This window comes from Halococcus salsus (genome assembly GCF_009900715.1).
Taxonomy (GTDB): domain Archaea; phylum Halobacteriota; class Halobacteria; order Halobacteriales; family Halococcaceae; genus Halococcus; species Halococcus salsus.
Window position 1 is genome coordinate 1137489 of sequence record NZ_JAAAJC010000001.1, and the last position, 56871, is coordinate 1194359.

The window sequence follows — 56871 nt, forward strand, 5'->3', positions numbered from 1 at the left end:
GGGCAACGTGGTCTCGTTCATCAACTCGCGCTTCGCGGGCTTCGGGAGCGGGCTGGTCGCCGGCGACACCGGGATCGCCCTCCAGAACCGCGGCGCGTCGTTCTCGCTCGACCCCGACCACCCGAACAGCCTCGAGCCGGGCAAACGGCCGTTCCACACCCTGATCCCTGGCCTCGTGGACTTCGCGCCCGACGAGGGCCGCGACGACTGGGCCGCCTTCGGCGTGATGGGCGGGTTCATGCAGCCCCAGGGCCACGTCCAGACCATCTCGAACGTCATGGACTACGACCTCCCGCTCCAGGCCGCGCTCGACCTCCCGCGATGGCGCTACCGCGAGGACGGCTCGCTCGCGATCGAGGGGCGGATGGATGGAAACCTCGCGACCAAACTCGCGCGGATGGGTCACGACGTTCGGGTGCTTCCACCCGTACAGTTCGGCGGCGCACAGATAGCGCGAAACAACGAGGGGATCCTCTCGGGTGCGACCGAACCCCGAAAGGACGGCACCGTCGCCGGCTACTGAATCCGCACGAGTCCACCGTGGACCCGAGCACGCAGGTGTGGAGGAGTCACTCGATCGCCAGTTGCGGTGGCCGACACCTCAGACGAGCAGCAGGACGGCGGTGTAGCCCGCCGCGCCGACCGCGAACGCCCACCACCGACTCTCGAAGTTCTCGGGGAGCTCCTCCTTGATCACGTTGAGGATGATCCCGCCGGCCAGGAAGGCGACCAACACGGCGACGAGCGCCTCGCCGACCTCGAAGAACGCGCCGATGGCCGCCCCGACGACGACCGCGAACGAGAGCACCCACCGACCGACGTCGTGATATCGGTGTTCGTGGTCCTCGCGCAGGCTGGCGTCGTTGACGACGAAGTGCACTCCCATGGCGACGGCGAACAGGACGGTCGCCGTGGGACCGGCCCGGTCGTGGAGGAGGTAGCCGATGATCGCGTTGTAGAGCGCGAACGAGCCGATGTGGATCCAGAAGACCCCAGCAGCCGGTAGCGAGATCCCAAACGGGGCGTCGTCCTGTTGCGAACGGGTGACCAGCCGTTCGAGACCGTAGAACACGGCGAACCCGGTGAGCGCGACGAGATAGACGTGATGCTCGAAGAAAGCCGCGACGAAGAGGTCGCTCTCCTCGAGTATCTCGCCCCGTTCTTGGAGTTCGGGGAACAGGTGAACGAAGACGTACGCGACCGAGATGCCGCCCCCGAACGAGAGCCACCCGCTCCGCGGGATACGATCGATGGCGCGGAGTCCACCCGCGAGCAGGTGGACGACCGCGAGCGCGATGGCCGCCGCGAAAACCACCCCGGTTCCGGGGTCGAACTCGACGAGAGCGCCCCCGACTCCCGAGGCGCTCCCCACGACCGTGATTTCGGGTTCCCACATGGAGCGTACCAACGTATCGAAAGCGGAACAGCCCTCGGGTGAGGTCGCACATCGAGCACTCACCGTTCCCTACCCAGTGCAGGATCCACACCCGAGACAGGCTCGCCGGAACTCCGCGTGGGATGTATCGTCGACGACACGGGGCCGATCCGCAGCGACGACCGACCATCCGGGGACGGGTCCTTCAAGGGGTGACGCGGGCCGACGGGTCGAGAGAACTATCGGCAGCGATCGGGAACGGTTACTCGGGCGGTTTGAGGGCGATGGACATGAGACCCGCGAGGATCGCGAGCACGCCACCGGCGAGGAAGGTCGGCGTCCAGCCCGCGACCGCGATCAGCCAGCCCGCGACCGCACCGCCGAGCACGCCGCCGCCGACCTTGCCCATGTAGACCAGCGCGTAGTTGCTGGAGGAGTTCGCCTCGCCGTAGTAGTCGCCGACGAGACTGGGATAGAGCGTGAACTGCGGGCTCCAGAAGAAGGTGGTGACGACCACGGCGGCGATGAACCCCACCCCGGACCCCAGCCGGCCGAGCCAGACCATCGCGAACAGCCCGAGCCCCGAGACCAGCGACATCACCACGATAGCCCACTTTCGGGAGACCCTGTCCGAGACCCCACCGACGACGATCCGGCTGAGGCCGCCGACTAGGGCGAGCACCGTCGCGGAGGTGGTGGCGACCGCGGCGGCGAGCCCGAAGCTCTGGGCGAACGAGACCACCTTCGCCGTCACCAACAGGCCGGCGGCGTTGACGAACGTGAAGGTCACGAACAGGATCCAGAACTGCCAGGTTCGGAGCACCTCGCGCGGGGTGTACTGGCGGCGGGTGTCCCCGCTTGTCGTGCCCCCGTTCGCGGCGGTTCGTTGGTCGTCATCGTCGTCGGCGAGCCAGTCCTCCGGCGGGTCGCGGAGCGCGACCGCGCCGACGAGGATGCCGACCCCGATCAGGAGACCCATGTTCCGGAGGACCTCCGAGTAGGCCCCCAGGCCCGTGTTCGCACGGACGTACGGGATGAACACGGCGCTCCCGGCGGCGAAGGCCATCGTGCCGACCCCGGTGGTGAGCCCGCGCTTGTCGGGGAACCACTTGAGCGCGGTGTTCACCGCCACGGTGTAGACGATACCGACCCCGAGCGCGCCGAGCGAGTAGAGCAGGTAGACCTGCCAGATCGCCGTCGCGTAGGCCAATCCGAGGTAGCCCCCGCCGGCGAGCACGCCCGCGACGAGGCTGATCGTTCGGGGGCCGTGGTTGTCGCGCCAGATGCCGACCGGGAACTGCGAGAGGGACTGGATCGCGACGAAGAGCGTGAAGACCACGCTGAGCGCCGAGAGCTGGACGTTGAGGTCGGCGGCGAGCGGGCCCTCGATCGACGACCAGACGTACTGGTAGGGGCTGATGAGCCCCATCATCAGCGCGGCGGCGACGACCTGCCACCACCGCGACCGCCCCAGAACCTCCTTCGCGCGTGCCCCGTGGTCGATGTCGGAGGCCACGTTACGCCGTTCGCCCCTCGTCGGATCGAACGCTACGCGACGTCCCGCACCCGTTCCACGGACGGCGACCGGTGTTCATACGCTCGGTTCGCCGCTGGCCCGAATAAGTACCCCGGAATCAGCGGAATTCGCGGTCGGTCAGTTCCCCTCGATGGCGTCGATCACCATCGCGGCGGCGATAACGGCCTCCTTCGGGACGTCGCCGGTGTCCTCGACCCTGACGGTGTACTCGTCGCGGAGCGAGAACCGCCCGTCGATCGAGCCCACGTGGCCGCCACCGGCGTCGGTGATCTCGTACGAGTGGGGGATGAACGAGAAGACGTCGGAGGCGTATCTGAGGAGGTCCGCGAGGGTGCTCCCGGACTCGATCCGCGCGATGACGGACTCGTCGTCCGGGTCGCGGAGGGTCCACTTGTCGGTCAGCATCGTCCACTGCCGATCGAGCACGACGACCGGTTCGCCGGTGACGTCGTCGGTGAGGGTGTAGTTGCCGGCGACGTCGAGGATGCCCCCCGCCGTGACGGTGAACACCGGGTCGCCATCCGGGCCGACGAACGGGAACTCCTCCTTCAGCCGGAACATCTTCTGTGAGCCCTTGAGGACCACGTCGCCCGACGAGTCGTAGGCCCGGTACTTGTTCCGGACCAACGATTGGACGACTCGGTACTCGTCGTCGGTGAGTTCGATGCCCGCGAGAGCGTCGTCGGTGCGTGACATTGGTCGGTTCTCGCCGGTCGAAGTGAAATAGTTTTGCACGAGTGTCGTGGGGGCGGAGCCGCCGCCCGGCGGCGGTGCGGTGGCGGCCGCGGTGCGGTTGCGGTCGGCGGTTGCAGTGTGGTGCCTGGTGGATGAAGGGCGAGGCCCGAACGGAGTGAGGGCCGAGGGCTTCGGCGGTGCGGTGCTGTGCGGTTGCGGAGGTGCTGGTGGTTGTACCGCGAGTGAGCCGAAGGCGAACGAGCGGGCCAAGGAACCCCCGAGTGAAACGAGGGGGTGACGCTGGCTTTTGATCCACATTTTGCCAGCGAAGGAGCGAAGCGACTGAGTGCAGCAAAAGGTGGGGAACCGACAGGGTTTCACTCCCGGCGACCCCAGCGAACACAATGAGTAAGGACGCCATCGAGGTCCGGGGAGCCGAAGAGCACAACCTCAAAGACCTCGACGTCACCATCCCGCGCGATGCGTTCACGGTCGTCACCGGATTGTCGGGATCCGGGAAGTCCTCGTTGGCCTTCGAGACCGTCTACGCGGAGGGCCAGCGCCGATACATCGAGTCGCTCTCCGCCTACGCGCGGAACTTCCTGGGTCAGATGGATAAACCCCAGGTCGAGACAGTGGAAGGGCTCTCGCCGGCGATCTCGATCGACCAGAAGAACGCCGCCAACAACCCTCGGTCCACGGTCGGGACCGTCACCGAACTTCACGACTACCTTCGCCTGCTCTACGCCCGCGTCGGCGTGCCCCACTGTCCGGACTGTGGGCGCGAGGTCGGCGAGCAGTCCGCCCAGCAGATGGTCCGGCGGATCCTCGAACTGCCCGAGGGGACGCGGGCGAAGGTCGCCGCGCCCGTCATCCGCGACCAGAAGGGGGCCTTCGTGGACCTCTTCGACGACCTCGTGAGCGAGGGCTACTCGCGGGTGGAGGTCGACGGCGAGAGCTACGACCTCGCGACGAACCGCCCCGAACTCGACGAGAACTACGACCACACCGTCGACGTGGTGGTCGACCGCGTGAAGATCAGCGAGGACGCGCGGTCGCGGATCACCGACAGCGTCGAGACGGCGCTCGAAGAGGCCGACGGCGTCCTCAAAGTCATTCTCCCCGATCCACCCGCGGACGCGGACCTCGGTGGGGCCGTGGCACGTGCGACGGGCGACCTCGCGGGTGAGGCCGACGACCGTGCGGTGGTCGAGTTCTCGGAAGCCCTCGCGTGTACCCACTGCGGCATCGACATCTCCGAGATCGAGACCCGGAGCTTCTCGTTCAACAGCCCGCACGGGGCCTGCCCCGAGTGTGAGGGCATCGGCGAGACGAAGGAGGTCGACCGGGATCTCGTTGTCCAGGACCCCGAGAAACCCCTCAAGGAGGTCTTCGAACCCTGGAGTTACTCCCGGTCGTACTACCAGACCCGGCTCGACGCCGTCTCGGACCACTTCGGCGTCTCGCTCAGCACGCCCTTCGAGGAGCTCGACCCCGACGTTCAGGACGCGTTTCTCTACGGCACTTCCCGGAAGATCGTCTTCGAGAGCCGAACGCGGAACGGCACGCGGCGAAAGGAGAAACGCTTCGAAGGTGTGATCCCGAACCTCGACCGTCGGTACGTCGAGACCGAGAGCAAGAGCACGCGCGAGCACATCGAGAAGTACATGGCCGTCACCACGTGCCCGGCCTGTGAGGGGACCCGCCTCAAACCCGAGAGCCGCGCGGTGCTGGTCGACGACACCCCGATCACCGACGTCAATCGGATGTCCATCGGCGACGCGCTCGCACACTTCGAGGGGATGGAGGACGGAATGAGCGAGCGCGATCTCACCATCGCCGAGGAGATCCTGAAGGAGATCCGCTCGCGGCTCGGGTTCATGTGCGAGGTCGGGCTCGAATACCTCACCCTCGACCGCCAGGCCGCCACGCTCTCCGGTGGTGAGAACCAACGCATTCGGCTCGCGACGCAGATCGGCTCCGGATTGGTGGGTGTGCTCTACGTGCTCGACGAGCCATCGATCGGACTCCACCAGCGCGACAACGACCGATTGTTGAACACCCTCGAAGAGCTCCGCGACATCGGCAACACACTACTCGTCGTCGAACACGACGAGGCCACGATGCGCCGGGCCGACGAGGTGATCGATATGGGCCCGGGTCCCGGTAAGCGCGGCGGCGAGGTCGTCGCCCAGGGCACCGTCGAGGAGATCGAGCAGGTCGAGGGCTCGATCACGGGCGAGTACCTCTCGGGACGACGGGCGATCCCGGTGCCCGAGGAGCGCCGCGAACCCCAGGGCGAGATCCGGATCCGGGGGGCGCGCGAGCACAACCTCGCGAACCTCGACGTCTCGATCCCGACCGGCTGTTTCACCGCCATCACGGGTGTGTCAGGCTCCGGGAAGTCCACCCTGATGCACGACGTGCTCTACAAGGGCCTCGTTCGCGAGATGAACGACAACAGAACTGTCGACCCTGGCGAGCACGACGCCATCGAACACGAGGACATCGAGACCGCGAGGCTGATCGACCAGTCGCCGATCGGCCGCACGCCGCGCTCGAACCCCGCGACGTACACCGGTGTTTTCGACCACGTCCGCGAGCGGTTCGCGAGCACGAGCCTCGCCAAACAGCGCGGCTACGAGAAGGGGCGCTTCTCCTTCAACGTCAAGGGCGGTCGGTGTGAGGCCTGTGGCGGGCAGGGAACCGTCAAGATCGAGATGAACTTCCTCTCGGACGTCCACGTCCCCTGCGAGGAGTGTGGCGGCGCGCGCTACAACGACGAGACCCTCGAGGTCGAGTTCAAGGGCAAGACCATCGCGGACGTGCTCGATATGAGTGTCGAGGAGGCCTACGAGTTCTTCGAGGCCGACACCCGACTCAAGCGCCGGCTCCAGCTCCTCCGCGACGTGGGTCTGGATTACATGCGCCTCGGCCAGCCCTCGACCACCCTCTCCGGGGGCGAGGCCCAGCGCGTCAAGCTCGCCGAGGAGCTCGGGAAGAAACAGACCGGCGACACCCTCTACCTCCTCGACGAACCGACCACGGGACTCCACTCGGCCGACGAACGCAAGCTCATCGGGGTGCTCCAGCGCCTCGTCGACAACGGCAACACCGTCGTCGTGATCGAACACGAACTCGACCTCGTGAAGAACGCCGACCACGTCATCGACCTCGGTCCCGAGGGCGGCGAACACGGTGGCGAGGTCGTCGCGGCCGACAGCCCGGAGGCCATCGCCCACAACGAGGACTCCCACACCGGGCGCTACCTCAGGGACCTCCTCCCGGCTGTGGAGCTCGACGGACCGCGTTCGGACCGCCGGGTCAGCGCGGCGAGCGACGACTGACCGGAGCGGATCGAGTTACGACCCGCCGTTGCGGGCCCGCCGGAACCACCGTGAGAGCCGGGATCGGAGGTCGAGCCGGCGTTTCGCCATGATGACCGTGCCGTCGGCCTCCAGACCGACGGCCTCGGGGGTCGCACCGAACACCAGGCGCTGGAGGAGCCCTTCGCGACTCGCACCCACGATCGTGAGGTCGTGGTCGGCCGAGAGCGAAGCGATCGTCGGGACGACCTCGTCGCCCTCGACTACGTCGCCCGCGACGTCCTCGGACTCGACGACGGCGGCCGTGGTCTCGACGTCGCGTTCCGCTCGCTCCCGCTCGTCCGCGGACGCGTCCGGCGGCACGACCGAGACCACGCGAACGCGGGCGTCGTTCGCTCTCGCGAGCGCGCTGGCGACCTCGGCGGCGTACGCCGCGTGCGGGCCGCCCGCGGTGGGGACGAGGATCGACTCGACCGCGGTCGGCGGGCCGATCCGCTCGACGAGGACGTCACACGGTGCGTCGGTGGCGACCCGGTCGACGTTGCTCCCGAGCACGAAGTCCCGGCGACGGCTCCGGCCGCGCCAGCCCAGCAGGATCTCGTCGACGTCCTCGGCTTCGGCCGTCGTGATAATCGCGTCGGCGACGTCGTGGCCGATCCTGACCGTGCCGCCAGCGAGAACCCCCGCCGCTTCGGCGGTCTCGATGGCCTCTTCGAGGAGTTCGCGCTTCGTCTCGACGAACTGCCGGCCCTCTTCGACCGGGGTCTGACGGGGGACCGTGACGACGCTCATCACCCGGATCTCGGCGTCGCGTTCGCGCGCGAGGTCGATCGCGGTCCGGAGGAGCCGGTCGGTGGTCTCCGGGTTCGCGAGCGGCACGAGGATCCGCCGTTCGCGCTCCTCGGGGGACTCCGCCGCGAGCACCGTCGGGGTCTCCGCCTCGCGCTCTTCGGCCTGTTTGCCCTTCGAGTAGCCGTAGAACACCGCGAGCCCGACGACCATCCAGACCCCGGTGACGGCGAGTGCGACGAGCCCCTCGTTGCTGGTGCCGATCCCGACGGCTTCGAGCCCGAGTTCGTAGATCAGGAAGGGCAGGAGCACGACCTGGGCGGCGATCCCGATCAACGCGGGCCAGGGCATGAACGGCACCGTGAAGGTACGGTCCAGGTCCGGGTGGGTGGTTCGCATCCGTATCAGCGCCCAGTTGACCTGGATGAATAGTAGTATAAACATGATGTCGGCCGAGGCCGCGACGCTCTCGATCGGGAGCGTGACCGACATCGCCACGATCAGCACCGTCGAGAGCAGGATGGCGACGTGGGGCGTGCGGCGCTCGGGGTGGATCCGCTCGAAGACCGCGGGGAGTTCCCGATTTCGCCCCATCGCGAACGACACCCGGCTCGACGAGTACACAGTCGCATTGAGCGCGCTCGACGTGGCCGCCACCCCCGCGACGAGCAGGAGGAGTGCACCGTAGGGCATGAACTGGTTGGCCGCCTCGACGATGCCGAGCTCCCCGAGCCCGCCGAGCGCCTGCCACGTCGGTGTGCCCGCGCTCACACCCGCCAACCCCGCGATCTCCCGTGTGACGTCGATCCCGCCGATCGCGACGAACGCCACGAGGACGTAGATGGGGACGACGACCGCGAGCGAGTAGAACACCGCCTTCGGGACGTTTCTCCCGGGATCTTTGACCTCCTCGCCGGACTGGACGATGATCTCGTAGCCCTCGAACGCGATGTAGGTGAAACCCATCGCGCCGATGATCCCGAATACGCTGTTGGGTGCGAACGAGGGGCTCGAGAGGAACTTCGCGGGCCAGTCGGGGGTGGTGAGGGTGGCGTACGCGCCGAAGACGATGAACAGCCCGAGGATCACGAGTTTGACGACGACCACTACCACCTCGGCGCGACCCGTCTCCTCGGCTCCGCGATAGTTGACGTAGCCGAAGCCGACCGCCACCAGCGCCGCCAACAGGCGCTCGGCCAGCGAGTGGGTGAGGAAGCCGAAGAACACGAAGTTCTCGGTGAGCGGCGTCACGGTGACGAGGAACTCCGTGAAGTAGGTCCCGAAGGTCACGGCGTAGAGCGCGCACGCGACGGCGTGGGCGAACCAGCTCATCCACCCGGCGTAGAAGCCGTTCGGCTCGACCAGCGACTCCGCGACCCAGAGGTAGCCCCCACCGGCCTCGGGGAACGCACCGCCGAGCTCGGCGTAGGACATCGCGGTGAACAGCGCCACGAACCCGTTGATCAGGAACGCCACCGTGAGCGCGGGGCCCGCGATCCCGGCGGCGAAGCCGGTGAGCGCGAAGATGCCCGCCCCGATCATCGCCCCGACCCCGATGAACGTGATGTCCGCCAGCCCCATGTCCCGCGAGAGCTCGGTCGCGACGCCGGCCTCGCCCCGCCCGTCCGTACTGGTCTCCGTCGATTCTGTCATGTAGTATGTCCAATTGAGAACCCGGCGGCTATCGATCGGTTCGCGAACCGTGGGTGGGTCGTCCTACTCGGTCGGGTCCCCGGCGACCCACCGCTCGTAGATCGACTTGCTGCCGACGTCGTCCCGCGCCATCAACACGGCGTTCCCGGTGTGCTGGTTCACCGAGTCCGGGACCGTCCCGAAGACGAACTGTTCGAGGAGGCCGCCGGTGGGCGAACCCAGCACCGTGAGGTCGTAGGCGTCGGAGCGGCTGATGATGGTCTCCTCGACCTTCTCGACGGCTTCGACCGCCGCCTCGACCCGCTCGACGTTCGTCAGCGCCCGCTCGGCCGCCTCGACGATCCGGGTTCCCTCCTCGTGGTCCTCGTCGCTCGCGTCCTCGGACATGAAGTGGACCGCGTCGACGCGGGCACCGGTATCGAGCGCGAGCGCGCGTGCCGCCTGCGCGGCCAAGCCCGAGTGTGGCCCGCCGCTGACCGCGAGGAGAACCGTCTCGACCGGCGTCTCGTCGGCGGCCTGCTTCTCGACGAACACCTCACACTCCGCACGCGAGACGACCCGCTCGGCCACGTCGCCGGTGAGGAGTCGGCGGCGCTGTGACTGCCCCCCACGGATGGCGAGCGTCACGCCGTCACAGTCGTAGGCCTCGACCGCGTTGAGCACCGACCCCGACTCCTGATGGGTCAGATGCACACGACCGGTCGCCGGGACGCCGGTTCGCTCGACGGTCTCGACGAACCGTTCGGTCGTCTCGCGCGCCGCGACCAGTTTCGGTTCGTCGGCCGCGACCGCATCGAGCGGGGTCTGACGCGCGAAGTTTACGATGGAACAGACCACGAGCCCGCCGTCGCGTTCGCGCGCGATGGCCGTCGCGGTCCGGAGGCGTCGCTCCGCGTCCGCCGGCATCGTTTCGCCGGCGACCGGGAGCAGGAGCCGGTACCGGCCCTCCGGGAGGGCGTCCCCCACCCGCTCCGTTCCCGACCGGTGTCCACCATCGGTTGCGAACATATCCCCGTAGAGTTGTTGCAACAGCATAAACCGAACGCCTGAATTGTTCGTTGCGCAATACTCGGTCGCGAAATTGGTTATTACCGTATGGGCGGGGTTGAAGGGTCGTTCGTCGTCGATCCCAGAGCAGTGTTCCCGTGCGGGGCATCGACGACATCGCTCGTCGGTCGGGGTCGGGAGGGCCGAGCCGTCTCAGCGCCAGCGCAGTATCTCGCGGAGGCGCGAGGTGATGTCGAGGTCGCGCTTCGCGAGTATCACCGTGCTCTCGGCACGCTCGCCAACGCGTTCGGGGATCGCGCCGAACACCACCCGTTGGAGGAGTCCCTCCCGGGTCGCGCCGATGATCGTGAGGTCGTGGTTCGCCGACTCCGCCGTGATCGCCCCCACGACGTCGTCGCCCTCGACGACCGTCGCGCCGGCGTCGATGCCCTCGAAGTCGGTCAGCGCCGCGTCGAGCACCGACTCGGCGTCCGCCCGGTCGGTCGCCTCGTCGTTCGGGTCCACGACGCGGAGGAGTTCGACGTGGGCGTCGGTCACGCGGGCGATCGACCGTGCGACCTCGGCCGCGAGGTCGGCGTGCGGGCCGCCCGCGGTCGGGAGGAGGATCGACCCGACGGTGGGCGCGCTCCCGGGGTCGATCCGCTCGACCAGCACGTCGCAGTCGGCCTCCTGGACGACGGTGTCGACGGTGCTCCCGAGGACGACGTCGCGCCGGCGGGCGCGCCAGCCACCCCAGCCCATAAGGACCGCGTCGCTGCCGTACTGTTCGATGGTGTTGAGGATCGCGCGGTCGACCTGGTGGCTGATCCGGACGGTGCCGCTGACCGGGACGTCCCCGCCCTCGCCGCCGTCGGCCATCGCCATCGCCTGGTTGAGCACCTCGCGACGTTCGTCGGTGTACTGCTGGCCCGAGGCGAGCGGGGTCTGTTCGGGGAGGTCCACGACCGAGAGCACCATCACCTCGCCGTTGCGGTCGCGCGCGATGTCGGTCGCGGTTCGCATCAGGCGCTCGACGTTCTCGGGGTTCGCGATCGGCACCACGATCTGGTAGTCGCGGTCGCGGCCCGAGGGGTTCTGCTCGGCGACCGCGGTGGGAGTCTCGCGCTCGATCTCCTCGGTCGTGGGCGCACGGCCCTTCCAAGCGAACCAGAAGGCGATCCCGATCGCCTCCGCGGCGAGGCCGAGTGCGATGGTTTCGAGCCCGAGGCTGACCACCAGCCCGACGTTGGCGATCACGGCGAGCGCGGGGACGTACGGCACCAGCGGCACCCGGAACCCGCGGTCGAGGTCCTCGAACTTCCGGCGCGAGAAGACCACCGCGACGTTCACCGTCGAGAACCCGAGCAGGAGCAGGAAGTTCGCGACACCGGTGATGCTCTCGAGGCCGAGGTGAACCCCGAACAGCGGGAGGTCGGCGAACAGCCCGAACAGCGGGTGCTCGCTCCCGGCACCCGGCACTTCGCCGAAGAAGACGCTGAAGATCAGGATGAAGGTGAAGATGAACCCACCGGTGAGGAGGGTGGCCTTGTACGGCGTGCCGTAGTCGGGGTGGAGGTCCTCGAACTGGCTCGGGAGGTGGTTGCGTCGCGCGAGCGCGAGCTTGACTCGCGAGCCCGCCAGAACCGTTGCGTTCGCCGCACTGAGCATTGAGAAGAGCGCGCCGACGATGACGACGTAGAACCCGATGTTCCCCAGGTAGTACTGGGCGGCGAGCGCCATCGAGACCTCGCCGTTGTTGGCGACGTACTGCGTCGGTGAGAGCCCGCCGAGGTCGGTGTTCTGGGTGAGGAAGGTCAGGAAGTTCCCGTCGTTGATCGCGATCACGATCACCAGCACGACGAGCGCGTAGAGCACCGTCACGAAGCCCATGCTGATGTAGATCGCCCGCGGGATGGTGGTGCCCGGCTTCTTGATCTCGTCGGCGTTGGTGGCGATCGCCGAGAAGCCGATGAAGGTGATGAACACCAGCGCGCTGGTGGCCCCGATCTCGACGACGTTCCCGATGTTCCGTGCGAAGGAGGTCGTGACGACGCCGGCGTCGAACGACCGGAGGCCGCCGTAGAGGAAGAGCACCAGGAGGAGGACCTTCGCCGCGGTGACGACGATCTGGAACTGGCTCGACTCCTCGCTCCCGCGGCTGTTGATGAAGACGAGGAGGCCGAGCACGAGGATACCGGGGATCCAGTAGGGCACCCACTGGGGGATGCCGAAGACGGGGTAGATGAACCGGTAGAACCAATCGGAGAAGGAGGCGAGGTAGAAGGCCGCGCTCGCGGGATAGCCCACGATCATGGTCCAGCCCATGATGTATGTCAGGTTGCTCTTGAAGGTCTCGGAGACGTACATGTAGCCGCCGCCGGACTCGAAGTAGATCGAGGAGAACTCGGCGTAGGCGGCGGCGGTGAAGGCCGCGACGAGCGCCGCGAGCACGAACGAGAGGATCGCGACGGTCCCGACGTTCGAGACCGCGAGCCCCGAGAGCACGAAGATACCCGCGGCGATCATCGTTCCGATGCCGATCGCGAGCGCGCCGAGCAGCCCGATGTTCCGGTCGAGCTCCTCGCCGATCTCCGCGCCGCCCGCCTCCGATGTACCCTCAGCCATTGTGCGTGGGATGGCCGCAGTTTATAAAAAGGCTCATGTTCGTCCCGAACGTGTCGGTACGGGGTCAGTCCTCGAACTCGGTGCGCTCGACGCCGGCGGGAACGCGGCCACCGTCGTTACCGGCCGTCCGATAGGCCGCCCGGTACCGGGCGAGTTTTCGAAAGAGGAAGTAGCCGAAGAAGCCGTCGTAGACGACCACGAACCCGAGCAGTGCGAGGAAGTACGGGACGTCGAGCAGCCCGGCGACGATGCCGGGAACGAACGAGAGGGTGTTGTAGGTGCCGTGGATGAACACCGCGATCAGGAGCCCCTTGACGACGATCGGCCCCGCCCGGTCCGGGTTGAACTTCGCGAGCCCGAGGTAGTAGCCCGAGAACGCAGCGTAGATAACGTGGCCCGGGCCGGCGATCGCCCGGACGGGCGTGATCCCGCCGCCCGCCCCGAGGAGGTTGCTCGCGACCGGCATCCCGACCGCGTTGGTGATGTAGAGTGCGTTCTCGATCGTGGCGAAGCCGAGGCCCGCGACCGCGCCGTAGACCGCCCCGTCGATCACGGCGTCGAACCGCACGCTCCGGAAGGCGTAGAGCCGAACCGCGAGCCACTTCACCGTCTCCTCGATCGGCCCGACCACGAGGTAGTAGAACCAGATCGGGCCCACTATCGGGACGACCGTGAGGATTCGGCTTCCGACGTCGTTGACCACCGCCGCGAACCCGGCGAACAGGACCCCGAGCGCGAACGTTGCCGCGAGCAGCGAGACGGGTTCGGAGGTGATGTCGCTCCGCCAGACGAACACCACCAGCGCGAGCGCGGGGACGACCGAGAGCAGCGTGAAACCGGTGATGACGGGGTTGAAAACCCGCGAGAGGCTGGAGAATTGGATGAACTGGTACAACAACAACAGCGCGACGGCCACGAGGATGAACCGTGCGGTCGCGCTCAAGAAGCGATAGACGAAGACCGCGACACGGTCGAGCGGCGAGCGCACGTCCCACGTCGCGATGTCGTAGAGGTCGCGCGACCCGTCGACGCTCGATTGCACCGGATCCCTACGGCTGGCCATACACCCGTGATGGCACCCGGCGTCTAACCGTTTCCCCTCGTTCCTTCGATCGCCTTTCGAGCGAACGTCCGGACGACTGCGATCCCCCAGCTGGATCGACCACGCTTCGCGTCAGGCCCGTTCGCTTTCGACGTAGCGTATCCTGACGTCGAACGTGCTGACGTTGTGCGACTGGTCGAACGGGAGTGCGGTCGGCTGGACGGTTTGGTTGATCCGCCGCTGGAGGGGTTTCGCGAAGTTCGGGGCCTCGCTCCCGGTTGGCCGACTCAGGGTCACGGTGACGCTGGTGGGCTCTCGCGGCGGGATCGGGTCGTCGTACTCGAACTCGGTGTTCACCAACACGAGGTCCTCGTAGGGCTGTTGGTCGAGGAGGCCGTTGATCTCGCCGCGGACCTCCTCCTCGAACGTCGCGGTTCGATAGGAGTCGTAGGTGACGAGCCCGAGGAACGCCGACAGCACGAGGACCGCGACGACGAGCGTCCCGACGCGTTTTCGGGTCGCGTTCTGGGCGGCGTCCGCCTGGAACCAGTGGTCGGGTCGATACCCCATATACCAGAGCACGACGAGGGCGCTGAGGTTGATCGAGAGGGTGTTGATGAGGACGATCACGGTCGCGCTGAGCACGGGGCTCGGCAGCCCCCACGCGATCCCGATACCGATCACCCCGAGGGGCGGCACGAGCGCCGCGGCGATCATCACGCCGACGAGTGCGGCCGAGACACCGGTCGCGAGGCTCACGCCACCCGCGACGCCCGCACCGAGGGCCACCACGAGCGCGAGCAGTCCCGGCGACGTTCGGATGCTCACCTGCTGGATCGAGAGGACGTCCGTTCCCGGCGGGGCGAGGTTCGTCGCCCGGATGAACGCCGCGAACAGGGTCGCCGCGATGACGGCCACGACGAGCCCGAGCGTCTGGAGTTTGACCCCGCGACGGAACATGTCGTGGTCGTCGACCACGGTGCCGACCGAGGTGGCCATCGCCGGACCGATCAGCGGGGCGATGACCATCGAGCCGACGATGATCGCCGCGTCGTTGAGGAGGAGCCCGGCCGTGGCGACGAGCGCGCTCACGACGGTCATCACCAGGAACGGACCGACGTTGGGGGCGAGATCCTGGGCACGGCTGTGGATCTCCTCGCGCGCGATGCGGTTCTCGCTCTCGCCGTTCTCCTCGTACCGTTTCTCCAACTCGTCGAACCGCCGGGAGACCACGGTTTCGGCGTCGAGGACGATGGTGTAGGCGTCGTCGTCGATGCCCGTCTCCCGAAGCCGGTCGAGGACGGGTTCGACCGCGCCGGTCGGCAGCGGGAAGTGGACCACGCCGGTGAACTCCCGGCCGCTGGTCTCCTCGGTGAGCACGTAGTCGATACCCTCATCGTCGAGTTCGCCCAACACGGCCTCGCGTTTGCCCGCCGGGATCGTCACTTGGACGAGTCGCACATCCGTCCGTCTCGGGGGGTCGACAAATACCCCCCGATCGCGCGGAGCCGACGGGGATTTACCCGCCGGCGGTCGAGACGGTGTATGTTCGAGGGACGACCCGACCGGAGCGCCGAAGTGGTCTTCTGCGGCCGTTCGAACGTCGGGAAGTCCACGATCCTCCGCGAGCTCACGGGCCACGACTTCACGACCGGGAAGAAACCGGGCGTCACGCGCTCGCCCGGCCACTACGACTGGGTCCCCGAGGACTTCGTGCTCACGGACCTCCCGGGCTTCGGGTTCATGTCCGGGGTTCCGGAGGAGGTCCGCGAGCGGATCAAGACCGACGTGGTGCGCTACATCGAGGACCACGCCGACGAGATCCTCGTGGGCGTGCTCGTCCTCGACGGCAAGAGCGCCGTCGACATCATCGACCGTCACGCCGACCGCGGCGAGGTCCCCCACGACGTCGAACTGTTTCACTTCCTCCAGGACGTCGGGATCCCGACCGTAGTCGCCGTCAACAAGATGGACAAGGTCGACGACCGCGACGAACGGCTGAACGCGGTCTGCGACCGGCTCGGTCTCCCGTCGCCGTGGCAGCAATGGCAGGACACCATCGCCCCCGTCACCGCCAAACGCGGGTCGATCACGCCGCTCACCGAGGCGGTCCGCACCCACCTCCACGACCAGCGCCGGGATGATTTGTTGAAGTTCTTCTAGAACCCACCTTTTGCTGCGCTCACTTCGTTTGCTGGCAAAATGTGGATCAAAAGCGCGTCGGGTTCCCGATGGTCACCCTCGCGCCCGCTCGCTCCCTCCGGTCGCTCGCGGTACAACCACTAGCACCTCCGCGACCGCAACCGCCCCACACAGCACCACCGAAGCCCTCACCGCGCGCTCCTTTCAGTCGCTACTCGCTCCCTCCGGTCGCTCGCGCGCCTCGCCCTTCATCCCACACAGCACCACCGAAGCCCTCACCGCGCGCTCCTTTCAGTCGCTACTCGCTCCCTCCGGTCGCTCGCGCGCCTCGCCCTTCATCCGCCAGGCCCGCACCGCTACCACAGCAGCACCGCGACCGCACCGCATAGCCGCCGCACCGCGGCCGCGCCGGGCGGCGGAAAGCCTGATACCACCGGCCCGCGAAGGCCGACTCATGAGCACGCGCGCGTGGGGCGACATGATAGCCGGCGACCGGATGGCGGTCGACCGCGAGTTCGAAGGCGAGATCGAAGAGTCCGAGTTCAATCGCCAGCAGTGGGGCCTCGTCATGACCGCCGTCGAGTTCGAGATCGAGAACCCCGAGGACCCCGACCGGGCACGGCTCGTCGCTGACACCAGCAAACTCGGGCACGTCATGGGCGAACTCGACAACCTGGACTCACCGAACGCGATGGGCGGCGGTGGCGGGAGCGGAAACGGCGGATCGGGCGGCGGGGTCGTGGATTCGATCAAGAGTTCGCTCGGACTTGGCGGCGGTGGCGGGAACGGCGGGCGGCGCGCGGCGGCCGCGGAGCTCACCGAGCGCTACGCAGAGCAGCTGCAGGCCCACCTCGAAAGCAACGGGAAGTGGGAGCGCGTTCGAACGGCCGCCGCGAATTAAGGACTGCCGCCGCGGAACAGGGTCCGCTCCTCGGTCTCGTAGATGTTGATGAGCTCGGTGACGATCTCGTTGTAGCTCTCCTCCTCGACGCGAAGTCGGTCGAGTCGGTCGACGGTCTCCTCGTCGAGTTCGATCTCGGGCATACTCGGGGGATCACGCGCGACCGGCTTAACCTCGACGGTCAGAGCCGGTCGAGCAGCGCCCGCTCGACGTCCTCGGTGGTGGCCTCACCACCCAGGTCGGGCGTCCGCGGCCCGTCGGCGAGCACCTCCAGCACGGCCTGCCGGACCCGTTCTGCGCCCTCGTCGTGGCCCAAGAACTCACAACACATCGCGGCGCTCGACACCGTCGCGACGGGGTTCGCGACCCCCTCGCCAGCGATGTCGGGTGCGGTGCCGTGGACGGGTTCGAACAGCGCGCGCTCCTCGCCGATGTTCGCCGACGGCAACAGTCCGAGCCCGCCGACCAACCCAGCCGCGAGGTCCGAGAGCACGTCGCCCGCGAGGTTCGGACAGACCACGATGTCGAACGCCGACGGGCTGAGACAGACCTGCGTCGCGAACGCGTCCATCAGCACCTCGTCCGTGGGGACCCCCCGCTCCTCCGCGACGTCGAGTACCGCTTCACGGAACCGGCCGTCCGTCTCGCGCATCACGTTGGCCTTGTGCGCGACGGTGAACTCGCCACCGCCATCCGCAACGTAGTCACACGCGAACTCGGCGAGCCGCCGTGAGGCTGAATCCGTGACGACGCGCGTCAGCGTCGAGAGGTCGTCCGAGAGCCGGTTCTCGTGGCCGGCGTAGACGCCTTCGGTGTTCTCACGGAGGAAGACGATATCCGTCTCGGGCCGGAGCGCGTCGACGCCCGGATACGCCCGCGCCGGGCGGACGTTCACGAACGACTCGACCGCCGCCCGCAGGGGGAGGATGACGTCCGCGGCGGTCTCGCCCGCCGCCCCGAACAACGTCGCGTCGCTCCCCTCGACCGCTCGCCGGGTCTCGGCCGGCAGCGCCTCGCCGGTCTCCGCTTGCACTGCGTCGCCCGCGTCGTACTCCTCGAACGCGAACTCGCCGACCTCGTCGAGCACGGACACGGCCACCGGCACGACCTCCTGGCCGATCCCATCGCCCGGGATCACCGTGATGGTGTCAGTCATCGTCGGCGAGGTACGGCAGTGAGTTCGCGGTGTCGGCGACGGCACCCGAGTTGGACTTCATCAGCGCCGTGGTGTCCCAGACGCCGTCGACCAGTGCCCGTCGTTGGGCGTCCTCGACGGTGACGGCGACTTCCTCGTCGCCGTAGCGAACGACCTCCTCGGCCACGTCGATGTCGATCTCCCCATCCGGATTCGCGTCGATCCACTCCTGGATCGCCGTGACGGTCTCGTGGTCAGCGGTCACGGTGGGGATCCCGAGCGCGAGGCAGTTCCCCGCGAAGATCTCGGCGAAACTCTCGCCGATCAACGCGTCGATCCCCCAGCGCATCAGCGCCTGCGGGGCGTGTTCGCGCGAGGAGCCACAGCCGAAGTTGGCGTTGACAGTCATGATCGAGGCGTCCCGATACCGATCCTCGTTCATCGGGTGGTCCTTCTCGTTGTCGTCGTCGTCGAAGCGCTGGTCGAAGAAGGCGAACTGACCGAGGCCGTCGAAGGTGACGACCTTCATGAACCGCGCCGGGATCACCTGGTCGGTGTCGATGTCGTTCCCGCGGATCGGGATGCCGGTCCCCGAGACCCGCTCGACGGTCTCGACACCCGCGTCCTCTTCGGCACTCATCGGACCGCCACCTCCGGGAGCTCGCGAACGTCGGTCACCTCGCCGGTGACCGCCGCCGCCGCGACCATCACGGGGCTCATCAGCACCGTCCGCCCCTCCTTCGAGCCCTGCCGGCCCACGAAGTTCCGGTTCGACGAGCTCGCACACGCCTCGTCGCCTTCTAACTGGTCTTCGTTCATCCCGAGACACATCGAACAGCCAGCCCCGCGCCAGTCGAAGCCCGCCTCGGTGAATATTTCATCCAAGCCTTCGTCCTCGGCGGCGGCCTTCACGCGCTCGCTACCGGGGACGACCATCGCACGAACGCTGGGGTCGACCTCGCGACCCTCGACGACCGCCGCCGCGTCCCGGAGGTCGGGCAGGCGCGCGTTGGTACACGACCCCAGGAAGGCGACGTCGATGTCGTAGCCCTGCATGGTCTCGCCGGGCGTGACCCGCATGTGCTCCTGGGAACGCCGTGCGGTGTCCTGCTTGTCCGCGGGGAGGTCCTCGGGCGCGGGGATCGGTTCGGAAATGCCGATGCCCTGGCCGGGTGTCGTCCCCCACGTCACGACGGGTTCGATCTCGTCGCCGTCGATGGTGACGACGTCGTCGTACTCGGCGTCCGCATCCGACCGGATCGACTCCCAGTACACCTTCCGTCGTTCGAATTTTTCAGGACTATCGGCGAACGCGTCGGTCTCCCGGAGCCACTCGTAGGTGGTCTCGTCCGGGTTGACGTAGCCCGCGCGCGCGCCACCCTCGATAGACATGTTACAGATACTCATCCGGCCCTCCATCCCGAGGCTCTCGATGGCGGATCCCCCATATTCGTAGACGTAGCCAACGCCGCCCTCGACGCCGAGCCTCCGGATGATGGTCAGTATCACGTCCTTCGCGCCGACGTGGGAGCCGAGTTCGCCCGTGACCTCGATCTTCCGGACCTGCTTCTTGTCCATCGCGATCGTCTGGGTCGCGAGCACGTCCCGAATTTGGGAGGTGCCGATCCCGAACGCGAGCGCGCCGAACGCGCCGTGGGTCGAGGTGTGCGAGTCGCCGCAGACCACCGTCATTCCGGGTTGGGTGAGCCCCTGCTCCGGGCCGATGACGTGGACGATGCCCTGGTTCCCGCTTCCGGGGTCGTCGAAGACGATCCCCGAGTCGCGAACGTTCTGCTCCAACTCGCTCATCATCTCCTCGGCGGCGTCGTCGCCGAAGGGTCGGGACTGGTCCGCCGTGGGAACGATGTGGTCGACCGTCGCGTGCGTGAGCTCGGGATAGGCGACTTCGAGGTCGCGCTCGCCGAGCATCCCGAACGCCTGCGGGCTGGTGACCTCGTGGATGAGGTGGAGACCCACGAACAGCTGCGTCTGGCCGGTCGGGAGTTCGGTGACGGCGTGCTCGTCCCAGACCTTGTCGTAGAGGGTGCCCCGACTCATCGATCGCCGTCGCGGCCCTCCCGACCACGCTCGAACACCCGATTCGCGTCGGCGTCGTTCGGCGGCTCGTGGTCGACGTCCTTCATCCGTACCTCCTCGTCCTCGTCGGCGTCCGTCTCCGCCGTTTCCTCGGTTTCCGCCGCGTCGGCCTCGCGCCCGCCGTCGGCCGCGACGACCGGGCCGCGGGCGAACACGACCTGGTCGCCGAACGGCCGGCCGGTGTCGGGGTGGGTGTGGTCGACGTTCTTCATCGCTCGGTTCCGTGCTTCGCTTCGGTTTCGGTTGGTGTCGTTCATACCTGTACTCGCTCCTCTTCGGTCTCGCTCGTCTCCTCGTCCTCGGTGTCGGCCCACGCGAACAAACCACGAAGACGTTCACCGACTTCTTCGATCTCGTGGTTCTTCTCCGCGGTGCGGAGCTGGTTGTAGGACGGCCGGTTGGCCTGATTCTCGGTGATCCACTCGCGGGCGAACTCGCCCTGCTGGACCTGTTCGAGCACCGTCTCCATGTTCTCGCGGGCGTGGTCGTCGACCACGACGTCCCCGCGGGTCAGTCCCCCGAACTCGGCGGTGTCACTCACCGAGTCCCACATTCCGCCCATCCCACCCTCGTACATCAGGTCGACGATGAGCTTCATCTCGTTGAGACACTCGAAGTAGGCCATCTCCGGCGAGTAGCCCGCGTCCACGAGGGTCTCGTAGCCCATCTTGATGAGTTCGGTGACGCCACCGCAGAGCACCGCCTGCTCGCCGAACAGGTCGGTCTCGGTCTCCTCGCGGAACGAGGTCTCGATGACGCCCGCGCGGGTGCAGCCGATGGCCTGACCGTAGGCGAGCGCCTCGTCCCACGCTTCGCCGGTCGAGTCGCGGTAGACCGCCAGCAGTCCGGGGGTACCCTCGCCGCGTTCGTAGTCCCGACGCACGATGTGACCTGGGCCCTTCGGCGCGATCATCGTGACGTCGACCCCCTCGTCGGGTTCGATCTGCCCGAAGTGGATGTTGAAGCCGTGGGCGAACTGGAGGGTGTCGCCCTCGTCGAGCTCGCCCCTGATCTGCTCGTAGAGGTCGGGCTGGACGGTGTCCGGCACGAGCACCGAGACGATGTCCGCCTGCGCGGCGGCGTCCACAGGGGTGGCTACGTCGAGGCCGTCCTCGCGGGCGGCGTCGCGCGAACTCGACCCCTCGCGGAGCCCCACCACCACGTCGACCCCGCTGTCGTTGAGGTTCTGGGCGTGGGCGTGGCCCTGCGAACCGTAGCCCATGACGGCTACGGTCTTCCCGTCGAGTGCGGTGCTGTCGGCGTCGTCGTCGGTGTAGATGGTTGCGTTCTCAGTCATCGTTGGTTTCGGGTTGGGTCTGCATTCGTTCGTACCGTTCCTCCTCTGCGTAAGTGGTCCACTCGCCGCCGCGCGCGAGCGCGGTCTGTCCGGTTCGAGCGAGTTCGCGGACCCCGAACTGCTGGTAGGCGTCGATCGCGTCGTCGATCTTCCGCTCGTCGCCGGTGATCTCGATCGTGATGGTGTCCCGGCCCGCGTGGAGCGTCGTCCCGCCGTACATCTCGGTGACGGCGTGGACCTTGTCCGGCTCCTCGCCGTGGACCTTCAGGACCACCAGCTCGCGACCCACGGCGTCGTCGCCGAGTTCGCGCACCGAGATCACGTTGACCAGCTTCGCGAGCTGGGTCTCGACCTGCCGGATCCCGGGTTCGGACTCCTCAATCACGACCGTCACCCGCGAGGTCTCGGGGTTCGTGGTCGTCCCCACGGTGAGCGATTCGATGTTGAACTGTCGGCGCGAGACCAGTCCGGAGATCTTCGCCAGCACGCCGGGTTCGTTCTTCACCAGCGCCGAGAGCACCGTGCGGCGGGTGTCGGGTTCGGCCTCGGTCTCGGGGTCGATCCGGATCCCCTGGCCGTTTCGCCGTCCCGTCGGATGGGGGCGTTCCTCGGGCGCAGGTCCCTGGAGACCGTCCCTCATAGCTGCTCCTCCGCCAGAACGAACTGGCCGTTCGCCCCGCCGCTCGGGACCATCGGGTAGACATTCTCGTCGGGGTCGATGTGGGCGTCGACCACCGAAGGGCCGTCGTAGGCCAGCGCCTCGGTGATGACGTCCTCGACCTCGTCGTCGCCCTGCATCCGGAAACCGCGCGCGCCGAAGGCCTCGGCGAGCGTGGCGAAGTCGGGCATCCAGGGATATTCCGAGGCCATCCGGCGGCCCTCGAAGAAGCCGTCCTGCCACTGGCGCACCATCCCGATGCCCTCGTTGTTGAGCACGAAGACGGTGATGTCGAGGTTCTCGCGAACCGCGACCGCGAGCTCCTGGAGCGTCATCAGGAAGGAGCCGTCGCCGTCGAAACAGACGACCGACTGGTCGTCGTCGGCGGCGACGCGCGCCCCGATCGCGGCGGGGAGCCCGTAGCCCATCGTTCCGAGGCCGTGGGAGGAGACCCACGTCCGCGGCTGGGTGTAGGTCCAGTACTGGCAGGCCCACATCTGATGTTGGCCCACCCCGGTGGTCACGATGGTGTCGTCGGCCGTCGCCGCGTCCACCGCCTCGACCACGAACTGGGGTTTCAGCGGTGCGTCCTCGGGCGCTGCGTAGTCCATCGGGTAGTCCGTCTTCCACCCCTGGCACTGCTCGCGCCACTCTCCGAACCGTTCGCCGGTGGCCGCCATGTCCGCCGCCCGCTCGTCGGCGAGCGCCTCGCCCACCTGTTCGATGACGGTGCCGGCGTCGCCGAGCAGCGGGTGGTCGGCGTGGACGTTCTTCGATATCTCGGCGGCGTCGATGTCGGCGTGGATGACCTGTGCCTCGGGCGCGAACGTCTCGACCCCACCGGGGAGGCGGTCGTCGAAGCGCGTCCCGACCGCGAACAGCACGTCACAGTGGGTGATCGCCATGTTGGCGTAGCCCGTCCCGTGCATCCCCGCCATCTCCAGAGCGAGCTCGTGGTCCTCGGGGAACGCGCCGATCGCGGGCATCGTCGTCACCACCGGAATTCCATATTCGGTGGCGAACTCCCGCAACTCCGAACTCGCCTCGCCCTTGATGACGCCGCCGCCCGCGAGGATGACGGGCTTCTCCGCGCGTGCGAGCACGCCCGCGGCCTCCTCGACCGCGCTCTCGTCGGCGGCCTCGGGCGGGTTGTACGTGTCGGGCGTCCGACCGTCGCCGGGTTCCGTCTCCGTCGGTCCCGTCGTGATGTCCTTCGGGAGGTCGACGAGGGTCGGGCCCTGTCGGCCCGCGCCGGCGAGCGCGAACGCCTCACCGACCGTATCGCCGATCGAGTCGGCGGAGTCCGCGAAGTAGTTCTCCTTCGTGACCGGCGCGGTCACGCCCGTCGTATCCGTCTCCTGGAAGGCGTCACTGCCGACCATGTCCGAGGGGACCTGCCCGGTGAGCGCGATCATCGGGTCCGAGTCCATCGAGGCATCGGCGATCCCCGTGACCAGATTCGTCGCGCCCGGCCCCGAGGTCGCGAGACACACACCTGGCTCGCCCGAGACGATCCCGAAAGCGTCGGCGGCGTGGGCCGCGCCCTGCTCGTGGGCCATCGTGATGTGGGTCATCTCGGCGTCGTAGAGCGCGTCGTAGACCGGCATGATCGCGCCGCCCTGGACCCCGAAGAGCTGTTCGACGCCCGCCCGTTCGAGCGCCCGCACGACCGACTCCGCGCCGGTCGTCACGGGTGTTCGTTCTTCCTCGTTGGCTCGGTCGGCGGCCGGTTCGGCCTCGTCCGCCGCGCGCTGGGAAGGCTGGCCTTCACTCATGGTTCGTCCCCCCGTTAGTGGGGTTCGGTGGTCGATACCTCAGTGCGGTCGGTCGCTGTGTGGGCTGCGGGTTTCGGTCTGTCATGTGGTCGGTGGGTGTCGCGGGTGCTGGTCGCTGTGTGGTCGATTCAGGGGTCGGGGGAAGGAGGTGCGTAGGGGTTATACCCCTACAATAATCGACTCGCGAACACCCGCCGCGTCGCTCGGGACTCGTGGATCCCCAGCGGCCGTCGGTCGGGTCGTCATACCCGGTCCATTCGGTCGGACGGTAATAACCCTTCCGTGGCGTGCAAACGTTGCACGAACCTCGGGGCGATCTCGAGACCCGCGACTCAGGGGTGGGGGCGTTCGGGGCGGGCATGGCTCAGGCGTTGACCTCCGCGCCCTCGCTCTCGTGGTCGATACCGACCTCGCGGGCGAAGCGTTCGAGCACGCTCATCGTCACCCGCTCCTTCTCGGCCCCGAAGTCCTTGACGCGACGCGTGCACTCGCGTACCTCGTCGTCGGTCGGCGAGTAGCCCGCTTCGACCAGCCGCTCGCGCACCGAGTGGGTGCCGGTGTGTTTGCCCAAGACGAGTTCGCGGCTCGCGCCGACCATCTCGGGGGTCATCACGCCGGGCTCGAACGTATCGGAGTTCTCGATCACGCCCGCGGCGTGGATCCCCGATTCGTGGCTGAAGGCGTTCTGCCCTACTACTGGTTTGTTGCCCGGCGTCTCGATGTCGCTCGCGGCCTCGACCAGCCGCGAGAGCTCGGTGATCCGCGTCGTGTCGATACCGGTGTCGACGTCGTAGAGCGACTCGATCGCCATCACGACCTCCTCGTAGGCGGCGTTGCCGGCGCGCTCGCCGATGCCGTTCACGCTGACTTGGGCCTGTGCCGCACCCGCCTCGAAGCCCGCGAGCGCGTTCGCGCTCGCCAGCCCGAAGTCGTCGTGGGTGTGGACGTCGACCTCGGCGTCGGCGTGCGCGCAAACGTCGGCGATCAGTTTCCCGAATCGAGTGGGTGTGGCGACCCCGCAGGTGTCGGGGACGTTGATCCAGTCCGCGCCCGCCGCCGAGGTAGCCTCGACGACGTCCCTGAGGTACTCGGGATCGGTTCTGGTGGCGTCCATCGGCGAGAACATCACCTCGACGCCCGCCTCGGCCGCGCGCTCGACCGCGTTCACCGACCGTTCCTGCATCTCCGCGCGGTTCGAGTGCATCGCGTCCTCGAGCTGGATGTCGCTCGTCGACGCGAAGACGTGGACCATCTCGACGCCGGAGTCCAGCGCCGCCTCCACGTCCTTCTCGACCACGCGGGCCAACCCGCAGGTGGTTACGTTCGTGCTCTCGGCGATGTCGCGCACCGCCTCGAACTCCGCATCGGAGTTCACAGGAAAACCCGCCTCGATGACGTGGGTTCCCATCTCGTCCAGCACCGCCGCTATCTCGCGCTTGTCGTCGTAGCTGAACGAGGTGCGTGGCGATTGCTCTCCGTCACGGAGCGTCGTGTCGAAAATCCTCGCTCTGTCGAACTCAGTCGTATCTCCCAGGGTGCCCTGGAAGAACTCGACCCGCCGGGGTGTCCGACGAAGCCTCCGTGTCCGCGTTGTGGTAAGCCATTGCAATCCTCACGAGGCCGATGTAGCATATAAGTCTGGCGTTCCGTACTGGGGTTCGTCGGAAAACCGCCCCGAAATCGACGATCATAAACCGTGATGGTGGGGACGGGTCGCCGAGTACCCGACACCAAACCTTTTGATCCGGGCCGTGCAGGCACGGGACATGGATGGCCGGATGCGAACGACGGACACGCCCGGACCGAGCCGGGCGGCAGCGGTATGACCGTTCTCGACGGTCTCGAACGCGTCGGCGACCTCGCGAGCACCTACTTCGTGGTCTGGATCCTGGCCTTCGCGGGTGCGGCGCTCGTCACCCCCGACTCGTTCACGTGGATCACGCCGTACATCACGCCGCTGCTGGGGGTCATCATGCTCGGGATGGGACTCACGCTCCGTCCGGTGGATTTCGAGCGGATCGCCGAGCGCCCGCGCGACGTCGCCGTCGGCGCGATAGCCCAGTGGGTCGTGATGCCGGTCGCGGCGTGGGTTCTCACCGTCGTCCTCTCCCTGCCGCCCGCGCTCGCGGTCGGCGTGATACTCCTCGGGGCAGCCCCCGGCGGGACGGCCTCGAACGTGATGACCTATCTCGCCGACGGTGACGTGGCGCTCTCGGTCTCGATCACGACCGTGACGACGCTCGCCGCCCCGGTCGTGATGCCGGCGTGGGTTGTCGCGCTCGCGGGCGAACAGTTGCAGGTCACCTTCGCCGAGATGTTTTCGAGCATCGTGCAAGTCGTGCTGATCCCCGTCGTCGCGGGGTTCGCTCTTCGACTCCTCCTCGACCGCTACGCGCCGCGGGTCGCCGAGGCCGGCCTGAACGTCTTTCCCGCGGTCAGCGTGGTCGCCATCGTCGCCATCGTGGCCGCGGTGGTCGGCGCGAACGTCTCGAACATTCTGGGGGCCGGTCTGGTGGTCTTCGTCGCGGTGGTCGCCCACAACGCGGTCGGTCTCGGGGCGGGCTACGGCGTCGGCCGCGCGACCGGCATGAGCGAGGACCGGGTTCGGGCGTGTACCTTCGAGGTCGCCCTCCAGAACAGCGGGCTCGCGGTGGCGCTCGCGACGGCCTACTTCAGCCCGCTCGCCGCGCTCCCGCCCGCGCTGTTCAGCGTCTGGCACAACATCTCGGGCCCCGCGGTCGCGACCTACTTCTCGCGTCGGTCGGGGACCGCTCGGACGGACGCGACCCCGACGGGCGACGACTGAAGGGAGGGTTTTTGCGTGCCGACGATGAGGGGCGGATATGAGCGATTTCGACCTGGACCTGCAGGCCATCGAAGGCGAGATCGACGAGGCGGACGGCGCGGCGACGCGGGTCGTCCTCGGCGTGCTCGACGGCGGAACCCCGAAGTCCGAGTGGGTCGCCGAGATCGAGTCGGGCGGCGTGCTCGTACTCGCGGTCGAGGGCGACCTCAACCGGCTCGCCGGCGGTTTCGCGCGCGACGTCCGCGAGCTCGGTGGCGAACTCATCCACTTCCGGCAGTTCCTGATCGTGACCCCGCCGGGCGTCAGCATCGACACCGATCGATTGGGATAGCCCGACGGCCGCGTCGCCCTCGCCGGACGGACGGAACCATTATTCGGCCGACGCGTGTATCCGGCCCATGGATCTCCGAGACCGGGTAGCGGAGGCGAGGGACACGGCTACGACGACCGCCTCCGGTGCCAAAGAGACCGTCTCCGAGAAGGCCGGCGAGGCGAGAGGACGAGCCTCCGACGCCACGGGAACGGCTTCGACCGTGGTCTCGACGGCGACCCAGGCGGTTTCGGGGAGGGCCGACGACGCAAGAGGCCGTATCACGGCGCGGCTTCCCGACCGGCTGGTCGACGGTTCGGTCGTGCGCGAGCGGGTCGGGAACGGACCATCCGTCCACCGGTTGACGTCGGTGTCCTACGAACGGTTCGCGTTGCCGGACGTCCGCGTGCGACCGGCCCTCGAACGGGGTGGCGACAGGGCCGCCACCGTCGCGCGGGAAGCCGACTTCCGACGGGTGTTCCGGTTCGGGAAGGACGGGTTCGCGTACGGGAAGACGGTCGGTGACTACGTTCCCGTCGTCGGGAGCTACCTCCCCTACCTCGGGTTCGCGACGGGCATCGGTGTCGGCGTGCTGGACGACATCGACGTCCTCACGGCCGACGCGGTCGCCGAGCTCTCCGCGTCGCTCTCGGAAGCGCTGGAGCAGGTCGTTCGAAGCGACGGCGGGGACCCCAGCGAGCGCCCGGTCACCGACGCCGTTGCGGACCCCGTGTCCGAAAAACGGGGGGCGGGCGGACCGCAGGAGCTCCTGGAGATGGACTACGAGGAGTTCGCCGGCAAACGGTAACATCGACGCCCCGGAGGGCCCCGGCCACCCCAAAACGGGCATCCTCGCCACCGACGGCCTCATCCCACGCGCCCCCGAAGGTGACGTATGCCGATGAAAGGTTCCGGCCGGGCGAGCTACGAGGAGATCGACCGGTTCGACGGCGGCGTTGGCTGGCTCGCCTACCCGGACGAACGCATGGAACGCGCGAGCCACGCGCTCACGACCGACGAGGGTGTCTGGCTGGTCGATCCGGTGGACACCGAGGGGCTCGACGACCTGCTCGCCGCGGAGGGCGAGGTCGCGGGCGTCGTGATCCTGCTCGACCGCCACAAGCGCGACGCCGCAACGATCGCGACCAGACACGACGTCTCGGTCCACATCCCGTCGTGGATGGCGGGCGTCGCCGACGACATCGAGGCCTCGGTCGAGCGGTTCTCCGGCGAGCTCGGCGGAACGGGCTATCGCCTCCGGATGGTCGCGACCCCGCTCTGGCAGGAGGCGCTGCTCTACAACGAGGACGAGGGAACCCTGGTGGTTGCGGAGGCGGTCGGCACCTCGGAGTACATGCGAACCGGCGACGAGCGCCTCGGGGTCCACCCGATGCTCCGCCTCCTGCCGCCCCGCCGGTCCTTCCGGGACCTCTCGCCCGACCGGGTCCTGCTCGGTCACGGGGCCGGCGTCCACGACCACGCGAGCGCGGCGCTCTCCGCGGCGCTCTCGGGATCCCGTCGGCGCGCACCTGCGCTGTACGCGAAGGCCGTACGGCTGTTCCTCCCCGGATGACCGCTGGAGTACTGGCTGCCGACGGTCGGACCGGCCGATGAGGACCGTCCACGCGACCCGCGGGCTGGTCGACGGGCTGCTCGATTTCGCACGCGAGGCAGAACCCGAAGCGGTGACGATCCCGCTCGCGACCACGCTCGCGGGCGAGTTCGCGCCCGACCTCCCGCCCGAGACGCCCGTCTTCACGCACTTCTACTTCCCGGAGGCCGGCGGTGCGGTCTCGGCGGTCTTCGGTGTCGACCTCGGGGTTCCGGCCGGCCAGACCCAGGGGCGGTTCGTCTCACATCCCCAGGGGAGACTCGAACTCACCAAGGCCGACGACCTCCACGGGACGGTCTTCGTCGCGGTCGCGCCGTGGGAGCGGGCGTCGCTCGCGGCCTTCGGGCGCGACGGACGAAAGAAGTCGCTCGAACTCGTCGACACCGACCCGCCCGCGGAGTCCGTGGATCAGCCGAGGTAGCCGAGGTCCCGGAGCTGGTCGGTTATCTCGTCGAACTCCGCCTCGGTGAGCTCGCCCTGTTGTTGGTGCTGGATCACGATGCTTCGGAGCAGGAAACGAACGAGGTCGCTGGTGCTCGAAAAGCTGGTGCCCTCGATGGTCTCCTCGACCCGGTCGGCGAGGTCCTTCGGGATCGAGACGGTGGTGTAGTCGGTCATAGTAGGAGAAACACAGCCCGTCGGATAGTCGTTGTGCACTGTCCGCAGGGTTTTCGTCGCCCGAGCCGTACGGCAGGTATGGCCGCGCGCCCGCCCCAGGACGACCCCGCTGAACCCGACGCCATCACGTTCGGGATCGCCGCGCTCGACGGTCGCCTCGCCGAGGCCGACCTCACCTACCCGACGGACGCCGCGACGGTCGTCGAGACCCTCGGCGACCCCGAAATCCCCTACGACCCCGCCGGCCAGTCGATCCCGCTCTCGACGGCACTCGACGAGGCGGGTCCAACTCAATTCGAGGACGAGAACCGGTTGCTCGACGCCCTCCACCCCGTCTTCGAGGAGCGCCGGCAGTCCGCGTCCACGGGCTTGCTGGCGCGGCTCCGGGCGCTGTTCTAGTCGCGCTCCGCGCCGACGCGTTCGGCTGGTGGATCGGCGGACGGGTCGCGCTTCGGTGACCGGTCCGGCTCGTCGGCCGATCCGGCCCGCTCCATCGAACTGCCGGGCCGGCGGTAGTCCGTCCGCGGGCGGTCGGTCGCCTCCCGGTCGAGCAGCGCCTCGAACCGTCGGGTCTGTTCGCGGTTGATCGCGAGGATCATGTCCGAGAGCACGCCGAAGATCACCAGTTGGACGCCGACGATGATGGCGAAGGCCGCCGCGACCGCGAGCACCTCGTGGGAGACCCGGAGGGTGACCCACTCGACGAAGACGTAGGCCGCGACGGCGACCCCAGCGATCCCCGAGAGCACGCCTGCGCTCCCGAAGTAGAAGAGCGGGTTGTTGGTTTTCGCCAGCCGGTAGAGCGTGAGGAGGATCTTCGCGCCGTCGCGGACGGGTCTGAGGTTGGTCTCGGAGTTCTCGGGGCGGGCGTGATACTCTATCGGTACTACCGTGAGGGGAACCCCGTGTTTGACGCACTCGACGGCGAGTTCGGTCTCGATACCGAAGCCGTCCGAGCGCGGGTCACACTGCTCGAACGACTCGCGAGTGAACGCGCGGTAGCCGCTCAGCACGTCGCCGACGTCGCGACCGTGGATCGAGCGGAACGCCCGGTTGATCAGCCGGTTCCCGACGCCGTTGAACCGGGTCATCGCGCCGTCGGCCATGTCGGCGTAGCGGTCGCCGACGACGTGGTCGGCTTCCCCGGTGAGGAGGGGTTCGAGGAGCGCGTCGGCGTCGGCCGGACGGTACGTGCCGTCGCCGTCGAGCATCAGGAGGTAGGGAGCCGTCGAGCGCGCGACGCCCTCGCGAACCGCCTGGCCCTTGCCGGTGCCCCGCCCTTGTCCGGACTGCTCGACGACGCGCGCGCCGTTCTCGCGTGCGATCGCGACCGTGTCGTCGGTCGAGTGGCCGTCGACCACGAGCACGTCCTCGAACCCCCGTTCGCGGAACTCGCCGACGACGTCGCCGATCGTCGCGGCCTCGTTGTAGGTCGGGATCAGCACGCAGACGTCGCCGCGGTCGACCATTTCACCCACGTCGGCGACCCACGCGCAAAACCCTTCGGACTCGGTCGAACGCCGTCTCGAAGCCGCTTCCGACGGGGACCACCCCTGCCGACGAATGACAGCGCGTTTAGGGGCCTGGCGACGAAGGGGCGGGTATGAGCGACCCGACGGGGACCCTCGCCGACCTGGGTCTCACGGAGTACGAACGGCGGGCGCTGGCCGAGCTGTTCGAGCTCGGTCGGACCACCGCGCCGACGCTCGCGGGAGCGACCGGGGTGCCGAAGGCTCGTATCTACGGGGTGTTGGAATCGCTCTCCGACCAGGGCTTCGTCGAGGTGATACCCGGACGGCCGAAGGAGTACCACGCCCGGTCGCCGGCGGAGGTGCTCGACCGGGCGACCGAGAATCGCCGTCGGGAGTACGAGGCCTTCCGCGAGGAGGTCGAGGGGTCGCGCGAGGCCTTCCTCGCGGAGTTCGGCCCGCGATACGACGACGCGGTCGAGAGCCGGGACGACGAGCTGTTCTCGGTCGTGGACGTCGGCGAGCCGAGCGAGGCCGAGGCGCGCCGGCTCTACCGTACCGCCGAGACGGAGGTCCACGTCATCACGACGAGCTTCGAGTACCTCCCGACCGTCGAGACCGCGCTCGAAGAGGCCCTCGACAGGGGGATCGCGGTCCGGGTGCTCATGCTCCACCCCGACCACGTCCCGGGCGGGGAGCGCTCGCCCGCGGAGAAACGCGAGGTACAGGCCGGGATCGTCGACCGCCTCGCGACGGCGTACCCGGCGGTCGAGATCCGCTTTTCGACCGGCAAACTCCCGTGGCGCGGCACGTTCCGCGACCCGAGCGTGGCCTACGACTCGGGCGAAGCGGTTCTGCTCGTCGAGGAGAACGACGTCCCGAACGCGATCCGACAGGCCGCCGTCACGAGCAACGGCTCGTTCGTCGCCGGTCTCGAACGCTACTTCGAACTGATCTGGGAGTACGAGAGCTTGGCCGAGTACCCGGACCCGTCGCCGTCGAACTGACCCGGGTGACTACGTCCGTTCGTCCTCGGTGTAGCCGAGCGCCGCCAACCGCTCCTCGACCGCCGACGACGTTTCGCCCGACCCTTCATCCGCCGGTCGCGGGTCGGGCTCGCGGGTGTGGCGGTCGGTCGCGCTCGTCACGAACCACGGTACCTCGCGAAGAACGCTGAGAGGAACGTTCGGGTGGCCGTAGATACCCCACTCGCCCGCCGCGTTGCCGTGGTCGGCGGAGATAGCTACCCGGTCGGCATCGAGGTTCTCGAGGAGGACGGCCACGTCGTCGAGGACGTATCGAAGGTTCGCGGCGTAGGCGCGCCAGACTTCTCGCCGCGTGAACTCGCCGCGCCGGAGACCCTGCCAGGCCATCTCGCGACCGTCGCGCCATTCGTCGAGGGTCGAGACGTCGCCGAGCGGCCGCGGCACGCTCGGGAAGTGCGGTTGCATGTAGTGGACGATGAGCCGACCATCCGAATCGAGGTGGTCACGGCCCGCCCGGATCGCCCGGTCGGTGACGGTTCGTGCGGGCACGATCCCGACCCCGTCGTCCCAGCCGTCGCGCCAGACCTCGTCGAGGACGCGGAACCAGTCGGCGTCGAGGTACTGGTGCGTGAACGGGTTCGCACTGACGTGGACGGTGTCCGCCATCTCCTCTTCGTACCCATCGGAGAACGTCCGCTCCAGCCACTCGTAGGAGGTCGACCCTGGCGAGCGGTGGATGCCGGGTGAATCGAGGAAGTCGTAGGCCGGCGCGACCCCGCGCATGAGGTCGGCCCGGCAACCGTCGAGGATCAGGAGGGCGTCCCAGTCGCGGTCGTAGACGTTCACGCCGGGCTCGACGAAGCGGTCCGCCCGCCGGAGCGCACCGACCCGGAGTTCGTAGGCGCTCTCGTGGACGCCGGCCATCCCATCGCGGGCGACTCGCGCCCGGGTTTCGTCGATCCAGTCGGCGAGCGTCATCGTCTCGACAACCTCGATCCACTCCCAAAGGTCTGTCGGGGTCGGTTCAAGGGGACCAGTTCAGCGGTAGCCGAGCGCGCGGAGCCGGTCGTCGATCGCGAGGCGTTCGGTGGCGACGCCCTCGGACTCGGGGAGTCGGCTCGCGAGCGCGCGTAGACGATGGGGGTCGGGGTCGTCGGCCGGCGCGCGCTCGGCGGGGTCGGCGACGAGGTCGTAGAGTTCGGGGTCCCAGTCGCGGTTCGGGTACTCGACGTACTTCTCCGTCGAGGTTCGAAGGGCACGAACCCAGTTCTGCTTCCCGCGGAGCGCCGCGCCGCAGGCCCGGATGTAAGCCTCGCGGTCGTCGATTCCTTCGTCCGTCGGATCGCGCAGCGACTCGCCGTCGATACTCGCCTCCCAGTCGAACCCGAGCGCGTCGAGCAGCGTCGGGAAGGTGTCCACTTGGCGACAGACAGCGGTCTCGCGACCCGGTTCGATGTCGGGCCCCGAGAGGACGAGTGGGACGTTCGCGACGTGGTCGAAGACCGTCTCGCCGTGACCGTTCTCGACGAAGTGGTCGTGGATCGGTGCGGGTGCGAGGCTCTCCGTGAGGCGGTCGAGCCCCCGTTCCATCCTCCGAGTATCGACGCCGAACTCGTAGCGGACCTTGTCACGAGCGCGCTTCGTGACCCGGCGGAGGGGGTTGTGCCGCCACGTGATGCTCTCGCCGTGGTCGCCACAGAGCGCGACCACCGTGTTCTCGGGAACCGATTCGAGGAGGCGTTCGAGATGCGAGTCGAGCGCCGAGAGCGCGCGTTCGTAGGGCCAGCGACCGTACTCCTCGCTGTCGAAGTTCGGTGGAACCGTGATGGGTTCGTGGAGCTCCCAGAGGTGGAGATAACAGAAGGCGGGCTCCTCGGCTGCGAGCCGCGTTTCGAGTCCGGTCGGCTCCCAGCCGTCGAACAACGACTCGGTGTTCTCGCGGTAGCGGTAGGTGTCGAACCCCCGGTCGAGGTCGGTGTCGGCCACCAGCGGGCCGGTGACGAACGCGGTGGTGTCGTAGCCCGCCGCGGAGAGTCGTTCGGCCAGCGTCGAGACGTCGGGCGCGAGTCGGGCCTCCCGGAGCGAGCGGACGCCGTTTCCCTCGGCGTAGCGGCCAGTCATCATGCTCGCGACACAGGGGGTCGTCGTGGTGGCCGACGCGAAACAGTTGGCGTACGAGCGCCCACGCGCGACGAACGAGTCGAGAAACGGGGTCTCACCCCAGCTGTCGTCGATCGCGTCGCCGCGCAGACAGTCGACACAGAGGAGAAGCAGGTTCGGCGTGTCGGGCATCGAGTTGGTGTGGGTTGCGGAGGGGCGGGCTTCAAAACATCGATGGAAGCGGGCTCAGGGGATGGGGAGGTTCCGCCGAACCGTGGCGCGAAACCGGTTCGAGAGCCCGACGAGCCCGACGAAGTAGACCGCCCCGCCGAACGTGACTAGGCCGACCGTCCACGGCACGCCGGCGGGTGCGGGGCCGCGGGCCGCGAGAACCACGACGCCCATCGCGACGGCGGCGACGGCCTGGTTCGCGAGTTCGCGGGCGGGTATCGGAACGGCGATGACCTTTCGGAGTAGGGCGTAGCCGAGGACGAGTCCTACCGCCGCCGAGGTCGTGGTGGCGACCGCCGCGCCGAGCCAGCCGAAGGCGTAGACGAGACCGAGGTTGAGGACGAGGTTGGTGGCGACGAAGACCACGTTGACCCGGAAGGCGGCGTCGGGGCGGTCGACGGCCGCGAGGACGTTGGTGAGCTGGGACTCGTAGACGTAGAGCAAGCGCCCCACGACGAGCACGACGAGGACGGCGTAGCCCCGGGCGAACTCCCCGCCGTAGATCGCGAGCACCCGGTCGCCGACGACGAGACAGCCGACGAGGCCGGGCACCACGAACAGCCCCGAGAAGGCGATCGAGTCGTCGATCAGCCCACGGATCGCCTCCCGGTTCTCGGCGCTCGACAGCCGGCTGATAGCGGGAAAGAGCGTGGTGCTCACCGACGCGCCGAACACCGCGAGGATCGAGGCGAGGTTCCAGGCGACCTCGTAGATCCCGATCCGGCTCGAACTCACGGCAAAAATTGGAATCGCGAGCACGAGGGTGTCCATCGAGGCGAAGGTCCGTGATTCGAGCCCCGAGAACCACGAGTACTTGGCGTAGTCGAGCATGCTCGCGACCTGTGCGCGGGTCGGGAGCCGCGGTCGGAGACCGAGCAGTGCGATACCCACCATGCCCGTGACGAATTCCGCCGCCGCGAATCCCGTCAGGAGCCACTTGACCGTGCCGAGGCCAACGACCACGACCCCGATCTGGAGGAGGCCGCGAAGCAGGCGGTCGAACGGCCCGAGGAGCGAGGAGAGGTCTACTCGATGGCGGCCTTCGAGCGCGGCCCGGACCTGCCAGACGAGGAGTCCAGTGAAGAGGAGGACGACCAGGAGAATCGCGGCGTCGGTCCGGAGATAGTCGTTGACCGGGCCGCGGAAGATCAGGATCGCCGCCGCGAGGAGGACGAACGCGAACGTCTGCAGCGAGAGCCCGCCGCCGAAGAAGTTCGCCTCGTCGGAGCCCTCGCTGATGCGCTTTCGGGTCGCCATCTGGATGCCCTGGCCGCCGAGGACCTTCCCCCAGACCACGACGGCCGCGACGAGGTAGTACTCCCCGAGCACCGCGCTCCCGAGTTCGCGCGCGAGGTAGATCGTCACCACGAAGCCGAAGACCGAGGTCGCGACCTCCGAGACGAAGTTGACGACGGAGGTCTGGCCGATCCGCATCAGCGACTCACGGGACCCACCCACGCGTCCCTGGGTTGGAGGATCGCGGGGGAGACACGCGCGTCATCACTCCGCGTAGCCGAGGTCGCGGAGGCGCTGTTTCGTGGTCTCGTCCATCGCCACGGTCGAGAGGTCGTCGTCGGTCGCGACTATCGTCCGGCGGTGGTCGTCGAGGATCGCCTCGATGCGCTCGCACTCGTCGGGGTGGTCGGCCGCGACGTCCGCCTCTTCGTCGGGATCACTCCGAAGATCGTAGAGCGCGCCCGTCCCGTCGCGCTCGACGTACTTCCAGCGACGGTCGCGGTAGGCGTAGCGGTGCTCGCCCTCGCCGGTGTTCTCGGCCGACCAATCCCCGACGACGTGCTCGCGCGGCCACTCCCCGGTTCCGTCGAGCAGCGGGCGAAGGCTGTGGCCGTGGAAGGCTTCGGACTGCGTCCCGCCCGCGTAGTCCACGATGGTCGGGGTCAGGTCGAGCAGTCCGACGAGTTCGTCGTGCGTCTTCGGCTCGTTGGCTCCGGTTCCGGGGTCGACCACCAGCGGGACGTGGAGCACCTCGTCGAAGAAGGTCTGTGAGTGGCCGAACTCTCCATGCTCGCCGAGCGCTTCACCGTGGTCGGCGGTGAGTACGATCATGGTGTCCTCGCCCCAGTTGCGGCGGACGGAATCGACGAGGCGACCGATCTCGGCATCGGCGAAGCGGGTCTCGGCGTCGTAGAGGTCGATCAGGGTCTCGCGTTCGTCGGGGGTCAGGTTTTCGGGGTCCTCAACCATCGTCCGACGGAGGCGCACCGCCTCGCGTTCGTCCACCGGGTCGAACCCCAGGGCGCGCTGGTGGCGCTCGGGTGGGAGGTAGGGGTGGTGGACGTCCATGTAGTGGACCCAACCGAATCGCGGCCCTTCGGACTGTTTTTCGGCCCACGCGAGTGCCTTGTCGGTGATCTCGTCGGCGCGGACGTAGGCCGAGCCGAAGGAGAGGCCGGCCTCCTTCTCGGCGGTGTCGACCGCGCCCGAGAGGAGTCGGTAGAGCGCGCCGTCCTCGTCGAGTCGGCTCTTGACGACCTGCTTGAGTCGTGCGAGCTGGGAGGGATCCGTTTTGGAATCGAAGAAGCGGTCGAAGCCGCGGTCGTAGCCGAACTCCGCCGAGAGATAGAGGTTCGAGTGAAAGCCGGCGGTGCGATAGGCATCGGGGAGCGCCTCGGGGAGGAGGGTCTGGTTTTCGGAGACCCGCTCGTAACCGCCGTACATCAGCGCCGTCGCGGAGGTCAGGATCGAGGGGAAGGAGGCGCGGGTCGCGCACGCGTGGGCGAACGCGTTCTCGAAGCGGTGGCCGCCGGCCGCGAGCGCGTCGATGGCCGGGGTCGTCTCGCGGCCGTAGCCGTAGCAGGAGAGGTGGTCGGCCCGGAGCGAGTCGACGGTGATGAACAGCACGTCTCGCATCGTTCGTTTCGAGTCCTCCCTACGGCTTTGAGTACCTTTCCCTCCGTCGTCGGTCGGGTTTTCGACGGACGAACTGGCTCGGTAGGAGGTCGGTGCGGTGGTGGTGTAGTGCGGGTGCGGTGGTGGTGCGGTTACGATACGGGATGCTGTGGCGCGCGCTCGCGACCGGTCCGAACGAGAGTGAGGGCCGGTCGCGGACACTGTGCGAGGGATGAGCACCGCAGGGAGCGGTGCGAGGTTCGACTGAAAGGAGAACCTCGATTGCGAACGGGGAACGAAGTGACCCGTGAGCGAAGCGAGCGAGGAGCGCAGTCGGCTGGGGAGGCGTGTGGCTGTCGTGGGGCGGTGCTGTGCGGTCTCTCGTTTGCGTCGGGTATTGCCATCGCCGCATCAGTCATCAACTATCCACCCGGTCGTCTGCGTCAAGCCCGAACGGAAAAGGCGTTAACCCACGCTCCTCGACAGCAAAACGAGAACCGTGCCGAAGACCGTCTCGCTCCCGCGCTCGCTCCAAACAGGCGGCGGCCCGCTCGTCTCGGTTGTCGTCCCGACCTACGGCGACGCCGAGTACCTCCCCGAGGCGCTCGAATCCATCGCGAACCAGACCCACCGAAATATCGAGATAATCGTCGTCGATAGTTCGGGCGTGGACTGGCTCCATGACCTCGCCGATCGGGTCGAGGGATTCGAGTACGTCGAACAGGAGCCGCGGGGGTTGGCGGCGGCGCGGAATCGAGGGCTCGACGCCGCGACGGGCGAGGTGGTCGGATTCCTCGATGCCGACGACCGGTGGTGTCCCGAGAAACTCGAAGCGCAGCTCGCGGCGCTCGACGCCGGTGCCGATATCGTCTACTCGGACGTCTCCCTCCTCGAAAGTGGGACGAAACGCTATCAGTCATCGTTGCCGATCGAGAACCCCGACACCCATCACATCGACTTCCTCTACGAGGGCGGCGTGCCGATGCCGACCGTCGTCGCCCGCCGGGAGTGCTTCGACGACCACCGTTTCGACGAGCGCCTGCCGGCCGTCGAGGACCGTCACCTCTGGGCTCGACTGTTCGCCCGCTATCGACCCGCCCGGGTGGCCGAACCGCTCGCGTGCTACGCCGTGCGCGAGGATTCGATGAGTTCGGACGCGGCGGTCATGTACGAATCCGAACTCGAAGTGATCGCGGACCTCTGCGACCGACTGCCGGAGCTCGAACCCCATCGCGCGGCACTCGAACGCAAGGCCGAGTACAAACACGGGAAACGGCTGCTTCGAGCCGGCGACGCCGCGGCTGCCCGTGCTCCGCTCCGGGCGGCGCTCTCGGGCGAGCGGTCCGATCCCCGGGTTCTCGCGCTGCTCGCGGTCTCGTACCTCCCGTTCGGTCACCACCGGGCGCTCCGCGCGCTCGAACACCTCCAGGAACGACGCCAGTAGGTTCTATTGCGCCGGTTCCCCGCGACCGACGACGCGTCTGAGAGCCTGCGCGTAGCCTTCGGCGATCCGCGCGTAATCGAACGCCTTGACGTACTCTCGGAAGGCCTCGACGTCGCGGTCGGGCGCTCGCCCTACCGCGCGGGCGACGCTCTCCGGGGTCGGGTCGCAGGCTTCGACGAACTCGCCGAATCGCTCCTCGACGCGACCGTGGAGCCCGACGGTCGGTAGCCCCGCGGCGGCGTATTCGAGCACCTTCAGGGTGTGCGGGTCGTCGACCAGCGCGATTCCCACGTCCGCCGCGTGGAGGTAGCCCGGAACCCGTTCGTGCGCGACGCTCCCGAGGAAGACGACGTTCTCACGCTCGGCGGCGGTCCGTTCGACCAGCCCTTCGAGCGACCCCGTGCCGAGCACTACGAGGGTCCAGTCGTCGAGGTGAGCCATCGCGCCGAGGAGGGCTTCGACGTGATAGATGGGTTCGAGCCCGCCGACGTAGACCGCGAGAGGTGTGTTCGGGTCGACGTCGGCATCCGCGAGGTGGCTCCGTGCGTCCGCGACGGCCTCTTCCTCGGGGTCGGCGAACGCGTCGAAGGACACCCCGAGGTTGGTCTCCGTCGCGGCGCGGGCGTACCGCTCGACGCGCGGGCGCTCCTCGTCGTAGACGTAGAGCGTGTGGTCCGCGACCCGGAAGGCGACGTTCTCGGCGAGGCGCACCCCGAGCGAGAGCGCGGTGTCGCGGGTTTCGGTGAACTGTCGGATCGGGTCGACGTGGTCGACGACCAACGGAACTCCCGCGAGCTTCAGCCCCGCCCCCGCGAACGCACCGGCCCGCGTCGTCCCGATAACCACGTCGTACGTGGCGCGTTCGCGGAACGAGGCCAGCGAAGTTCGCGGGGTCGTGCCCCGGAGCGTGACGCGAAACCCGCGTGCTTCGAGCTGCTCCGCGATCCGACGGCGACCCACGCTGATCGTCTCGGGTTTGTCCGGCGTGAGCCAGAGCACGCGAATCGGGTTCTCGATGTCCTCAGCCATCGTCGGGCTCCGCGGAGCGATACCGAAGGGTCGCGTAGACGTATCCGAACCCGACGAGGCCTGTGAGCACGAGGAGCGCGAGGAGTTGGCTCGCGCGCTCGCGTGAGGGATGTCGAACGAGGCCAGCGAGCCGCCGCGGGAGGGATCTCGTCAGAAGCAGCCCCAGAAACGCGCTCTCCTCGCCCGTCGAGTCGGGGACGAACGACTCCATCGCGCGCTTCGAGTAGCCCTGCCAGAACGCCCGCCCCGCGAGCCAGCGTGGCCTCGTCCGGTAGTCGAACACCTTGTGGCCGACGAGCGCGCCGGGATCGTACCACACCCGTTCGCCGTACTCGCGTTCGAGCCGGGCACAGAATTCGGTTTCACCGCCCTGGAGCTTGTTGTCCCCCTTCCGACCACCGATCTCGGTGTCGAAGCCACCCAGGTCGAGGAAGACCTCGCGGCGGAAGGAGAGGTTCGAACCGTTGGTGTTGCGGACCTCGCCCGCGTGGTGTTCGTCGCCAGCGGGACCGAACCCCCGGTGGGTGACGCCGACGAGCCAGTAGAACTCCGCCGGGAGGAATTTCGGCCTGCCGGCGACCCACTCGGGCGTCATCCGCCCGCCGACGGCGAGCGAATCGTGGTCCTCGTAGGCCGCGACGAGACGGGCTATCCACTCCGGGTCGGCCCGCGCGTCGTCGTCGAGGAAGGCCACCACGTCGCCGTCGGCGACCTCGGCCCCCGTGTTTCGGCTCTCGAGCAGTCCCGAGTTCTCGTCGTTTTCGTGGATCGTGACGTCGTCGTGACTGGCGTAGGTCCCCCGAACCCGGTCGGCGAGCGCGGGGTCGCCGTCGACCACCACGACGAGTTCGGCGGGGTGGGTGTTGGCGAGCACGCTGTCGGCGGCGGCGCGGAAGTCCGAGAACAGCGCCGGGTCGTAGGTACAGAGCACCACTGACACCCGCATGCGCTGGCTGGGATCGGTCACGGCATAGCCCTTTTCGTTTCGGTCGTCGGGCGGGGAGAGGACTCACGTCGGGCGTTTCACAAGCTTTATGCGCGTCTTCTTGCTGGGATGGACAATGAGCCAACGCCGGGAACGTCTCGCCGATTCGGTTCCCGACCCGGTTCTCGACGCGGTCGCGTCGTGGTATCACGTCCCGGTTCTCCTCCTCCTCGTCGCGTTCATGCTCTGGATACGGGTCCGCAACTGGCGGAACTTCATCGTCGAGGGCCAGGTCTACTTCAGCGGCAACGACGCCTGGTACCACCTCCGGCAGGTCCAGTACACCGTCCGAAACTGGCCCAGCACGATGCCGATGGACCCCTGGACCGGTTTCCCCGAGGGCGCGACGGTCGGCCAGTTCGGCACCCTCTACGACCAGCTCGTCGCCACGGCGGCGCTGGTCGTCGGCGGCGGCAGTCCATCGGCCCAGACCACCGCGCTCACGTTGCTGTTCGCGCCGGCGGTGCTGGGAACGCTGGTGGCGATCCCCGCTTACTTCCTCGGCAAGCGGTTCGGCGGGCGGCTCGGCGGACTGGTCGGCGTCGCGGTGCTCGCGTTCTCGCCCGGTTCCTTCCTCTCGCGTTCGATCGCCGGCTTCTCCGACCACCACGCCGCCGAGGTGTTCTTCCAGGTCCTCGCGGTCGCGCTCCTCGTCGTCGCCATCGTGGTCGGCGAGCGCGAGAAGCCGATCTACGAACAGTTCGTCGAGCGCGACGTCTCGAACCTCCGAAAGCCTGTCGGCTGGGCGGCGCTCGCCGGGCTCGGCTTCACGCTCTACGTCTGGTCCTGGCCACCCGGCGTGCTCCTCGTTGGGGTCTTCGGCGTCTTCCTGCTCGTGGCGCTCCCCCTCCAGTTCCTCCGGGACGAGAGCCCCGAACACCTCGCGATAGTGGGCGCGGTCTCGCTCGGCGTCGCCGGGGTACTGCTGCTCGCGACGTTCGACACCACCGAGGTCAGCGCGTCGAGCTTCTCGCTGCTCCAACCCCTGCTCGCGCTCGTCGGTGCCGTCGGCTGTGTCTTCCTCGCGTGGCTCGCGCGCGTCGTCGAACGGAGCGACTATCCCAGCTACGCCTACCCCGGCACGATCCTCGGGCTGTTCGTCGCCGTCGTGGTCGTGATGGCGGTCGCCCTCCCGGACCTGCTCGGTTTCTTCGTGAATCAGATCGTCCGTACGATCGGGCTGGGGTCGAACGCGACCGCCCTCACCGTCGGCGAGGCACAGCCGCCGTACAGCACGGGCGCTCCGTTCGGTCAGGCGGTGAGTCAGGCCGTCGGCTTCCTCTTCAACTCCTACGCGTTCGCGCTCGTCGGGGGTGCGGTGGGGGCGGTGTTGATGCTGTTCGCCCTCGCGCGTGGCCGACTGAAACACCGAACGGCGGCCGGGTTCGTGCTGCTCTGGACCGGCTTCATGCTCGCCGCGACCCTCACCCAGTCGCGGTTCGATTACTACCTCGTGACGCCGGTCGCGGTGCTGAACGCGTACCTCGTCGGCTGGGTCGTCGACTACTTCGGTGAGACCGACACCCGCGCGACCCTCCGAAGCCTCCGCCTCCGTCAGGTCCTCACCGTGGTCGTGGTGGTGCTGTTCATCACCGCACCGCTCGCGGTCGGCGGGAGTGCGGGCACGGTGACCACCGCCGGGAGCTACGCCGACCAGGGCTCGACCCCCGGATCGACCGTCCAGGGCTGGGACGGGGCGCTGGAGTGGCTCAACACCAGCACGCCCGCCGAGGGCACCTACGGCGGTGCGGACAACGAGATGGGCTACTACGAGCGCTACGACCGCACGGACGACTTCGAGTATCCGGACGGCTCCTACGGGGTCATGTCGTGGTGGGACTACGGCCACTGGATCACCGTGCTCGGCCATCGGATCCCGGTGGCGAACCCGTTCCAGCAGAACGCCCACGAGGCCGCGAACTTCCTGCTCGCGCCGAACGAGTCCCGCGCCAACCAGATCGCGAGCACGCCCGAAGGGGAAGGCGACCGGTACGTGATGATCGACTGGCGGATGGGTGACGTCGCCGGCGGTGCGCTGTACACCGTACCGTACACCTGGTACAACGACGGCCCGATCTCGCTCGCCGACGACGTGTTCGTGGTCGCGAACCAGACCTCGGGGAGCCAGTTCGTCGGGTACAACCAGCGCCACTACGAGACGATGCGGACCCGGCTCTACGGCTTCCACGGCTCGGCGATCGAGCCCGAACCGGTCGTGATCGACTACGACACGACGCAGGCGACCTCCAGCGGCGTGCAGGCCAGGGTCACGAGCGGCAACCATCCCACGATCCGGGAGTTCGACACCATGAGCGACGCACGCGCCTACGTCAGAAACGACAGCACCGCCCAGATCGGTGGCGTCGGGAAGTACTCCGAGGAGTACGTCCCCGCGCTCCAGCACTACCGGCTGGTCAACGCGACGGAGACGAGCGGTCTCCTGAGCTCGCAGTCGTTCTACCAGTCCCTGATCAATCAGAACCAATCGACGGGACTGAGCCCGAACGAGCTCTACGCCACCCCGCAGAGCTGGGTCAAGACCTTCGAGCGGGTCGACGGGGCGACCGTCGAGGGCCAGGGACCGCCGAACAGCACCGTCGAGGCCAGCGTCGAGCTACAGATGCCCCCCTCACCGGTGCTCGACGACACGTTCACCTACACCCAGCGGGCGAACACCTCGGCCGACGGCTCGTTCACGATGACCCTGCCGTACTCCACGACGGGCTACGACCAGTGGGGCCCGGAGCAGGGCGCGACAAACGTCTCGATCCGGGCGACGGGCCCGTACACGTTCGAGACGACGGGCGCGAACGACACCGGCCCGAGCACGACCGTCGACGTCCCCGAGGGCGCGGTGATCGGCCGGACCGACGGCCCGGTGACCGTCGACCTCCAGCAGGGGTCGGCGTCGGATGCGAACGCCTCGAACGCAACGACGAACGCCTCGGCCAGCTCGAAACGCGCCCCCGTCGCTGAGGGGCCCGCTGGGAGCGTGGTACGATGAGCCGTCGGAGCTCCATGCGGGCGCTGGTCGTCGTCTACCTCAAGGGCATCTTCATGGGTGCGGCGGACGCGGTGCCGGGCGTCTCCGGCGGGACGATCGCGCTCATCACGGGGATCTACGAGCGGCTCATCGCCGCGATCACCGCCCTCGACCCGCGGGCGCTCCGCTACCTCCCGCGACTCCACCGCCGGACCGGCCGCGCCGCCTTCCGCGACGCGCTGGTCGAGATGGACATCCCGTTCCTGATGGCGCTGGGGCTGGGTATCGCGACGGCGCTCGTGACCGTCGCACGGCTCATGGCGTACGCCTTCGAGACGTATCCGGCCTACGTCGCCGCCCTGTTCTTCGGGTTGATCGCCGCTTCGGCGGTCGTCCTCTACGAGTACGTCTCGCTCGATACGCCGCGCCGCGTCGCGGTCGCGGTGTTCGGGTTCGCGCTGGCGTTCGTCGTCTCCGGTCCCGAGGTCGGGAGTTCGCTCCCGAACTCGCCGACGATCGTCCTCTTCGCGGGCGGGATCGCCATCGCCGGGATGATCCTCCCCGGGATCTCTGGGGCGTTCTTCCTCTACGTTCTCGGCCAGTACGAGTACCTGAGCAACACCCTCACGACGTTCACGAACCGTCTCGCAGGTTTGCTCTCGGGAGGGTCGGTCGCCGGGTTGGTCGAACCCGGGATCGTCATCGTCGCGTTCGGGGTCGGCGCGCTGGTCGGGCTGTTCTCGATCTCGTACGCCATCCGATGGGCGCTGGCGAACTACCGTGCCGCGACCCTCACGTTCCTCGTGAGCCTGATGGTCGGCGCGCTTCGCCTTCCGGTGACCGATATCCTCGACCACACCTCGAACCCCGGTCCGACGGTGATCGGGACGATCCTGGTCGTGGCCGTTCTCGGTGGCGTACTCGTGCTCGTCGTCGACCGGTTCACCGAGGACATCGAATTCTCCTGAAACAAGGCCTAGAACGGCAATTTTCGCCACAATCTACGTGGGATTATGGATTGGGTTCGTCATAGCTGACCGGCAGTTGCAGGCTCAACCGGAAAGGAGTCGGCGAGTGTTCGAATAAATGGAGACAAATCATGAATCCCCTTCCCGAGGACTTGCAGCTTCCGAGCGGCTGGATCTGCAAGCGAGCGTGCGCGGACGAGCTCGTTCTCGGTCGGTGCGCGGACGAGTTCGAGGTCATCGCGGCGCGAACCAGCGACGCCGACCGGCTGCCGTTCGAGCCGTCGCGCGGGTGGGACCTGTCGTGTCGGATCCGGGCGGGCGAGTCGGTGAGCCAGCGGTCCATCGGTCGGGTGTCGACCCAACGCGCGGCGCTCGCCGCGCTGCGGTCGTGCATGGAGCGCGTGACGGAGCTCGCCGACGCGCGCTCGGCCGACGAACTCAGTCTCGCGGTCGTGGTTCAGGACATCCACAACCAGTGTGAGATCCCGTCGATGACCCACGGCCGCGCGGTCAGCGGCTAATTCGCTTCACCGGATCGTCGCCAGCCGGTTGAGCGCGTAGACGATCCGGAGCACCTCGGCTGCGTTTCCACGGTCGAAGACGAGTTCGTCGGTCCGGATGACGTAATCGAGCACCGCGCGGGAGGCGTGTTCGGGGGCGGCGGCGAGGCCGGCGTCCCCGACCCACTCCATCACCCGGAGGTCGGACTTCGAATCGCCCATCACCAGCGGGAAGGCCTCGTCGATACCGAGCACCTCGAAGGCAGCCTCGACGCCGACGACCTTGTTGAGTTCGAGACTCCCGATCTCGGCGGCGTCGGCCTCGTAGTAGGCGACGTCGATGCGCTCGAAGGTGTCCGTGACCGCCGATGGGATCTCTTGAATGTTGAGGTCGGGGAGCCCGTCGCGAGCTTCGAGCACGCCCTGGATCTCGGGGTCCGCATCGGCGTAGAACCCGCGGGCCCAGTCGGTTCCGGCTCGGTCCGCCGTGGTATCGGTACGGTCGGCGACGGTCTCGCCGAGGAGGTCGAGGAGGTGACACAGTGCGGTGTCGATGACCTCGGCCGCTGGGTCGCTGCCGACCTCGGCGTTCGGCTTGAGGGTGACGTTGAACTCGTTGCCCTGGAGGTGACAGCCCTGCCGGATCGCCTCGGGTGCGTCGGGGAGCACCCGCGAGCGGATCCGGTAGAAGACGTCCTGTATCTCCTCGTCCAAGTCCTCATAGAGGAGTTCCTTCGTCCGCGGGCCGTGGCCGGGCGTGAACGCGCCGGTGCCGGCCTCGTAGACGATGCTCACGGTCCCCGAGTGGACGAGTTCGCTGCCGAGACCCTGGATCGTGAACCCCTTGACGTTCTCCAGGGTCTGTCCCGTGCAGATCACGATCGGGACGCCCGCCTCGTGAAACTCGGTGAGGTAGTGGAGGGTCTCCCTGGGGATCTCGTTGTCCGTGCTCCCCGCCGAACGGAGGGTCTCGTCGACGTCGAGCACGAGGGCGTTCACCCGACGGCCGTGTTTGGTACAGAGGTCGAGCGCGGTGAACGCCTCCTCGCGGGTGGCGTGGGCGGCGACGTCGGCGAGGGTCTCGCCGGCCTCGAAGGCGTCCCGGATCTCGTCCTTTCGGTCCGTGAGTTCGGCGTCGATCGTCTGGTAGTGTTCGAGCGCGACCCGCGAGTCCACCGGCGGGAAGACGTCGACGAAGCGCTGGTGGTCCCGAAGCGCGTCGGCGTCGAACTCGTCGTAGAGCTCGTAGAGGAGGTCGTAGCGGTCCATAACCGCAAGACAGCCCCCGTGGTGAAATACTGTCGGACGGGAGCGGTGTCGAGGTGGGTGGTCGGCGGCTGGCGCGCGGGAGCGGTGCGGTCCCTCGTTTGCAACGGGTTATCCGCGGTCGTCGCTGGTACATCGCCGTCACCAAAGGACAAGAATGAGAACCCGGAGACCAGTATCGTCGCGACCGCACTCGAACGGTTTTTTGCCGCCGCGGCGGAACCGTCGCCAATGAACCTCCTCGTCGTTGGCGCGGGCGCGATGGGACGGTGGTTCGCCGACGTCGTCGGGTCGGCGGGCATCGAAATCGCCTTCGCCGACACCGACCCCGACGTGGCCGCCGCCGCCGCCGACGCGGTCGGGGGTCGTACGGTCGCGCTCGACACCACCGAGCGCTTCGATGGGGTCTGCCTCGCGGTGCCGATCTCGGCGGTCGAAAGCGCGGTCGCGACGTTCGCGCCGCGGGCCGACCGCGCGATGCTCGACGTCACCGGCACGATGACGACCCCGGTCGAAGCCATGCGAACCCACGCACCCGACCACGAGCGGCTGAGCCTCCACCCGCTGTTCGCCCCGGTGAACGCCCCCGGCCGGATCGCCGTCGTCGGCGACGCGACGGGCCCGGTGACCGACGCGGTCCGCGAAGCACTCGAACGGGAGAACGACCCCTTCGAGACGACTCCCGACGAACACGACCACGCGATGACCACGGTACAGGCCCGCACCCACGCCGCGCTGTTGGCCTACGCGCTCGCCGCCGACGACGTCCCGGACCGCTTTCACACGCCGGTCTCCGGGCCGCTCTCCGAGCTCGCCGACCAGATGCTCTCGGGCTCGCCGGGGGTCTACGCCGAGATCCAGGCGGCCTTCGACGGCACGGAGGAGATCGCCGCCGCGGCCGAACGCATCGCCGCCGCGGATCCCGAGGAGTTCGAGGGGCTCTACCGCGAGGCACGCGATTCGGTGGGCGAGCGATGAGCGCCGACCAGCGTGAGCAGGTCCGGGCGAACGCGAAGTACCTCCGGGAGGTCCGACCGATCGACCCCGAGGAGATCTTCGAGTACGTCGACGGCCGACCTCACCCCGCGGTGGTTCGGGAGACGCTCCGCGACGAAGCCCCCGACCTCGGGCTCGTCGAACGGGCGGACGGCACGTTCGTTCCGGTCGCCGACGACCCGATCGCGGTCGAGTTCGACGACGTGTCGGCGTTCCCCGACGAACACGCCCGCGACCTCGAGAACCTACTGGTCGAAGCCTACGGACCGGGCTGGCCCGACGGCGAATCGGGAGACGGGCTCCGCGACCGGATCCGCCGGTTCAAGGAGTCCTACTTCGCGGGGCAGACGGTCGAGTACGACCGCGACACCGCGCTGGCGTACGCCATCTACCACCTCGCGGACTACTACGCCGTCGCGCAGTACGTCCTCGCCGACCTCGCGCGCGATGGACTGCTCTCTCATCACCTCCGGGTGCTCGACGTCGGTGCCGGCGTCGGCGGCCCGGCGCTCGGCCTCGCCGACCTGCTCCCCGACGACGCGCTCTGTGAGTACCACGCGATCGAGCCGAGTGCAGCAACCGAAATTCTCGATTCGCTGCTCGAAGCCACCGGGCGAAACGTCCACCCGACGATCCACCGCACCACCGCCGAGGACTTCGAACCCGAGGGCGAGTACGACCTGATCCTGTTCGCGAACTCCCTCAGCGAACTCGACGATCCAGCGGGAGTCGCTCGGCGGTACTTCGACGCCCTCGCTCCCGCCGGTTCGCTGGTCGGGATCGCTCCCGCCGACCGCGAGACCTCGATCGGGCTTCGACAGGTCGAGCGCACGCTGTGTGATTCGGGCCCCGCGACGTGCTACGGCCCCGCCGTTCGGCTCTGGCCGGGCCACGCGCCCACGGATCGGGGTTGGTCGTTCGACGTGAAACCCGACTTCGCCGTACCCGGATTCCAGCAGCGGCTGGCCGAGGCCGTCGAGGACCCGGACGACGACCCCGAGGCGTTCGTCAACGTCGACGTCCAGTTCTCCCACACGGTCCTCCGACGAGAGGGACCACGAAGGACCGAGTTCACCCCCAATCCCGACAGAACAGCGAAGATGGCCGAGAGCGAGGAGCACGTCTCGAACCGCGTCGACCTCGTGGCGGCGAAACTCAGCCACTCGCTCTCCGAGGGGAACCCGCTGTTCAAAGTCAGCGACGGCAGCGAGTCCGCCGACCACTACGCGGTGGTGACCCGCGAGACCGGGCTGAACCGCGCGCTGACGACGGCCGGCTACGGCGACCTCCTCGCGTTCGAGAACGTCCTCGTGCTCTGGAACGACGACGAGGACGCCTACAACCTCGTGGTCGACGACGAGACCATCGTGGATCGGCTGGCGTGAGGTCTAGGTCTTTCGGCAGCCTCATCCGAGCGTGGCGGCGTTCGCGGGGTGTCAGTGGTGATGCCCGCCGGCGTTACGTTCATCACGTCGGGGGCCGTAGCGTGGACAGACCCGAATGAGGCGCGAGTACTTCGACCTCCACGTCAGCAACACCGATTGGGTGTCGACCGAGGACGAGCCTCGAAAACCCACGATCGTCATCGCGTTCGACGGTCCGCGCGAGGTGCTCGAGACCAGCCTCGCGGGGGCCGACGAGGGCCTCGTCGAGGCGAGCGAGACCGACGTCAACTACCGATTTCACGCCGACGGGCCCGCGGGCGACGGCGTGCTCTCGGTCACCAACCGTATCACGGGCGACTTCGTGCTCGAACTCAACGCGACCGCCGACGGCGTGCTCGAATTCATCCGGGCCGCCCGAGCCTACGGCGAGCGCGCCGCCGACGGCGACGGCCGCTACCGGCTCGTGGTTCGTTTCGAGAACGACGAACTCCTCGCACACGAGAAGTCCACCTTCCTCGTCTACAACCACGAGGGCAACCTCGTTCGCCAGCACAGCCTCATTCCCGGTGGCGTCGAGCTCTGAGTTCGGCCGCTATCCTCCCAGACTAAGTAGCCCCGCGACCCGAGACTGGGTATGACACTCTTCGGTACCGCGGGTATCCGCGGTCCGGCAATATCTCGGGTGACGCCCGAACTCGCGCTCGCGGTCGGCCGGGCGGCGGGGCTCGACGCCCGCGCGACCGACGGCGTGGACCCGACGTTCGTCGTCGCACGTGACGGTCGCGAGACGGGGTCCGGGCTCGCCGCCGCCCTCGAAGCGGGACTCGAAAGCGCCGGTGTGGCCGTGCGCCGTGCAGGCGTGCTTCCGACGCCGGCGCTCGCGTTCGCCTCACGGGGGCGACGCGGCGTGATGGTCACCGCGAGCCACAACCCACCAGCCGACAACGGTCTGAAGTTCTTTCACGACGGTCAGGAGTACGACGACGACGCCGAGGCCCGCATCGAGAGCCGAGTAGAGGAAGACCCCGACCCGGTGGCATGGAACGAGTGGGGAACCGCGGAGCGACTGCACCCGCTCGGGGCGTACCGCGAGGCGGTCACGGACTACGCGGAGGAGTACGGCGCGGCGCTCGACGGCCTCACCGTCGTCGTCGACTGTGGCAACGGAATGGCGGGCCGGGCGACCCCGCAGGTACTCGACGAACTCGGTGCGGACGTCACGGCGCTGAACGCGAACGTCGACGGGTCGTTCCCCGCTCGTGGGTCGAAACCCACACCCGCCACCCTCGGGGACGTTCGGGCGTTCCTCGCGGACGGGGATGCCGACCTCGGGTTCGCCCACGACGGCGACGCCGACCGGATCGTCGTCCTCGATTCGACTGGTGAGATCGTCCACGAGGACACGATCGTCGCTGTGCTCGCCGAACGGTACACCCGTGCGAGCGACGCCGCAGACCCGGTCGTGGTGACGACGCCGAACGCCTCCTCCCGGATCGACGACCGCGTCACCGCGGCGGGTGGGCGGGTCGAACGGGTGCGTCTGGGGGCGCTCCACGAGGGGGTCACGGCGGCATACGCGGCGGGGACGGACGACACGCGCGTGGTGTTCGCGGCCGAGCCCTGGAAACACGTCCACCCCGAACACGGCCCCTGGATAGACGGCGTGGCGAGCGCCGCGGTCCTGGCACGGTTAGTCGCCGAGAGCGGTCTCGATGCGCTTCGTGAACCCGTTCGGGAACTCCCCTACCGAAAGGTGAGTCTCGACTGTCCCGACGACCGGAAGGAACCGGTGATGGAGCAGCTCGCGACGACCCTCTCGGACGAGTTCCCCGACGGCGAAGTCGCGACCGAACACGGGGTCCGCATCGAGCGCGACGACGGCTGGGTACTGGTGCGCCAGAGTGGTACCGAACCGAAGGTCAGGATCTACGCCGAGAGCGAACAGGTAGACGCACTCATCGACCGAACCCGCCGGGTCATCGAGACCGCCGTCGACCGACCGACCTCCTGAACCGACCGATCTCGGGTTCTCTTCGAGTGAACGTATTCGGCGAGACGAGGGCAGATTGTGTATCGCAACATGCAGTTCATACGTCGCAGGCCCGACAGGGATGTAGACGAGAATATATAAAATTAATTACAATTGATCTGCTAATCTGCGGAAAATCGTCTGAGGGGATCGAAAGTGGTTCGGACGGGACAACGAAGCCTCACGGGTTCCGTAGCGAACAACCACCGCGAACGGGTCTAGTTCGTATAGTAGGACCCGATATATTCGGTCGGAGTGGTCGAGGAAGTACCAAGCAGAAGTGGTGTATCGCGCGACCGTACGGTCCCCTCATCCTCGCTTTGGGGTGATTCGACGGTTTCTCGCGGCTTCACGGCGACTGACGACCGCAGCGCTGGTTGAGCGATTTCAGAGCTTGGGTTGTGGACAACCGCCAGGGATGCTGAATGCCCGATATCCCCTCGTTCGGGCCATCACGAGGGACGAGCGGTCTTTCGACCACCGGGGCCAGCATGCCGTGATTCGACATCGACCCGGTTCGGTGGTGCTTCCCCACACCGTTCGCCGACCTCCAGAAGGTGATATTCACCGCGTGCAGGAGGTGTCGGAGTTCGTTCGATCGTTCTGTGTACGTGCGTAGCCATACCACGTCTGATGCCGTGAGATGTGCCCGCAGAGTGCCGATATGGCGCGACTCAGGCGGTTACAAAGGCCACGGTCCGAGCTCACGACGCCGTATTCCTATCCTCGAAACGCTTCGCGTTTTCGGTGTAAGAAAGCACGTCGCGTCTTTCCATGCCCTACAGAACGGGGTTTCATGCCGTTTCTTCCGCTGGGCCACGATCCGGATGTCGCAGAGCAGTTCCCTCCGACTCAATCGCATCGAAATACCCGATGGCCCGCTGTGATGCTCGACCCGTCTCTGCTCCGAAAAGCGCTCTACCTGCCGTATGACGGCTGTTCGAGCGAACGCGTACACATCGTCCTCTAAGGGGGGACCTAGAAGCTAAACCGAGATGAGGGTTCGAGACGTCGAGAGACGACGAGCGGTCACTCGTCCCTCGCCTCCCGCCGGTCCTGCTCGATGAGAGCCTGCTGGACTTGGTGGCGAAGCGGCGCGCCGTCGATATCGTACGGGAACTCCGCGACGGTCTCCTCGACGGCGATGGCGAGACGCATCGCTTCCTTGATCGCCTCCGAGCGCGAGCCAGCGTGGTTGGGCCCGCAGCCGAGCGTCTCGTCGAACTCCCGAAGCACGTCGTCGTCCGCGCCGATCCAGATACCGATCGTAGTGCCGTCCGAAGCCATGTTCCGACCTGGTTCGCGGGGGACTAAACACGCGGGATGTCACCCTCGCGTGGTTCGTAGTGGTCCGCACGCGAGCCCTCGCATGCAGTCGAGTTTCTGGGCCGCTCCGAGGAGCCCACTGGCCACACGCTGGATCGCTCCAGTCGTTCCGAGGGTTTATATCGGTCGAGACTCAGCGGGGAGTGACCACGCTGCCGAAACGAACTCGATTTCCGAGTTCTATCCTGCAAGGCTGCAAGGCTAATCTTGCAGGTCTGGTCGAACTGGCCTGCAAGGGCGCGCGAAAATCGCATGACTTAGAAGGGATAGTCGGAAACGCGCTGTGAAAATAAGAGACCTTATCCTGTGTGAGTGCCGAAGATTGATGCCGATGGCGTACGAGAGATCGATCGATGGCCGACACCGAACGGACGACGGTCAGAACGCAGGTGCCGTCGTATCAGCAAGAGGAGTGGCGGGCGCACGCCGACGACCTGGGGATGAGCCAGAGCGAGTTCGTCAGGTCGATGGTCCAAGCCGGGCGTCACGGGTTCGACCTCGATACCGAATCCGGGGAACCCGGTTCTGACGGTGCGACCCCGGGGGTCGACGACCTCGAAACACGGCTCCTCGATGTTCTGGACGAGGAGCCCCATTCGTGGGAGGAGATCGTCGGCTCGCTCACCGAGGACCTCGAAGACCGGCTCGAAACCGCCCTTCAGCGTCTCCAGCGCGAGGGTCGGATCCAGTACAACGGCCGTCGGGGTGGCTACGCCGTGACCGGGACGGATGTCGACTGAGACGGTCTCGCCGGACGACCCGGTCGCGTACTTCCTCCAGAACCTCGAATACCAGGGTCGGTCCGAACGCACCCGTGCGGCGTACGAACGCGTCCTCCGTCGATTCAAGCGATTTCTCGGCGATTCGGGGAAGGTGCTCGCCGAGGCCGGCGAACACGAGTGTATGGCCTGGGTGCACTCGTTGCGAACGGACCTGGCTCAGAGTACGGTGGCGACCTACGCGACGTATCTCCACCGTTTCTACACCTACATGGCCCGTGTCGGTGCCTTCGAGGCTAACCCGATGGCGCTCGTGGTCGAGGGAATGGACGAGACGATCGACAAGAACCCCCACCGACGGGATATATCGGTATCCGCGATGCGGGCGTTCGTCGCCGATATCCACCATCCACTCGACCGGGCCGTCGTGGTGGCGCTCCTGAAGACTGGAATACGCGTCGGTGAGCTCTGTAACCTCGATCTACGGGATCTCACGGTGGCCGACGACGAACTCGCCGCTCGGTTCCCCCTCGGTGGTGGAGCGCTCCGCGACCGCGAGAACGCGCTCCACGTCAGGAGCGACGTCTCGAAGGGGGCTGTCGTCAACGGCGAGGAACGGAGCGCCTCGAACAAACGAAAGCGGGCGACCGTGGTCCCGGTCGACGAGGAGCTCCGGTCGATCCTCCGGCGCTGGCTCGCCATCCGCCCCGACGCGGTCTCACCCGCCGAACCGCTGTTCCTCAACACCGGCCGCAAGTGGGGTGAACGCCTCACACCTGCGATGGTGGGCCGGATCGTCCGGGATCACGCCCGAGAGAACGGCTGGTACCGAACGGGTGGCGGGGCGAGTGAGAACGTCACGCCCCACTACTTCCGACATTTCTTCACGACACATCTCCGTGACCGCACCGGCGACCGTGGCATCGTGAAGTACCTCCGTGGCGACGTCGCGAGCGACGTCATCGACACCTACACTCACGACTGGGGTGGCCGGGTTCGCGAACGATACATATCGAACATCTATCAATTACTTTGACGAGCTGCGAAGCGAGTCGTGTCTCGTCTCGAACTCGTAAATCACATGCTGTTATACAAATTTGCCACCGGGAAGTACGGAAGCTCGATCGGGCCGATCGCCTCGATATCGAGCGCGTTGTAGGCATTCGTCGGCGATTCGAGGAGCGGCTGCCGAGTTGCGTGGCAGGCTTTCAATCTCGACTCGGTATAGTTGCCCGAACATTAATGAGGAATACTGCCATCGGTCGTGATATGACATCACTTGACGACGTTTTCGTCGCCGATGCGGTGTGTCACGCGTACAACCAGACCGAGGCGAACTATCGGGTGCCCGAATACGCAGCACAGGTCGTACAGATCGGTGTCGGGTTGGAGAACGCGATGCCGGAAGGCTACGCACGTACGGAGGAGACCTTTCTCAGTGACTGGGCCATCGAGAACACCGAAAACGCACTCTTCCGCGAGAGTCAGACGGATTTCAGCGTCATCCACCCACAGTCCATAGCGGCGTTCCACGACGGCCTCACCGCGCTCGACAAAGCGATCGCCTACCAGGAACGCAACCCGCACCGTGGCGCGGCCCTCGCCAGTATCGACGCTGTCGGGACGGACGACCCCGAGGCGGAACTGACGCGCCAGGTCGACGAGTTCGACCCCCACGGCGTGAAGGTGTATCCCTCCTACTGGGAGGAAGACGGGACTCACCACCCGTTCAAGATGGACGACCCCGAGACCGCGTTCCCGCTCTGGGAACGCGCGAGCGACCTCGACCTCGACGTCGTCGCCGTCCACAAGGCCCTCCCGTTCGGCGCTGCCCCGATGGACTCCTACAAGGTCGGCGACGTCGAGGAAGCTGCCAACTGCTTCCCCGAGCTCAACTTCGAGATCGTTCACGGCGGATTGACGTTCGCTCGGGAGACCGGCTGGCAGATCGCCCGCCACCCGAACGTCTACGTCAACCTCGAACTCACCCTCGCGGAGGCCGTGACGACACCGAAAACGTTCACCGAGACGTTTCAGGACCTCCTCTACGCCGGCGGGAAACACGCGGTCGACAAGATCCTCTGGGGAACCGGCGCACCACACTTCCATCCCCAGCTCCTCTTGGAGCGGTTCTGGGCGTTCGACTTCCCCGAGATGGAGAGCTTCTCCGGGAGCTTCACCATAACGGAGGACGACAAACGGAAGATCCTCGGGGAGAACTTCGCGGCGGCACACGACTTCGACCTCGACGAACTGAAAGACCGAGCAGCGCGCGGCGAGTCCAGCACCGGAGGGACGGTGGCCGAGCCGTGGTCGACGACGGACTTCGAGGTGGCATCATGACACCAACGGCGACCGTCCGCGACGCGCTTCGGGGGATCGTGGACCCGTGCAGCGCGGCGACGGGGTCCAACCTCGACATCGTCGAGATGGGTCTCGTCAAATCGATCGAGGTCTCCGACGGGCACGCCCGTATCGGGATGCGACTCACGACGCCTGCGTGTCACATGGGTCCGTACTTCATCAAGGAGACCAGGGAACGCGTTGGCGCGCTTCGCGATGTAGAGTCGGTGTCGCTCGAAACGGACGGTGGCTTCGAGTGGTCCGAGAAGATGATGACCGACGACGCCAAGCAACGCCGTCAGGCGGTCCTCGACGAACAGGAACGACGCTACCGCGAGGAGATCGAGGGCGAGAGTCGTTCGGCTGTCCAGGAGTAGCTACGGGACGACCGCGACCCGTCGCCCTCCCATCGAGCAGCGTCCTGCCGGGTTCCCGACTGTCGCTGAACGAACGCGGCGTGTGTCAGTGTTCAGAACGGGTTGTCCTCGACGCGGATCGGGGCTTGCAACGAGCGCATAGTTGCCACACCAATTCCCGCACCTTGATTATCAAAACTCCACTACAAGATAGCATCTCTTATTAAGACAGAGAATATAGATAACAACATACGATGCACGAACGCACTCGGCGACGGGTTCTCACGGCGAGCGGGGCGGCCGCCGTCTCCGTGATGGGGCTGTCCGGCTGCGTCGGTCAGAGTAGTCCGAGCGGCAACGACAGTGCCAACGGCACCAACAACGAGGTGGAGAACAGCAGTGCCGGCGGTGGGAGCAGCAGCGGCGGGGAACTCACGGTCGCCTACGTGCCGATCTACCCGAACATGCAGCACTACATCATGCAGGAGGAGGGCTATTACGACGCCCTCGATACCGAGGTGACGGCCAAGCGCTTCTCCGACGGTCCGAGCGTGGTCAAGGCGTTCGCGAGCGACGAGGTCGACGTCGCGCTGTTCGGTGTCACGCCGGCGATGGTGCTCACGGACAAGGGCAAACAGGCCGACGTCCTGGCGGCGAACAGCCGAAACGGTTTCCGGGTGATGGCGACGAACGCCTTCGGCGACTTGTACGCGGACCAGCATGGTGACGCGTTCTCGGCGTTCGAAAAGCGGGAGGGTCGGAAGGTGACGTTCGGGGTCCCGCCCGACGGCAGCGTTCCCGACATCGCCCTCCGATACTGGATCGAACGGGACCTCGGTCTCGGGGAGCTAGAATCGGTCGTGGACAAGGTGACGGTCTCCCCGGCGAAGGCCCCACAGACGATGGGGAGCGGCGGGGTCGACGCGACGATGATCCAGGAGCCGTTCGCGACGGTGATCGAGAACGAGCAGGGCTTCGGGGAGGTCGCCTGGTCGGGCGATATCCTGCCGGGCCACCCGGTCACGGTGACGTTCGTCCAGAACAGCGTTCCGAGGGATATCGCCGAAGGGTTCGTCGAGCAGCACAGCAAGGCGACGAAATTCGTCCGGAAAAACCCGAAGAAGGCGGCCGAGGACGCCGCGGCGGTCATCGGTTCCGGTGTCAGTACCGACCTGGCACGGAAGGCGATCGACTCGCAGGCGTCCGACTTCCTCTCGGATCCCCACGAGGTACGAACCCAATCCAAGACGATGGCTCGACTCGTCGAGGAGATCGGGAACACGGAGTCGGTGGTGTCGCCGAAACAGCTGTTCGATTTCAGCGTCTACGACGCCGTCTCGAAGCGATGAGCGTCGAAACCAGCGACGCCGACTCGGCTACGGAAGACGGGTTGTTTCCCGACCTGAACCCGGGTCGGATCGTGAGAGGGACCCTCGGGACGGGGGGATTTCTCGTGCTCTGGTGGGTCGCGTCGTCGCTGATCGAGCCGGCGTACCTCCTCCCCGGACCGGCGGCGGCGGCGAGCGCCTTCGTCGAACAGTTCACG

The 56871-nt window shown here is 67.5% G+C and carries 52 protein-coding genes (2 of these 52 running past the window's edge); 25 read left to right on the plus strand and 27 right to left on the minus strand.

Annotation, left to right across the window (positions count from 1 at the left end):
* A protein-coding gene (locus GT355_RS05950) for a gamma-glutamyltransferase family protein (RefSeq protein WP_160133756.1) crosses the window boundary here: on the plus strand, positions 1-523 show its 3' end. 1148 nt of this gene lie to the left of the window's left edge; 523 of the gene's 1671 nt are visible here — the last part of the coding sequence; the start codon falls outside the window, past its left edge; it ends in the stop codon at positions 521-523.
* A 78-nt stretch (positions 524-601) separates the two neighbouring features.
* On the opposite strand, the gene GT355_RS05955 is transcribed toward GT355_RS05950, so the two are convergent.
* The 3 genes from GT355_RS05955 to GT355_RS05965 form a co-directional block, all read right to left on the minus strand.
* Entirely contained in the window at positions 602-1396 is a 795-nt protein-coding gene (locus tag GT355_RS05955) for a ZIP family metal transporter (protein WP_192927969.1), read from the minus strand.
* 241 nt (positions 1397-1637) lie between these two features.
* Positions 1638-2891, minus strand: coding sequence for an OFA family MFS transporter (locus tag GT355_RS05960; RefSeq protein WP_160133757.1), 1254 nt, complete (start codon positions 2889-2891; stop codon positions 1638-1640).
* Positions 2892-3029: 138 nt separating this feature from the next.
* Positions 3030-3608, minus strand: coding sequence for an LURP-one-related/scramblase family protein (locus tag GT355_RS05965; protein WP_160133758.1), 579 nt, complete (start codon positions 3606-3608; stop codon positions 3030-3032).
* 383 nt (positions 3609-3991) lie between these two features.
* On the opposite strand from GT355_RS05965, the gene uvrA reads away from it, so the two are divergent.
* A complete protein-coding gene (gene uvrA / locus GT355_RS05970; protein WP_160133759.1) occupies positions 3992-6934 on the plus strand; it encodes an excinuclease ABC subunit UvrA in 2943 nt (980 codons plus the stop codon).
* 15 nt (positions 6935-6949) lie between these two features.
* Here the strand turns inward: uvrA and GT355_RS05975 are convergent, their stop codons facing one another.
* The 5 genes from GT355_RS05975 to GT355_RS05995 form a co-directional block, all read right to left on the minus strand.
* Positions 6950-9355 carry an amino acid permease gene (locus GT355_RS05975; RefSeq protein WP_160133760.1) on the minus strand — a complete coding sequence of 802 codons (2406 nt, stop codon included), beginning with the start codon at positions 9353-9355 and terminating at the stop codon, positions 6950-6952.
* 63 nt (positions 9356-9418) lie between these two features.
* Positions 9419-10363, minus strand: coding sequence for a universal stress protein (locus GT355_RS05980; RefSeq protein WP_240145727.1), 945 nt, complete (start codon positions 10361-10363; stop codon positions 9419-9421).
* A gap of 192 nt (positions 10364-10555) precedes the next feature.
* A complete protein-coding gene (locus GT355_RS05985) occupies positions 10556-12967 on the minus strand; it encodes an amino acid permease (protein ID WP_160133762.1) in 2412 nt (803 codons plus the stop codon).
* Between the two features lie 64 nt (positions 12968-13031).
* Positions 13032-14030, minus strand: a complete 999-nt coding sequence (locus tag GT355_RS05990; protein ID WP_192927970.1) for a PrsW family intramembrane metalloprotease — start codon at positions 14028-14030, stop codon at positions 13032-13034.
* Positions 14031-14141: 111 nt separating this feature from the next.
* Entirely contained in the window at positions 14142-15470 is a 1329-nt protein-coding gene (locus GT355_RS05995; protein ID WP_160133763.1) for a TIGR00341 family protein, read from the minus strand.
* 84 nt (positions 15471-15554) lie between these two features.
* Between GT355_RS05995 and engB the strand changes: the two genes are divergently transcribed.
* Positions 15555-16172 carry a GTP-binding protein EngB gene (gene engB, locus GT355_RS06000; protein WP_160133764.1) on the plus strand — a complete coding sequence of 206 codons (618 nt, stop codon included), beginning with the start codon at positions 15555-15557 and terminating at the stop codon, positions 16170-16172.
* A gap of 433 nt (positions 16173-16605) precedes the next feature.
* A complete protein-coding gene (locus tag GT355_RS06005; RefSeq protein WP_160133765.1) occupies positions 16606-17052 on the plus strand; it encodes a DUF5799 family protein in 447 nt (148 codons plus the stop codon).
* On the opposite strand, the gene GT355_RS17980 is transcribed toward GT355_RS06005, so the two are convergent.
* From GT355_RS17980 to GT355_RS06045, 9 genes are all read right to left on the minus strand, one after another.
* Complete coding sequence (locus GT355_RS17980; protein WP_192927971.1) at positions 17049-17195, minus strand: DUF7557 family protein; 147 nt, start codon at positions 17193-17195, stop codon at positions 17049-17051. The genes GT355_RS06005 and GT355_RS17980 overlap by 4 nt on opposite strands.
* A gap of 38 nt (positions 17196-17233) precedes the next feature.
* Positions 17234-18208: an isocitrate/isopropylmalate dehydrogenase family protein gene (locus GT355_RS06010; protein WP_160133766.1), complete on the minus strand. Its 975-nt coding sequence runs from the start codon at positions 18206-18208 to the stop codon at positions 17234-17236.
* A complete protein-coding gene (gene leuD / locus GT355_RS06015; RefSeq protein WP_160133767.1) occupies positions 18201-18827 on the minus strand; it encodes a 3-isopropylmalate dehydratase small subunit in 627 nt (208 codons plus the stop codon). Before leuD ends, GT355_RS06010 begins: the two co-directional genes overlap by 8 nt.
* Positions 18824-20245: a 3-isopropylmalate dehydratase large subunit gene (gene leuC, locus GT355_RS06020; RefSeq protein ID WP_160133768.1), complete on the minus strand. Its 1422-nt coding sequence runs from the start codon at positions 20243-20245 to the stop codon at positions 18824-18826. The genes leuD and leuC overlap by 4 nt, the downstream gene beginning before the upstream one ends.
* Positions 20242-20541: a DUF7989 family protein gene (locus GT355_RS06025; protein ID WP_160133769.1), complete on the minus strand. Its 300-nt coding sequence runs from the start codon at positions 20539-20541 to the stop codon at positions 20242-20244. Before GT355_RS06025 ends, leuC begins: the two co-directional genes overlap by 4 nt.
* Positions 20538-21581, minus strand: a complete 1044-nt coding sequence (ilvC, locus tag GT355_RS06030; RefSeq protein ID WP_160133770.1) for a ketol-acid reductoisomerase — start codon at positions 21579-21581, stop codon at positions 20538-20540. The genes GT355_RS06025 and ilvC overlap by 4 nt, the downstream gene beginning before the upstream one ends.
* Positions 21574-22221, minus strand: a complete 648-nt coding sequence (gene ilvN, locus GT355_RS06035) for an acetolactate synthase small subunit (RefSeq protein WP_120075229.1) — start codon at positions 22219-22221, stop codon at positions 21574-21576. Before ilvN ends, ilvC begins: the two co-directional genes overlap by 8 nt.
* Positions 22218-24014, minus strand: coding sequence for a biosynthetic-type acetolactate synthase large subunit (gene ilvB / locus GT355_RS06040; protein ID WP_160133771.1), 1797 nt, complete (start codon positions 24012-24014; stop codon positions 22218-22220). Before ilvB ends, ilvN begins: the two co-directional genes overlap by 4 nt.
* Positions 24015-24378: 364 nt before the next feature.
* A complete protein-coding gene (locus GT355_RS06045; protein WP_160133772.1) occupies positions 24379-25623 on the minus strand; it encodes a LeuA family protein in 1245 nt (414 codons plus the stop codon).
* Positions 25624-25836: 213 nt separating this feature from the next.
* Between GT355_RS06045 and GT355_RS06050 the strand changes: the two genes are divergently transcribed.
* From GT355_RS06050 to GT355_RS06070, 5 genes are all read left to right on the plus strand, one after another.
* Positions 25837-26820, plus strand: a complete 984-nt coding sequence (locus GT355_RS06050) for a bile acid:sodium symporter family protein (protein WP_160133773.1) — start codon at positions 25837-25839, stop codon at positions 26818-26820.
* Positions 26821-26857: 37 nt separating this feature from the next.
* Positions 26858-27151 carry a DUF5779 family protein gene (locus GT355_RS06055; protein WP_120071258.1) on the plus strand — a complete coding sequence of 98 codons (294 nt, stop codon included), beginning with the start codon at positions 26858-26860 and terminating at the stop codon, positions 27149-27151.
* Positions 27152-27218: 67 nt separating this feature from the next.
* Positions 27219-27938, plus strand: coding sequence for a hypothetical protein (locus GT355_RS06060; protein ID WP_160133774.1), 720 nt, complete (start codon positions 27219-27221; stop codon positions 27936-27938).
* Positions 27939-28025: 87 nt separating this feature from the next.
* On the plus strand, positions 28026-28703 hold the full coding sequence (locus GT355_RS06065) for a hypothetical protein (RefSeq protein ID WP_160133775.1): 678 nt from the start codon (positions 28026-28028) through the stop codon (positions 28701-28703).
* A 37-nt stretch (positions 28704-28740) separates the two neighbouring features.
* Positions 28741-29163 carry a JAB/MPN domain protein-containing protein gene (locus GT355_RS06070; protein ID WP_160133776.1) on the plus strand — a complete coding sequence of 141 codons (423 nt, stop codon included), beginning with the start codon at positions 28741-28743 and terminating at the stop codon, positions 29161-29163.
* Here the strand turns inward: GT355_RS06070 and GT355_RS06075 are convergent.
* Positions 29151-29360, minus strand: a complete 210-nt coding sequence (locus GT355_RS06075) for a ribbon-helix-helix domain-containing protein (protein ID WP_007693818.1) — start codon at positions 29358-29360, stop codon at positions 29151-29153. The genes GT355_RS06070 and GT355_RS06075 overlap by 13 nt on opposite strands.
* 78 nt (positions 29361-29438) lie before the next feature.
* On the opposite strand from GT355_RS06075, the gene GT355_RS06080 reads away from it, so the two are divergent.
* Positions 29439-29759, plus strand: a complete 321-nt coding sequence (locus GT355_RS06080) for a DUF5789 family protein (RefSeq protein ID WP_160133777.1) — start codon at positions 29439-29441, stop codon at positions 29757-29759.
* On the opposite strand, the gene aglJ is transcribed toward GT355_RS06080, so the two are convergent.
* Positions 29756-30829 (minus strand): S-layer glycoprotein N-glycosyltransferase AglJ, encoded by a 1074-nt coding sequence (aglJ, locus tag GT355_RS06085; protein ID WP_160133778.1) that lies wholly within the window; start codon positions 30827-30829, stop codon positions 29756-29758. The two genes, GT355_RS06080 and aglJ, sit on opposite strands and share 4 nt — an antisense overlap.
* A gap of 134 nt (positions 30830-30963) precedes the next feature.
* On the opposite strand from aglJ, the gene GT355_RS06090 reads away from it, so the two are divergent.
* Positions 30964-31836 carry a TrmB family transcriptional regulator gene (locus GT355_RS06090; protein WP_160133779.1) on the plus strand — a complete coding sequence of 291 codons (873 nt, stop codon included), beginning with the start codon at positions 30964-30966 and terminating at the stop codon, positions 31834-31836.
* Positions 31837-31845: 9 nt separating this feature from the next.
* On the opposite strand, the gene GT355_RS06095 is transcribed toward GT355_RS06090, so the two are convergent.
* The 4 genes from GT355_RS06095 to GT355_RS06110 are packed head-to-tail and all read right to left on the minus strand — an operon-like array spanning position 31846 to position 37017.
* Positions 31846-32793, minus strand: coding sequence for an alkaline phosphatase family protein (locus GT355_RS06095; RefSeq protein WP_160133780.1), 948 nt, complete (start codon positions 32791-32793; stop codon positions 31846-31848).
* A 60-nt stretch (positions 32794-32853) separates the two neighbouring features.
* Positions 32854-34107: a sulfatase gene (locus GT355_RS06100; RefSeq protein WP_160133781.1), complete on the minus strand. Its 1254-nt coding sequence runs from the start codon at positions 34105-34107 to the stop codon at positions 32854-32856.
* Between the two features lie 54 nt (positions 34108-34161).
* Positions 34162-35604, minus strand: coding sequence for a lipopolysaccharide biosynthesis protein (locus tag GT355_RS06105; RefSeq protein ID WP_240145728.1), 1443 nt, complete (start codon positions 35602-35604; stop codon positions 34162-34164).
* 42 nt (positions 35605-35646) lie between these two features.
* Complete coding sequence (locus GT355_RS06110; RefSeq protein WP_160133782.1) at positions 35647-37017, minus strand: sulfatase family protein; 1371 nt, start codon at positions 37015-37017, stop codon at positions 35647-35649.
* 478 nt (positions 37018-37495) lie between these two features.
* Here GT355_RS06110 and GT355_RS06115 point away from each other — a divergent pair, with 478 nt between their 5' ends.
* The gene (locus tag GT355_RS06115) at positions 37496-38440 is read left to right on the plus strand and encodes a glycosyltransferase family 2 protein (RefSeq protein ID WP_160133783.1); all 945 of its coding nucleotides are present in this window, start codon (positions 37496-37498) and stop codon (positions 38438-38440) included.
* Between the two features lie 3 nt (positions 38441-38443).
* Here the strand turns inward: GT355_RS06115 and GT355_RS06120 are convergent, their stop codons facing one another.
* Both GT355_RS06120 and aglG read right to left on the minus strand, forming a co-directional pair.
* A complete protein-coding gene (locus GT355_RS06120; RefSeq protein ID WP_160133784.1) occupies positions 38444-39469 on the minus strand; it encodes a glycosyltransferase in 1026 nt (341 codons plus the stop codon).
* Positions 39462-40415 (minus strand): glucosyl-dolichyl phosphate glucuronosyltransferase, encoded by a 954-nt coding sequence (gene aglG, locus GT355_RS06125; RefSeq protein ID WP_160133785.1) that lies wholly within the window; start codon positions 40413-40415, stop codon positions 39462-39464. The genes GT355_RS06120 and aglG overlap by 8 nt, the downstream gene beginning before the upstream one ends.
* Positions 40416-40530: 115 nt before the next feature.
* Here aglG and GT355_RS06130 point away from each other — a divergent pair, with 115 nt between their 5' ends.
* From GT355_RS06130 to GT355_RS06140, 3 genes are all read left to right on the plus strand, one after another.
* The gene (locus tag GT355_RS06130; protein WP_160133786.1) at positions 40531-43458 is read left to right on the plus strand and encodes an oligosaccharyl transferase, archaeosortase A system-associated; all 2928 of its coding nucleotides are present in this window, start codon (positions 40531-40533) and stop codon (positions 43456-43458) included.
* Positions 43455-44405, plus strand: coding sequence for a DUF368 domain-containing protein (locus tag GT355_RS06135; RefSeq protein ID WP_160133787.1), 951 nt, complete (start codon positions 43455-43457; stop codon positions 44403-44405). Before GT355_RS06130 ends, GT355_RS06135 begins: the two co-directional genes overlap by 4 nt.
* 131 nt (positions 44406-44536) lie before the next feature.
* Complete coding sequence (locus GT355_RS06140; protein WP_160133788.1) at positions 44537-44926, plus strand: hypothetical protein; 390 nt, start codon at positions 44537-44539, stop codon at positions 44924-44926.
* Positions 44927-44932: 6 nt separating this feature from the next.
* Here GT355_RS06140 and GT355_RS06145 read toward each other — a convergent pair whose 3' ends face one another.
* A complete protein-coding gene (locus GT355_RS06145; protein WP_160133789.1) occupies positions 44933-46174 on the minus strand; it encodes an HAD family hydrolase in 1242 nt (413 codons plus the stop codon).
* 228 nt (positions 46175-46402) lie between these two features.
* Between GT355_RS06145 and GT355_RS06150 the strand changes: the two genes are divergently transcribed.
* The 4 genes from GT355_RS06150 to GT355_RS06165 all read left to right on the plus strand — a co-directional run bounded on the left by GT355_RS06150 (position 46403) and on the right by GT355_RS06165 (position 50563).
* On the plus strand, positions 46403-47149 hold the full coding sequence (locus GT355_RS06150; protein ID WP_160133790.1) for a prephenate dehydrogenase/arogenate dehydrogenase family protein: 747 nt from the start codon (positions 46403-46405) through the stop codon (positions 47147-47149).
* Entirely contained in the window at positions 47146-48552 is a 1407-nt protein-coding gene (locus GT355_RS06155) for a small ribosomal subunit Rsm22 family protein (RefSeq protein ID WP_160133791.1), read from the plus strand. The genes GT355_RS06150 and GT355_RS06155 overlap by 4 nt, the downstream gene beginning before the upstream one ends.
* 115 nt (positions 48553-48667) lie before the next feature.
* Positions 48668-49135: a DUF5793 family protein gene (locus tag GT355_RS06160; RefSeq protein ID WP_160133792.1), complete on the plus strand. Its 468-nt coding sequence runs from the start codon at positions 48668-48670 to the stop codon at positions 49133-49135.
* A gap of 51 nt (positions 49136-49186) precedes the next feature.
* Complete coding sequence (locus GT355_RS06165; RefSeq protein ID WP_160133793.1) at positions 49187-50563, plus strand: phosphohexomutase domain-containing protein; 1377 nt, start codon at positions 49187-49189, stop codon at positions 50561-50563.
* Between the two features lie 1047 nt (positions 50564-51610).
* Here GT355_RS06165 and GT355_RS06170 read toward each other — a convergent pair.
* A complete protein-coding gene (locus GT355_RS06170; RefSeq protein WP_160133794.1) occupies positions 51611-51868 on the minus strand; it encodes a hypothetical protein in 258 nt (85 codons plus the stop codon).
* Positions 51869-52260: 392 nt separating this feature from the next.
* Between GT355_RS06170 and GT355_RS06175 the strand changes: the two genes are divergently transcribed.
* The 6 genes from GT355_RS06175 to GT355_RS06200 form a co-directional block, all read left to right on the plus strand.
* Positions 52261-52647: a DUF5805 domain-containing protein gene (locus tag GT355_RS06175; RefSeq protein WP_160133795.1), complete on the plus strand. Its 387-nt coding sequence runs from the start codon at positions 52261-52263 to the stop codon at positions 52645-52647.
* On the plus strand, positions 52637-53662 hold the full coding sequence (locus GT355_RS06180; protein ID WP_160133796.1) for a tyrosine-type recombinase/integrase: 1026 nt from the start codon (positions 52637-52639) through the stop codon (positions 53660-53662). Before GT355_RS06175 ends, GT355_RS06180 begins: the two co-directional genes overlap by 11 nt.
* 233 nt (positions 53663-53895) lie before the next feature.
* A complete protein-coding gene (locus GT355_RS06185; RefSeq protein WP_160133797.1) occupies positions 53896-54969 on the plus strand; it encodes an amidohydrolase family protein in 1074 nt (357 codons plus the stop codon).
* Positions 54966-55346 (plus strand): metal-sulfur cluster assembly factor, encoded by a 381-nt coding sequence (locus GT355_RS06190; RefSeq protein ID WP_240145729.1) that lies wholly within the window; start codon positions 54966-54968, stop codon positions 55344-55346. The genes GT355_RS06185 and GT355_RS06190 overlap by 4 nt, the downstream gene beginning before the upstream one ends.
* Positions 55347-55579: 233 nt before the next feature.
* Entirely contained in the window at positions 55580-56674 is a 1095-nt protein-coding gene (locus GT355_RS06195; protein ID WP_160133799.1) for an ABC transporter substrate-binding protein, read from the plus strand.
* Positions 56671-56871, plus strand: the beginning of a protein-coding gene (locus GT355_RS06200; protein ID WP_160133800.1) for an ABC transporter permease. It continues 648 nt past the right edge of the window; only the first 201 of its 849 coding nucleotides appear in the window; its start codon is at positions 56671-56673; its stop codon lies beyond the right edge, outside the window. The genes GT355_RS06195 and GT355_RS06200 overlap by 4 nt, the downstream gene beginning before the upstream one ends.

Bases quoted from the DNA above. Each gene is read 5' to 3' on its own strand.
- GT355_RS05955 (WP_192927969.1), bottom strand. From the start codon at position 1,396: ATGTGGGAACCCGAAATCACGGTCGTGGGGAGCGCCTCGGGAGTCGGG.
- GT355_RS05965 (WP_160133758.1), bottom strand. From the start codon at position 3,608: ATGTCACGCACCGACGACGCTCTCGCGGGCATCGAACTCACCGACGAC.
- uvrA (WP_160133759.1), top strand. From the start codon at position 3,992: ATGAGTAAGGACGCCATCGAGGTCCGGGGAGCCGAAGAGCACAACCTC.
- GT355_RS05975 (WP_160133760.1), bottom strand. From the start codon at position 9,355: ATGACAGAATCGACGGAGACCAGTACGGACGGGCGGGGCGAGGCCGGC.
- GT355_RS05980 (WP_240145727.1), bottom strand. From the start codon at position 10,363: ATGTTCGCAACCGATGGTGGACACCGGTCGGGAACGGAGCGGGTGGGG.
- GT355_RS05985 (WP_160133762.1), bottom strand. From the start codon at position 12,967: ATGGCTGAGGGTACATCGGAGGCGGGCGGCGCGGAGATCGGCGAGGAG.
- GT355_RS05990 (WP_192927970.1), bottom strand. From the start codon at position 14,030: ATGGCCAGCCGTAGGGATCCGGTGCAATCGAGCGTCGACGGGTCGCGC.
- engB (WP_160133764.1), top strand. From the start codon at position 15,555: ATGTTCGAGGGACGACCCGACCGGAGCGCCGAAGTGGTCTTCTGCGGC.
- GT355_RS06005 (WP_160133765.1), top strand. From the start codon at position 16,606: ATGAGCACGCGCGCGTGGGGCGACATGATAGCCGGCGACCGGATGGCG.
- GT355_RS17980 (WP_192927971.1), bottom strand. From the start codon at position 17,195: ATGCCCGAGATCGAACTCGACGAGGAGACCGTCGACCGACTCGACCGA.
- GT355_RS06010 (WP_160133766.1), bottom strand. From the start codon at position 18,208: ATGACTGACACCATCACGGTGATCCCGGGCGATGGGATCGGCCAGGAG.
- leuD (WP_160133767.1), bottom strand. From the start codon at position 18,827: ATGAGTGCCGAAGAGGACGCGGGTGTCGAGACCGTCGAGCGGGTCTCG.
- leuC (WP_160133768.1), bottom strand. From the start codon at position 20,245: ATGAGTCGGGGCACCCTCTACGACAAGGTCTGGGACGAGCACGCCGTC.
- GT355_RS06025 (WP_160133769.1), bottom strand. From the start codon at position 20,541: ATGAACGACACCAACCGAAACCGAAGCGAAGCACGGAACCGAGCGATG.
- ilvC (WP_160133770.1), bottom strand. From the start codon at position 21,581: ATGACTGAGAACGCAACCATCTACACCGACGACGACGCCGACAGCACC.
- ilvN (WP_120075229.1), bottom strand. From the start codon at position 22,221: ATGAGGGACGGTCTCCAGGGACCTGCGCCCGAGGAACGCCCCCATCCG.
- ilvB (WP_160133771.1), bottom strand. From the start codon at position 24,014: ATGAGTGAAGGCCAGCCTTCCCAGCGCGCGGCGGACGAGGCCGAACCG.
- GT355_RS06050 (WP_160133773.1), top strand. From the start codon at position 25,837: ATGACCGTTCTCGACGGTCTCGAACGCGTCGGCGACCTCGCGAGCACC.
- GT355_RS06055 (WP_120071258.1), top strand. From the start codon at position 26,858: ATGAGCGATTTCGACCTGGACCTGCAGGCCATCGAAGGCGAGATCGAC.
- GT355_RS06060 (WP_160133774.1), top strand. From the start codon at position 27,219: ATGGATCTCCGAGACCGGGTAGCGGAGGCGAGGGACACGGCTACGACG.
- GT355_RS06065 (WP_160133775.1), top strand. From the start codon at position 28,026: ATGCCGATGAAAGGTTCCGGCCGGGCGAGCTACGAGGAGATCGACCGG.
- GT355_RS06070 (WP_160133776.1), top strand. From the start codon at position 28,741: ATGAGGACCGTCCACGCGACCCGCGGGCTGGTCGACGGGCTGCTCGAT.
- GT355_RS06075 (WP_007693818.1), bottom strand. From the start codon at position 29,360: ATGACCGACTACACCACCGTCTCGATCCCGAAGGACCTCGCCGACCGG.
- GT355_RS06080 (WP_160133777.1), top strand. From the start codon at position 29,439: ATGGCCGCGCGCCCGCCCCAGGACGACCCCGCTGAACCCGACGCCATC.
- aglJ (WP_160133778.1), bottom strand. From the start codon at position 30,829: ATGGTCGACCGCGGCGACGTCTGCGTGCTGATCCCGACCTACAACGAG.
- GT355_RS06090 (WP_160133779.1), top strand. From the start codon at position 30,964: ATGAGCGACCCGACGGGGACCCTCGCCGACCTGGGTCTCACGGAGTAC.
- GT355_RS06095 (WP_160133780.1), bottom strand. From the start codon at position 32,793: ATGACGCTCGCCGACTGGATCGACGAAACCCGGGCGCGAGTCGCCCGC.
- GT355_RS06100 (WP_160133781.1), bottom strand. From the start codon at position 34,107: ATGCCCGACACGCCGAACCTGCTTCTCCTCTGTGTCGACTGTCTGCGC.
- GT355_RS06110 (WP_160133782.1), bottom strand. From the start codon at position 37,017: ATGCGAGACGTGCTGTTCATCACCGTCGACTCGCTCCGGGCCGACCAC.
- GT355_RS06120 (WP_160133784.1), bottom strand. From the start codon at position 39,469: ATGGCTGAGGACATCGAGAACCCGATTCGCGTGCTCTGGCTCACGCCG.
- aglG (WP_160133785.1), bottom strand. From the start codon at position 40,415: ATGCGGGTGTCAGTGGTGCTCTGTACCTACGACCCGGCGCTGTTCTCG.
- GT355_RS06130 (WP_160133786.1), top strand. From the start codon at position 40,531: ATGAGCCAACGCCGGGAACGTCTCGCCGATTCGGTTCCCGACCCGGTT.
- GT355_RS06135 (WP_160133787.1), top strand. From the start codon at position 43,455: ATGAGCCGTCGGAGCTCCATGCGGGCGCTGGTCGTCGTCTACCTCAAG.
- GT355_RS06140 (WP_160133788.1), top strand. From the start codon at position 44,537: ATGAATCCCCTTCCCGAGGACTTGCAGCTTCCGAGCGGCTGGATCTGC.
- GT355_RS06145 (WP_160133789.1), bottom strand. From the start codon at position 46,174: ATGGACCGCTACGACCTCCTCTACGAGCTCTACGACGAGTTCGACGCC.
- GT355_RS06150 (WP_160133790.1), top strand. From the start codon at position 46,403: ATGAACCTCCTCGTCGTTGGCGCGGGCGCGATGGGACGGTGGTTCGCC.
- GT355_RS06155 (WP_160133791.1), top strand. From the start codon at position 47,146: ATGAGCGCCGACCAGCGTGAGCAGGTCCGGGCGAACGCGAAGTACCTC.
- GT355_RS06160 (WP_160133792.1), top strand. From the start codon at position 48,668: ATGAGGCGCGAGTACTTCGACCTCCACGTCAGCAACACCGATTGGGTG.
- GT355_RS06165 (WP_160133793.1), top strand. From the start codon at position 49,187: ATGACACTCTTCGGTACCGCGGGTATCCGCGGTCCGGCAATATCTCGG.
- GT355_RS06170 (WP_160133794.1), bottom strand. From the start codon at position 51,868: ATGGCTTCGGACGGCACTACGATCGGTATCTGGATCGGCGCGGACGAC.
- GT355_RS06175 (WP_160133795.1), top strand. From the start codon at position 52,261: ATGGCCGACACCGAACGGACGACGGTCAGAACGCAGGTGCCGTCGTAT.
- GT355_RS06180 (WP_160133796.1), top strand. From the start codon at position 52,637: ATGTCGACTGAGACGGTCTCGCCGGACGACCCGGTCGCGTACTTCCTC.
- GT355_RS06185 (WP_160133797.1), top strand. From the start codon at position 53,896: ATGACATCACTTGACGACGTTTTCGTCGCCGATGCGGTGTGTCACGCG.
- GT355_RS06190 (WP_240145729.1), top strand. From the start codon at position 54,966: ATGACACCAACGGCGACCGTCCGCGACGCGCTTCGGGGGATCGTGGAC.
- GT355_RS06195 (WP_160133799.1), top strand. From the start codon at position 55,580: ATGCACGAACGCACTCGGCGACGGGTTCTCACGGCGAGCGGGGCGGCC.